This window comes from Pseudomonas sp. 3HC3, assembly GCF_044904505.1.
Taxonomy (GTDB): Bacteria; Pseudomonadota; Gammaproteobacteria; order Pseudomonadales; family Pseudomonadaceae; genus Aquipseudomonas; species Aquipseudomonas putida_Y.
Genome location: NZ_JADDRH010000004.1, coordinates 172,115 through 226,089, shown reverse-complemented (window position 1 = coordinate 226,089; position 53,975 = coordinate 172,115). Strand labels below are relative to the sequence as shown.

Here is a 53,975-nt window from a genome sequence, read left to right as displayed (position 1 = left end):
GGTCAGGTCGATACCTACCGGCAGGAACGGGTTGATGTCCAGGCAACGCACTTCCACATACTGCACACCGCGTGAAGTCAGGGCCTGGATCGGCCGTTCGCCGGAGTAGGTGACCCGCTTGGGGCGAATGTTCGAGTAGTACTCGTTTTCGATCTGCAGAATGTTGGTGTTCAGCTGAACCCACTCGCCATCCACATGCGTGCCGACTTCAACGTACGGCGGGTAGGGCGTGCCAACGGCCTTGCGCAGGCTGTCGGTGTAGCTGGCCAGGTTGTTGTAGCAGGGCGTAAGGCCGGCCTGGGCATTGCTCTGGTAGCCCAGGTCGCTCATGCGCAGGCTGGTGGCGTAGGGCAGGAACAGGGTTTCGGCATCCAGCTCTTCAAGCTGGTGCGGGCGGCCACGCAGGAAGCCTTTGTCCAGTGCCGGCGAGGCGCCGAACAGGTACATCAGCAGCCAGCTGTAGCGGCGGAAGTTACGAATCAGCGCGATGTAAGCCGACGACTGGTAGTCGCGGTCATTTTCCGTACTGCCTTCGTCTTCGTGCAGCAATGGCCAAAGCGCTTCGGGCAGCGAGAAGTTGTAATGGATACCGGCAATACACTGCATGGTGCGGCCGTAACGCAGGGCCAGGCCCTTGCGGTAGACGTGTTTGAGCTTGCCAATATTCGAGCTGCCGTACTCGGCGATCGGGATGTCCTCCTCGGCCGGCAGCGTGCATGGCATCGACGGGCTCCACAGGTATTCGTCGCCCAGCTTGCTGTAGACGAAACGGTGGGTCTCTTCGAGGCTTTCGAGCACCTTGGCCGGGTCGGCCAGCGCTGGGGTGATGAACTCCAGCAGCGACTCGGAATAATCGGTGGTGATCTGCTCGTTGGTCAGCGCCGATCCCAGTGCTTCCGGATGCGGGGTCTGGGCCAGGCGACCTTCGTCGGTCACGCGCAGGCATTCGCGCTCAATACCGTGCAGGCACTGCTTGAGCAGGGGGAGATTGGCGCCGAGCAGGCTCAGGCGGCGGTTGAGGAGGTCGCTCAAGATGTATTCCTTCACGCGTCAGTCGCCCCAATATGGGGGTAGAGATAACGGTCTACAAGGGTAGGAAGAAAGGAACTGGCGTTGTCGCCTGGTTTACGCGGTTCCAGCAGTGCCAGCGCACTGCTGAAAATACCGCAGATACGGCTTGGTGAGCTAGAGAACCGCGAAGGTTCCTTGCGCTTTGGCCACCAGCTTGTCGCCCTGAACTACGTCGGCGTCGACCACCAGGGTGCGCCGCCCTGCGTGCAGCACCCGGGCGGTACACAGCACTTCGCCGTCGCTGACGGCACGCATGTAGTTGATCTTGCACTCGATGGTGACGCTTTGCTGGTCAAAGCCATGGCTGGCCGAGCAGGCCAGGCCCATGGCGATATCCACCAGGCTGAAGATTGCCCCGCCGTGCAGCTTCTGGCCACGGTTGCGCAACTGTGGCTCGAGCGCCAGGGCTACCTCGGCAACACCGGTGTCCAGGTGTTGCAGGCGGCAGCCCAGCAGCTGGCTGAAGGCGCTTTCGACGTACTCACGTGGTACGTCCATTACTTCTTCTTCAACTGCTTTGCGTTGGCGAACAGGGCGGCCATGGCGTTGTTGGCCGGAGCGGCAGTGGTGGTTTCGCGCTGACGCGGTGCCTGCTGCTGGCGATTGCCGCCATTGCCACGGTTGCCGCCGCGGTTGCCTTCGACCTTCTCGCCCGGGGTGTCGCTCATGCGCATGGACAGGCCGACGCGTTTGCGCGGGATGTCCACTTCCATGACCTTCACCTTGACCACATCGCCGGCCTTGACCGCTTCACGCGGGTCTTTGACGAACTTCTCCGACAGCGCCGAGATGTGCACCAGGCCGTCCTGGTGCACGCCGATGTCGACGAAGGCACCGAAGTTGGTAACGTTGGTCACCACGCCTTCGAGGATCATGCCCGGTTCCAGGTCCTTGAGGTCTTCGACGCCGTCCTGGAAGGTGGCGGTCTTGAACTCCGGACGTGGGTCGCGGCCGGGCTTGTCCAGCTCTTGCAGGATGTCGGTGACGGTTGGCAGGCCGAAGGTTTCGTCGGTGAATTTTTTCGGGTCCAAGCGCTTGAGGAAGCTGCTGTCACCAATCAGCGAACGGATGTCGCGGTCGGTATCGGCAGCAATGCGCTGCACCAGCGGGTAGGCCTCAGGGTGCACCGCAGAGGCGTCCAGCGGGTTGTCGCCGTTCATCACACGCAGGAAGCCGGCGGCCTGCTCGAAAGTTTTCTCACCCAGGCGGCTGACCTTTTTCAACGCTGCCCGGGTGGCAAACGGACCATTGGCATCGCGGTGGGCGACGATGTTCTGTGCCAGGGTGGCATTGAGGCCGGAGATGCGCGTCAGCAGTGCCACCGAAGCGGTGTTCACGTCCACGCCCACGGCGTTCACACAGTCCTCGACCACAGCGTCCAGGCCACGTGCCAGCTTCAGCTGGGAGACGTCGTGCTGGTACTGGCCGACACCGATGGATTTCGGATCGATTTTCACCAGCTCGGCCAGCGGATCCTGCAGGCGACGGGCGATCGACACGGCGCCGCGGATCGACACGTCCAGGTCCGGGAACTCGCGGGCGGCCAGTTCCGATGCCGAGTACACCGAAGCACCGGCTTCGGAGACCATGATCTTGGTGATTTTCAAGGCTGGATATTTCTTGACCAGCTCGGCCACCAGCTTGTCGCTTTCGCGGCTGGCGGTGCCGTTGCCGATGGCGATCAGTTCCACCGAGTGTTTGGCGCACAGTGCGGCCATGATGGAAATGGTGCGGTCCCAGTCGTTCTTCGGCGCGTGCGGGTAGACCGTGGTGTGGTCCAGCAACTTGCCGGTTGCGTCGACCACGGCGATCTTGCAGCCGGTGCGCAGGCCCGGGTCGAAGCCCAGGGTGGCGCGCGGGCCGGCCGGTGCGGCCAGCAACAGATCGTGCAGGTTGTGGGCGAACACGTTGATCGCCTCGCCTTCGGCATTGTCGCGCAGCTCGCCGAACAGGTCGGTTTCCAGGTGGGTGTACAGCTTGACCTTCCAGGTCCAGCGCACCACTTCACCCAGCCACTTGTCGGCCGGTCGGCTGCGGTTTTCGATGCCGACGTGGTTGCCGATCATCAGCTCGCACGGGTGCAGGGTGCCGGGCAGTTCTTCGCCTACCTTCAGCGAGACGCTCAACACGCCTTCGTTGCGCCCGCGGAAGATCGCCAGGGCACGGTGCGACGGTGCAGTACGCAGCAGCTCGTCATGAGCGAAATAGTCGCGGAACTTGGCACCTTCTTCTTCCTTGCCGGCCACGACGCGGGCGCTGAGCACGGCTTCCTGCTTGAGGTAGCTGCGCAGCTTGTCGAGCAGGGCGGCGTCTTCGGCAAAACGCTCCATCAGGATGTATTTGGCGCCTTCCAGCGCGGCCTTGACGTCGGCCACGCCCTTTTCGGCGTTGACGAAGCGTGCGGCTTCGCTTTCCGGGGCCAGGGTCGGGTCGTTGAACAGGCCATCGGCCAGTTCGCCAAGGCCGGCTTCCAGGGCGATCTGGCCCTTGGTGCGGCGCTTCTGCTTGTAGGGCAGGTACAGGTCTTCGAGGCGGGTCTTGGTGTCGGCCAGCTTGATCTCGCGGGCCAGTTCCGGGGTCAGCTTGCCCTGTTCCTCGATACTGGAAAGGATGCTGGCGCGGCGCTCGTCGAGTTCGCGCAGGTAGCGCAGACGCTCTTCCAGGTGGCGCAACTGAGTGTCGTCAAGGCTACCGGTCACTTCCTTGCGGTAGCGGGCGATGAAGGGCACGGTCGAGCCTTCGTCCAACAGGCTCACGGCCGCCTCGACCTGCTGCGGGCGTACGCCCAGTTCCTCGGCGATACGGCTGTTGATGCTGTCCATGTAAACCACCTGACATTTGTGAATACGGGGGTCGCCTGTGGGCCTTTTGCCCGGCGGCGCTGGATGAAAGCCGCGCATTATACCCATCGCAAACGGCTTGCGGTGATGGCGCCCGGCCAGCCGGAACTGGCGCCGGGGGAAAAATCTGCTAACAATGCTCACGCAACGTGCAGCAATGGCTACGCCATAATGCGCGGCGATATCAGAGGAGTTATTCATGACCGGCACGCCAAACACCGCTGAAGGTGACAAGATTCTCATCGTCGACGACGATCCGGGGCTGAGCAGCCTGCTGGAACGTTTCTTCACCAGCAAGGGCTACCGTGCCCGTGCAGTGCCCAACACCGAGCAGATGGACCGCCTGCTGCAGCGCGAGGTGTTCAACCTGGTGGTGCTCGACCTGATGTTGCCAGGTGAGGACGGCCTGTCCGCGTGCAAGCGCCTGCGCCAGCAGAACAACCAGATCCCGATCATCATGCTGACCGCCAAGGGCGACGAGCTCAGCCGCATCAAGGGCCTGGAGCTGGGCGCCGACGACTACCTGGGCAAACCGTTCAACCCGGACGAACTGATGGCCCGGGTCAAGGCTGTGCTGCGCCGCCAGGCGCCTAGCGTGCCGGGAGCGCCGGGCAGCGAAGACGAGTCGGTCACCTTCGGCGACTATGAGCTGTCGCTGGCCACCCGCGAGCTCAAGCGTGGCGACGAAGTGCACATGCTTACCACTGGTGAGTTCGCTGTGCTCAAGGCCCTGGTGATGCACGCCCGCGAGCCGTTGACCCGCGACAAGCTGATGAACCTGGCGCGCGGCCGCGAATGGGATGCGCTGGAGCGTTCCATCGACGTGCAGATCTCACGCCTGCGTCGCATGATCGAGCCGGACCCGTCCAAGCCGCGTTACATCCAGACTGTCTGGGGCGTCGGCTACGTGTTCGTACCGGACGGAAACGCCGGAAAATGATGCCTGGACGTCGATGAAAACACCGCTCTGGTTTCCGCAAAGTTTCTTCGCCCGCACCCTGTGGCTGGTGTTGATCGTCGTTCTGTTCTCCAAGGCGCTGACCCTGGTCTACCTGCTGATGAACGAGGACGTGCTGGTCGACCGTCAGTACAGCCATGGTGTAGCGCTGACCTTGCGCGCCTATTGGGCCGCCGACGAAGAAAACCGCGACAAGATCGCCGAGGCGGCAGGCCTTATCCGGGTGACCGGCTCGGGTGTGCCCGAAGGCGAGCAGCATTGGCCTTACAGTGAAATCTACCAACGGCAGATGCAGGCCGAGTTGGGTGAAGACACCGAGGTGCGGTTGCGCATTCATGCGCCTCCGGCGTTGTGGGTCAATGCGCCAAGCCTTGGCCCAGGTTGGCTGAAGGTGCCGCTGTACCCGCACCCATTGCGTGGGCAGAAGATCTGGAACGTGCTGGGCTGGTTCCTGGCCATTGGTTTGTTGTCTACCGCCTCGGCGTGGATTTTTGTGCGCCAGTTGAACCAGCCGCTCAAGCGCCTGGTGTTCGCCGCCCGCCAGCTTGGCCAGGGGCGCAGTGTGCGCCTGCCGATCAGCGATACCCCCAGCGAGATGACCGAGGTGTACAAGGCGTTCAACCAGATGGCCGAAGATGTCGAGCAGGCCGGGCGTGAGCGCGAGCTGATGCTGGCCGGGGTTTCCCACGACTTGCGCACACCACTGACGCGGCTGCGCCTGTCGCTGTCGTTGCTGAACAGCGACAACGAGCTGAGCGATGACATGGTTCGCGATATCGAGGACATGGACGCGATCCTCGACCAGTTCCTGGCCTTCATCCGCGATGGCCGTGACGAGCCGGTGGAGGAGGTCGACCTTGCTGATCTGGTGCGTGAGGTGGTGGCTCCGTACAACCAGCCGGAAGAGCGCGTGCGCCTGTGCCTGGAGCCGATTCCACCGTTTCCGCTGCGCCGGGTTTCGCTCAAGCGCATGCTGGGCAACCTGATCGGCAACGCCCTGCACCATGCTGGCAAGGGGGTCGAGGTGGCTGCCTATGTGTCGGGGGATGAGAGTGCGCCGTATGTGGTGCTCAGCGTGCTGGACCGCGGCACCGGTATCGACGAGTCGGAGCTGGAAACCATCTTCAACCCGTTCATTCGCGGTGATCGTGCGCGGGGTGGCAAGGGCACCGGGTTGGGGCTGGCGATCGTCAAGCGGATTGCTGCGCAACATGGCGGGAATGTGGAGTTGCGTAACAGGTCTGGCGGCGGGATCGAGGCGCGGGTCAGGTTGCCGCTGGGGCTGCTGCTGCCGCGTAATGCTGTGTGAGGCTCACCGGGCCTCTTCGCGGCTAAAGCCCTACAGGGTTGTGCAGTACCTGTGGGGGCTTTAGCCGTGAAGACACCGCTGCAGGCTAAATCAGCCTTTGCCCTTGGTCCGGGTCTGATTGGGCCCGCCATTCTTCTCCAGGTGCTCGATGATCATCCCGGCCACGTTCTTGCCGGTGGTGACTTCAATGCCCTCCAGCCCCGGTGACGAGTTTACCTCCATCACCAACGGCCCGTGGTTGGAGCGCAGGATGTCCACGCCCGCCACGCTCAACCCCATCACCTTGGCCGCCCGAATTGCGGTGATGCGCTCTTCAGGTGTGATTTTTATCAGGCTGGCGACGCCACCCCGGTGCAGGTTGGAGCGGAACTCGCCCGGCTTGGCCTGACGCTTCATCGAGGCAATTACCTTATCGCCTACCACGAAGCATCGAATATCTGCGCCACCGGCTTCCTTGATGTACTCCTGAACCATGATGTCCTGCTTGAGGCCCATGAACGCTTCGATCACCGACTCGGCCGCCTGGGGAGTTTCGCACAGCACCACGCCGATGCCCTGGGTGCCTTCCAGTACCTTGATCACCAGCGGGGCACCGTTGACCATCTGGATCAGGTCGGGGATATCGTCCGGCGAGTGGGCGAAACCGGTGATCGGCAGGCCGATGCCGCGCCGCGACAACAGTTGCAACGAGCGCAGCTTGTCGCGCGAGCGGGCAATGGCGACCGACTCGTTGAGCGGGTATACGCCCATCATTTCGAACTGGCGTAGCACCGCGCAGCCATAGAAGGTAACCGAAGCACCTATGCGCGGGATCACTGCATCGAAGCCTTCCAGTGGCTTGCCGCGGTAGTGGATCTGCGGCTTGTGGCTGGCAATGTTCATGTAGGCCCGCAGGGTATCGATCACCACCATTTCGTGGCCACGCTGGGTACCGGCTTCGACCAGGCGGCGGGTGGAATACAGACGCGGATTGCGCGACAGCACAGCGATCTTCATGCAGCACCTGTGACAGGGGAAAGGGTGGCCGGGAAGGCCGGTTTGTCTTGTACGTATTTCAGGCCGGGGTTGACCACCAGCTGGCCATGTATCAGGGCCTTGGAGCCAAGCAACAGGCGGTAGCGCATGCTCTTGCGGCAGGCCAGGGTGAACTCCACCTCCCACACACCATCACCCAGCGCCAATGACGTGCGGATGACGTAGCGAGTCTGGGCGTGGCCGTTGGAGCTCTTGATGGTCTTCATGGTCACCAGCGGTGCTTCGCAGCGGCGGTGACGCAACTGCACCACCGAACCCAGGTGCGCAGTGAAGCGAACCCAGGGCTGGCCGTCGCGCTCGAAGGGTTCCACCTCGGTGGCATGCAGGCTCGACGTGCTGGCACCGGTGTCGATCTTGGCGCGCAGCCCGGCCACGCCGAGGTCAGGCAAGGCGACCCACTCGCGCAGGCCGATCACAGTCAAATGGTCAAATGTCTTCACGAAGCGCACCCTGCGAATGAGGTGGTGAACTTTAAGCACGGCGGCGACTTTTTGCATCCGTATGTGAAGGTAGTACAGTTCGATGAAAGACAGAATCCGAGGTAACGGGATGGCACAAAAAGCCGAAGACGACGACAAGGTTCGCCTGGACAAATGGCTATGGGCGGCGCGCTTCTACAAGACCCGAGCGTTGGCCAAGGCGGCGATCGAGAGTGGCAAGGTGCATTGCCGGGGCGAGCGTTGCAAGCCGGGCAAGGAGCCGCGGGTGGGCGACGAGTTCGTACTGCGTACCGGGTTCGATGAGCGCACCGTGGTGGTGAAGGCGCTGTCGATGGTGCGTCGTGGTGCCCCGGAGGCGCAGACGTTGTACGAGGAAACCAAAGAAAGTGTGCGTCGCCGTGAACAGGCCGCTGAGATGCGTAAGGCCGGGGCCATGGGCGTGACCACCGATGGCCGGCCGACCAAGAAGCAGCGGCGGCAGATCCACCAGCTGCATGGAAGTTACGATTGAATGGGGCTGCCATGCAGCCCCAGGCATCTAACGGAACACCGCCATTCGCCCGACCAGCGGTAACGTGGACAGCAGCTTGAACAACGGCGCTGTCCAGCGCATCAACGCCTCGCTGCCTTTGGCCGCCAGCGGCGTGTAGTAGCTCCAGCCCAGCGCCAGCACCGCCATCAGCAAGCCGCCAATGTAGTCGTCCTGCCCCCAGTGAGCACCGGCTACCAGGCGTGGCAGCATGAACAGCAGCGCCAACCCCCAGACAACCAGGTACTGCAAAAGGCCGCGGCTGAACACGCTCATGAACAGCGCCCAGACCAACAGCACCGAGGCGTGATCACCCGGGAAACTCTTGCTGGAACGGTCCTTGAGTTCCCAGGCAGCCTCCAGATTCGGGTAATAGTCACTCAGGTGCACGACGTCGTCGAAGATCATCGATGGGCTCTTGTGTTGCCACCCGGCTGCATCCACCCACTTGGAAAACAGCGCGCGAATCACCACTAAGAGGAGTAGCGTGACCAGAAAGCCGAAAAATGCCTGGCGAACCTGAGCGGCCTTGAACACCCAGTCACCACGGATGAGCACTGCCAGCAGGATCAGACCGACGACGATATCGAACGGGCGCAGGCTGCCAAGTGCCCAGATATTACGCCAGGCAGTATTGTCTGCCAGTGGTGCGTTCAGGCTGCGGAACAGCCACTCGTCGAAAGTCAGGCACAGGATCTGGCCAATGGGCCATAACCAGAAACACAGTAGAGCGATGGGAAGCAGCGTACAGGCTGCCAGTGGCCCCCAGGACCACCTTGCTTGGAACAGTGGTCGATTGTCCATAAAATACCTCTATTGCAAACAGAAATCGGAGCGCCGAGTGAGCGCTCTGTCATGGGCTCTCGCAGGTTCGCGACAACCCTTGTAACCATTTTGTCATCATTTTCAGATAGCCAAAACCTATGAGCGAATTGCCTGATACCGATTTCACCCAACGTTTCATCTTCGACGAGCGCGATGTGCGCGGCGAGTGGGTGTCTCTCGATGACAGCTACGCCGCAGTGTTGGCGCGTCATGAGTACCCCCAGCCGGTCAAGGTGCTGCTCGGTGAGTTGATGGCCGCCACCGCCTTGCTGGTGGGGGCGATGAAGTTCGATGGCCTGCTGATTCTGCAGGCGCGTTCGGCTGGGCCGATTCCGCTGCTGATGGTGGAATGTTCCAGCGACCGCGAAATCCGCGGCATGGCCCGCTACGAAGCGGACCAGATTCCGGCGGGTGCCACCCTGTCGCAGCTGATGCCCGACGGCCACCTGACCCTGACCATCGACCCGGTCAAGGGCCAGCGCTACCAGGGGACCGTCGACCTCGATGGCGCCAACCTGTCGGAATGTTTCACCAACTACTTCGTTCAGTCGCAGCAGCTCAATACCCGTTTCTGGCTCAATGCAGAAGGCGGCAAGGCCCGTGGGCTATTGCTGCAGCAACTGCCGCGAGATCGCCAGCCGGATGATGAAGAGCGCGAAGACAGCTGGCAGCACGTAGTGGCCCTGGCCAAGACGCTCAAGCCGGAAGAGTGGACAGAGGGCAACGAAACCCTGCTGCACCGCCTGTACCACGAAGATGCCGTGCGCCTGTTCGATATTCAGCCACTGCGCTTCAATTGCAGCTGTTCGCGGGAACGCTCCGGCAATGCGTTGGTCAGTCTGGGCGAACACGACGCCAAGGCGCTGGTGGAAGAGTGTGGCGGGACGGTGGAGATCGATTGCCAGTTCTGCAACGAGCGCTACTTCTTCGATGCCAGCGATGTGGCGCAACTGTTTGCGGGTGGCGGTACTGACGTGGCCTCAGAAACTCGTCACTGAAACGTTAAAGCTCAGGATAATCTCCTGTCGAATTGCGCAAAAGCGCAGTTCTGACAGGAGGGGCCTACTTTTTTTGGGCGTTTCTGGCATAATCCGGCCACTTTTTTCGCTGTAGTAGTTTTTTCAAGACAACTACAAAACGTTTGGAGCACTCGGCCTCGGGCCGGATGGGGTATCTCATGACGCAAGCCAACAACACCGTGTACACCGACCTGAGCGTCGATGAGCTGGTAAAAGAAGCGCTGCAACGCGGTGAAGGCGTACTAGCCGATACTGGCGCACTGGTCGTGGAGACTGGTCACCGTACCGGCCGTTCGCCGGCTGACCGTTTCATCGTCGAAGAACCTTCCACCCAGGACGCCATTTCCTGGGGCCCGATCAACCGCAAGTTCCCGGCTGACAAATTCGATGCCCTGTGGGCTCGCGTCGAGGCGTTCAACAACGCCCAGGATCACTTCGTTTCCTATGTTCACGTAGGGGCTGCAGCCGAGCACTACCTGCCGGTGAAGATGACCACCCAGACTGCCTGGCAGAACCTGTTCGGTCGTTGCCTGTTCATCAACCCGGAGCAGTTCAACCCGGCTGGCCGCGACCAGTGGCAGGTCCTCAACGTTGCCAACTTCGTGTGCGAACCTGAGCGTGACGGCACCAACTCCGACGGTTGCGTGATCATCAACTTCGCCCAGAAGAAAGTGCTGATCGCTGGCATGCGCTACGCCGGTGAAATGAAGAAAGCCATGTTCTCGGTGCAAAACTTCCTGCTGCCGGCTGCCGACGTACTGCCTATGCACTGCGCGGCCAACATTGGCGAAGAAGGCGATGTGACCTTGTTCTTCGGCCTGTCCGGCACTGGCAAGACCACCCTTTCGGCAGACGAAAGCCGTTACCTGATCGGTGATGACGAGCACGGTTGGGGCGAAGGCGTTGTCTTCAACATGGAAGGCGGCTGCTACGCCAAGTGCATCGACCTGTCCGAGAAGAACGAGCCGGTCATCTGGAAAGCCATCAAGCACGGCGCAGTACTTGAAAACGTCGTTCTCGACGCCAACAAGCACGCCGATTACACCGATGTCAGCCTGACCCAGAACAGCCGTGCGGCCTACCCGCTGGAGCACGTTGCCAAGCGTTCGGAAGCGAACCTGGGCGGCGAGCCTAACGCAGTGATCTTCCTCACCTGCGACCTGACAGGTGTTCTGCCTCCGGTTTCGATCCTGAACAACGAGCAGGCGGCCTACCACTTCCTGTCCGGCTACACCGCGCTGGTCGGTTCCACTGAAATGGGCTCGGGCGGCGGCATCAAGTCGACCTTCTCCACCTGCTTCGGCGCACCGTTCTTCCCGCGCCCGGCTGGTGAGTATGCCGAGTTGCTGATCAAGCGTATCAACGGCTTCAACTCCAAGGTTTACCTGGTCAACACCGGCTGGACTGGTGGTGGCTACGGCGTTGGCAAGCGCTTCAGCATCCCCACCACCCGTGCCGTGATCGCTGCAATCCAGAGCGGCGCACTGGTTGGTGCCGAAACCGAGCACCTGGACATCATCAACCTGGACGTGCCGAAGGCCGTTCCTGGCGTTGAAACCGAACTGCTCAACCCGCGCACCAACTGGGCTGACAAAGCGGCCTACGACGAGGCTGCCAAAGGTCTGGCCAAGCTGTTCATCGAAAACTTCAAGAAGTTCGAAGTTTCCGACGCCATCAAAGCCGCTGGCCCGCAGCTGTAAGCTGAGCTTAGCCGCAACGAGAAAGCCGCCCCGAGGGGCGGCTTTTTTGTGGGAGCGGGTTTACCCGCGAAAGGGCTGGACCTGCTGGCCAATTTCCAACCGTGGTTCACCGTCGCAGCCGCCATCATATTCGCGGGTAAACCCGCTCCTACACACTGATCGGTGGTGGGCGCACATCGGGGGCGCAGGCCGTTGGAGGAGCGGGCTTGCCCGCGAAGGGGCCCGCTTAGGCAGCGAAAAGCTGGTTTTTCTGTTTCACTGTCAGCATCCATTGCGAAGACAAGAGTCAGCCAGATGACCGAAGCCCCTCAGCGCACTGCCTTCTCCCACTTCCACCCGATCCTCACCCGCCCCCAGGACAACGACCTGAACGGCCACATCGCCGGTGCAACGGTGCACGGCTTCTTCGAAACCGCGATCCAGGCATTTCTCGTCGAGCAGGCCGAACTGGACCTGCGACACGGTGAACTGGCCGCCTTCGTGGTCAGTTCGGCTGCGGATTTCTACGCGCTGCCGGGCTTCCCGGATTTGTTGGAGGTAGGGCTGGGAGTGACACGTCTGGTGGGCAGCACGGTAGAGTACCGGCTGGCGCTGTACCGTCCGGGCGAGCCGGACGCGTGCGCGGCAGGTACGGTGGTGCAGGTGTTCATCGAGCGCGCCAGCGGCCGGCCTGTGGCGTTGCCAGAGGCGCTGCAGGTGATCCTGTCCGGCCTTGTGCTGGAGCGACAGGCATAAAAAACCCCGCTGGCAGGGACGGGGTTTTGTTGCCGGGGCAGGGCCCTCAGGCGTTAGTCACGCCAGTGGCGCTTGTGCTTGCGGTGGCCGTAGTGGCGACCACGGTCCCAGTGACGACGGCCGTCGTAGTCGCGACGGTAGCGGCGATTCTCGTGGCGCTCGTCTTCGTCGGCCTTGTTGCCCATGTAGTTACCCAGTGCACCACCGGCACCACCGCCAGCTGCTGCGCCAATGTAGCTACCGGTGGTGCCACCCACCGAGCGACCCACCACGTTACCGCCGGCAGCACCCAGCGCGCCGCCGATAGCGGCTTCACCGCGCTGGCGCTTGTCGGCGCCCAATGCGCCGCCTGCCGCACCGCCCAGACCGGCACCAATGGCGCCACCGGTGCTGCCACCGATGGAGTTGCCCACCACTGAGCCCAGTACCCCACCCAATGCGCCGCCAATGCCGGCCTCGGTGGTGCCGCCTGCCATGGCAACGCCGCTTAGCAAGCTGAAAGACAACAACAGAATCGAGGAGTACTTCTTCATCGAGAGAGCCTCATAGGGATGACGAGGCGAATTTGAGGCTAAGAGGCGTGGCTGGCAACGGAAATCCGACGAGTAACACGAGTTGTACACAATTCTCTAACTAGCTGTATTTACTATGAAACTTTATCGTTTTCAGGCTGTCTGAGACCCTTATGACAAAGCCCTGAACCGCCACGGAACAGGGCTTTTTCATTTCTACAGGATACGCCCGTCGTCCTGCGCGCGCTCCAGCTTTATGGCAATGAACTTCGATGTTGGCGTATGGCTACCAACGCCAATGCTCTCCAGTGGCACCAGCGGGTTCACCTCCGGGTAATACGCCGCCGCCTGCCCGGCAGGGATGTCGAAGGCCAGAAGGGTAAAGCCTTGCACCCGGCGCACATGTTCATCCCCCCACAGCGAAACGATGTCGACCTTCTGCCCCGGCTGGAAGCCCAGGCGGATGATGTCGGCCTCGTTGGCGAACAGCACCTCGCGCTGGCCGCGCACGCCGCGGTAGCGGTCGTCCAGGCCATAGATAGTGGTGTTGTACTGATCGTGCGAGCGCATCGACTGCATGATCAGGTCTGGCAACTGGCCGCTGGCGCGTACGCGTTCGTCAAGCAGCGTGTCGGGCAGCAGGTTGGCCTTGAAGTTGGCGCGGCCGGTGCTGGTTTCCCATTCACGGCTGGCCGCGCTGTTGCCCAGATAGAAGCCCCCCGGGTGACGCAGGCGCTGGTTAAAGTCGCTGAAACCGGCAATGGTATCGCCGATCAGGTCGCGGATACGGTCGTAGTCGGCCACCAGCCAGTGCCAGTCCACCGGTTGTTTGCCCAGCGTGGCGGCGGCAATGCCGGCGATCACCGCAGGCTCCGAGCGCATTTGTGTCGACAACGGCTTGAGTTGGCCGTTGGAGGCGTGGACCATGCTGAACGAGTCTTCCACCGTGACGGCCTGCGGCCCGTCGGCCTGCAGGTCGATGTCGGTGCGGCCCAGGCACGGCAGGATCAGTGCCTGCTTGCCATGGACCAGGTGGCTACGGTTGAGCTTGGTGCTGATGTGCACGGTCAGCTCGCAGTTGCGCAGCGCCTGGGCGGTACGCTCAGTGTCGGGTGTGGCCTGGGCGAAGTTGCCGCCCAGACCGATGAAAACCTTGGCCCGGCCATCGAGCATCGCGTGAATGGCTTCGACGGTGTTATGGCCATTGCGCCGTGGCACGGGGAAACCAAAGCGCTTTTCGATGGCATCCAGCAGCGCCTCTGGCGGGCGCTCGTTGATGCCCATGGTGCGGTCGCCCTGCACGTTGCTGTGGCCACGCACCGGGCACAGGCCGGCCCCGGGCGCGCCGATGTTGCCGCGCAGCATCTGCAGGTTGACGATTTCCTGAATGGTCGGCACCGAATGACGGTGTTGGGTGATGCCCATCGCCCAGCACATGATCACCCGCTTGCCCCGGCAGTACATGCGCGCAGCCAGTTCGATATCGGCCAGCGTCAGGCCGGACTGTGCCTGGATGTGCGACCAGGGTGTGGCGTCCACTGCGGCCAGGTATTCGTCGACACCGTGGCCATGTTCGGCGATGAAGGCGTGATCGAATACGGCCGGCTCGCCGTTGGCCTGGGCTTCGCGTTCCCATTGCAGGACGAACTTGGCCATGCCACGCAGCATCGCCATGTCCCCACCCAGGGCCGGGCGGAAGAAGGCGGTGTTGGTCGGGCGGTCACTGTTGGTCAGCATTTCCAGTGGGTTCTGGGGGTGCTGGAAGCGCTCCAGACCACGCTCCTTGAGCGGGTTGATGCACACCACCTGGGCGCCACGTTTTACCGCATCGCGCAATGGGTCGAGCATGCGTGGGTGGTTGGTGCCGGGGTTCTGGCCCCAGACAAAAATGGAGTCGGCGTGCTCGAAGTCGTCGAAGGTGACAGTACCCTTGCCAACCCCGACGCTTTGCCCCAATGCCACGCCGCTGGCCTCATGGCACATGTTCGAGCAGTCAGGGAAGTTGTTGGTGCCGTAGGCTCGCACGAACAGCTGGTACAGGTACGCCGCTTCGTTGCTGGCTCGCCCCGAGGTATAGAACTCGGCCTGGTCAGGGTTGGCCAGCTTGTTCAACTCGCGGGCGATCAGGGCGAAGGCGGCGTCCCAGCTGATCGGCAGGTAACGGTCGCTTGGTGCGTCGTAGACCATCGGTTCGGTCAGACGCCCTTGGTACTCCAGCCAGTAGTCGCTCTGCTGCAGCAGCGAGGTGACACTGTAACGGGCGAAGAAAGCCGCATCGACACGGCGCTTGGTAGCTTCCCAGTTCACCGCCTTGGCGCCGTTCTCGCAGAACTTGACCATGCCGCTTTCCGGCGAATCGCCCCAGGCGCAGCCGGGGCAGTCGAAACCGCCGTTCTGGTTGGTCTTGAGCAGAGCGCGAATGTTCTTCAGCGCATTATCGCTGCCGACCCAGGCCTTGGCCACGCTACGCAGTGCGCCCCAACCGCCGGCGGGGCCGTGGTAGGGCTTGTAGCGAGGGGGGGAGGCTGGGGCGTTGTCCGGAAGAGGTTGGTACGAGGTCACGACTGTTACGACTCCGCCGCTGGGCTGTAGACCCGCGGTGCGCTGTGCTTGGGCAAGTGGATAAGGTTGAGGTTGTGTTTGCGCGCCCATTGCAGGGCAAGGCCGGTGGGCGCTGACAGGCTGACCAGGGTCTGGATGCCGGCACGCAGCACCTTCTGGATCAGCTCCAGGCTGCAGCGACTGGTGACAATCGCCAGGCCGCCCTGGCTGTCGATGCGCTGTCGCAGCAGGGCGCCGATCAGTTTGTCGAGGGCGTTATGCCGGCCGATGTCTTCGCGGCCAAGCAGCAGTTTGCCTTGGCGGTCCATGAACAGTGCTGCATGCACGGCGCCGCAATGCTGGCCCAGTGGCTGGAAGGCGTCGATGCGCTCGCGCAGGCCGACCAGCCACTGGGCCGGGGGCAGGGGCGCACCCGGCAACACGGCCAGATCTGGCAGCGCCTGCTCCAGGGCTTCGACCCCGCACAGGCCGCAACCACTGGTGCCGGCCAGTTGGCGACGCTGGTTTTTCAGGTTCCAGAACGCCCGGCTGGAAATTTCCAGGTCGGCGTACATTGCCGCGCCGCTGCCGGAAAGCTTGAGGTCGTAGATTTCTGCGGTGCCTTCGACAATGCCGCTGCCGACACTGAAACCGACGGCGAAGTCTTCCAGATCGGTAGGGCTGACCAGCATCACCGCCTGGTTGAGGCCGTTATAGACAATGGCCAGGGCCACTTCCTCGGCCAGCGGGGTGCTGTCGCGTTTGGCATCGCTGAGCTGGACGTAATCGTAGGTGTTGCTGGCGGCTGGCATGGACAAAGGCGATGAGGCCGCGCAGACCGGAGGCTTGCTGTTCATCGGGGCTGAATACCGGCGGCTTTCTGATAGCACAAGCCTAGGCGTGCGGGCCGGCGGCGTCTAATCGCTAGGGTCTATGCCTTGATAGACCGCGTCGATTGGTCGCACAGGGCGAGAGTGGTAAAGCTGGCCTAGACTCCTGTGTCCGAGGTTTCGTCAACAAGGAGAGCGCAATGAGCCTGTTCAGTTTCGTGAAGGAAGCCGGCGAGAAGTTGATCGACCTGCTGACCCCTGGCAACTCCAATGCCGAAGAGCAGCTTAAGAAACACGTGGAAGCTGTCGGCCTGGGCAACCCGAACATTAGCGCCACTGTAGAAGGAGACAAGATCATCCTCAAGGGTGAAGTGGCCAGCCAGGAAGAGAAGGAGAAGATCATTCTGGCGGCGGGCAACATCAGTGGCGTGGCCAGTGTCGAGGACCAGATCACCGTGACCGGGCCGATAGTCCAGGCGGCAAGGTTCGTTACTGTGAAATCGGGCGACACACTTTCAGCCATTGCCATGGTCGTGTATGGCAATGCCGGCCAGTACAACAAGATTTTCGAGGCTAACAAGCCGATGCTCAAGCACCCGGACAAGATCTATCCGGGGCAGGTGCTGCGTATTCCTGACTGATCGCTAAAGTCTGTACAGGCCTCTTCGCGGGCGCGCCCGCTCCCACAGCTACAGCGCCAGCAGTGAATGTGGGAGCGGGCCTGCCCGCGAATGGGGCCTCACAGGCCTTCCAGTAACGCCCGGTAATCCTCGACCGCTGCAAACTCTTCGGTATCTCGTGGTTGTGCCTGGCTATCGGGCTGGCGCACCGCCAGCAAGTGCCCCACACCAAAGCGCCGTGCACTGCGCAGAATCGCCAGCGTGTCGTCGATGAACAGGCTGCGCTCCGGCTCGAAGCCGATATCCGCCTGCAAGGCATCCCAGAACTGCGGGCTTTCCTTCGGGTAGCCATAGTCGTGCGAGCTGATCAGCCGCTCGAAGTACGGTGCCAGCTCCACCCGTTCCAGCTTCAGCGACAGCGAGTCTCGGTGGGCATTGGTGATCATCACGACACGCTTGCCGGCCTGGCGAATCGCCGCCAGAAAGGTATCGGCATCCGGGCGCAGGGCAATCAGGTCGGCAATTTCCCGCTTCAGTTCGCGAATGGGCAGGCGCAACTCGCGGCTCCAGAAGTCCAGGCAGTACCAGTTCAATGTGCCGGCATTGCGTTCGAACAGCGGTTGCAGCTCCATTTCCGCCATGGCCCGGCTTACACCGTGCAGCTCGGCATAGCGCTGAGGCAGGTGGTCCAGCCAGAAGCGGTTGTCGTAATGCAGGTCGAGCAGGGTGCCATCCATGTCCAGCAGGACGGTATCGATGGCAGACCAGGGAAGAACAGGCATGGGAAACTCTCGATCAGTCGGCAAGCCACGGTATAGTAACCCGTTCACGCCAAGGAGCCGCCCCATGCGCCAGAAACCCACCGTACTCAGCCGCGAAATTGTCGCCAGCAGCCGCTTGTTCCGCGTCGAAGCCGTACAGTTGCGCTTCAGCAATGGCGCCGAGCGCACCTATGAGCGTCTGGTGGGCCGGGGTAACGGCTACGGCGCGGTGATGATCGTGGCCATGCTCGATGCCGAGCACGCTGTGCTGGTGGAGGAATACTGCGGTGGCACTGATGAATACGAGCTGTCTTTGCCCAAGGGCCTGATCGAGCCGGGCGAAGACGTGCTGGCGGCAGCTGACCGGGAGCTCAAGGAAGAAGCCGGTTTTGGCGCACGCCAGCTGGAGCACCTGACGGAACTGTCGCTGTCGCCGGGCTACATGAGCCAGAAGATTCAGGTGGTGCTGGCCAGCGACCTGTACGAAGAGCGCCTGGAAGGCGATGAGCCCGAGCCGATGCGGGTCGACAAGGTCAACCTGCGTGAGTTGTCGGCCTTGGCCATGCATCCGCAGTTCACCGAGGGTCGCGCCTTGGCGGCGCTGTACCTGGCCCGTGACCTGCTGATTCAGCGGGGGCTGCTGGAGCTATGACCGACCTGAAACTGATGCAAGAAGTGGTCAAGCTGGCGCTGACGGCAGGCGAAGCGATCCTGCCATTCTGGCGCGCCGATGTAGCAGTGACCAACAAGGCCGACGACTCGCCGGTTACCGCCGCCGACCTGGCAGCGCACCGGGTAATTGCCGATGGCCTGCTGGCGCTGGCGCCGCAGATTCCGGTGCTGTCTGAAGAGGACTGCAATATTCCGCTGGCCGAGCGCCAACGCTGGAGCCGCTGGTGGCTGGTCGACCCGCTGGATGGCACCAAGGAGTTCATTGCTGGCAGTGAAGAATTCACGGTCAACATCGCCCTGGTCGAGAACGGCGAAGTGGTGTTTGGCGTGGTGTCGATGCCGACCAATGGGCGCTGCTACTTCGGTGGGCGCGGCCTGGGAGCCTGGCGTGCTGATGCCGGCGAGGCCGCCCAACCGATCCAGGTACGCATCGCACCACCGGAGGGCGAGCGTTTTACCGTAGTTGCCAGCCGTCGGCACTCCAGCGCGGAACAGGAAGCGCTGTTGTCCGGGCTTGGGGCTGCGGTGGGAGAGCTGGAGCTAGCCAATATCGGCAGCTCGTTGAAGTTCTGCCTGTTGGCCGAGGGCAGCGCCGATTGTTATCCGCGCCTGGCGCCGACTTCGCAGTGGGATACTGCAGCGGCGCAAGGCGTGGTGGAAGGGGCCTGCGGCGAGGTGATCGGGCTGGATGGCTTGCCATTCCGGTATCCGCCGCGCGAGTCGTTGCTTAACCCGTATTTCCTGGCCTTGCCCGCCAATGCTGCATGGCGCCAGGCCTTCCTGAGCCTGATCTGACGGAGTCTCACCCTACCCTGGGGGAGCGGGCGAGCCCGCGAAGCAGGCACCGCGGTGAATGGCACCGGCTTCGCCGGTGTTCGCGGGCCTGCCCGCTCCCACAGGTTTTGCGCCAGCCTTTGGGTTTTGTGCAGCGCGGTTGCTTTCAGCGGCTGCTGGGCTAGCGGTGCAAGACGTACTGGCCGCTGAACCTCACCGCTGGCTCGTCACTGCCGTCATTGCTCACCGTGGTCTCCAACGTCAACCGTGCCCGCCCACGCCGCTGGTACAGGGTCAGGAACCGCTCCCAGGTTTTCTCGTCCGGCGCGGCACAACGCGCCACCGCCGTGCCGGTCACTGGCAGCGGGTAGCTGATTTGCCCTTCCTGGATAACGATGTGCCCGTCACCGATCCCCAGTTCACGCAGGCGCAAGTGCAACCACCCCCAACCCACCAGCACTGCTGCGCAGTACAGGCTGCCACCGAACATGGTGCTTTTGTGGTTGACGTTGGCCGCCAGCGGCAGTTGCAGGCGCAGGGTGTGCTGCTGCCAATCGATCACTTCCAGGCCCATTTCGCGGGTCAAGGGGATGTCGCTGTGCAGTACGGACTGCAGGTACTGGCTATCGGTGCTCATTAACGGTTGTCCTCTTGATCATCATGCCCGCCGCTGCCGCCGTCGAAGTTCAAGCCGTGCTTGCGCAGCTTGTCATGCAGGGTTTTGCGGGGGATACCCAGGGCTTCGGCCAGGCTCCGCATGGAGCTGTGTGGCTGGGCCAGTTCGGCAGCGATCAGCGAGCGTTCGAACTGCTCGACCTGCTCGCTGAGGTTACCGCTCAGCATGGGCGCTGTCGGTGCTGCTGCCGAGGGTGCCTGGCCATCCAGTGCCAGTTCCAGGCCAAGGGCGAAACGCTCGGCGGCGTTCTGTAGCTCGCGGACGTTACCTGGCCAGTCATGACGCAGCAGCAGGGCGCGTTGCGTTGGCTGCAGCGCATGCGGCGACAGGCCGTGGCGTTGGCTGGCCGCATCGGCGAAATGCTGGAACAACACCAATATGTCGTCCCCGCGTTCGCGCAGGGGCGGAATACGCAGCGGCGCCACGTTCAGGCGGTAATACAGGTCCGCGCGGAATCGCCCTTGGTCAGCAGACTGACGCAGGTCTTCCTTGGTGGCGGCTATGATGCGGATATCCAGCGGGATCAACTGGTTGCCGCCCAGGCGTTCGACCACCCGCTCCTGCAGCATGCGCAGCAACTTCACTTGCACATCCAGGCTCATGCTCTCGATTTCGTCGAGGAACAGCGTGCCGCCGTTGGCAAATTCAAACTTGCCGATACGGCGCTTCTGCGCGCCGGTGAACGCACCGGGCTCATGGCCGAACAGCTCGCTCTCGACCACCGACTCGGCCAGTGCGCCGGCGTTGATCGCCACGAACGGCCCTTCGCTGCGGCTGGACAGGTCGTGCAGGGCGCGAGCCACCACCTCTTTGCCAGCGCCGGTCTCGCCCAGAATCAACACATCGGCACGGGTGCCGGCCAAGGCGCTGATCTGCTCGCGCAGGCGCAGCATGGCCGGTGAATGGCCGACCAGGCGGGTTGCCAGCTGCTGGCGGTCGCTCAGTGCCAGACGCAGGCTACGGTTGTCCAGCACCAGCCGGCGCAAGGCCAGGGCGCGGCGTACGCTGTCGAGCAGAGCGTCTGTGGCAAAAGGTTTTTCCAGGAAGTCATAAGCCCCGGCGCGCATCGCCTGCACCGCCAGCGGCACATCGCCATGGCCGGTAATCAGCAACACCGGCAGCTCGCTGTCACGGCCGTGCAGTTGTTCCAGCAACTGCAGGCCATCGATGCCCGGCATGCGGATGTCGCTGACCACCACGCCTGGCCAGTCGGCCTCGATACGCTCGGCCAGGCCTTGAGCTTCAGCCAGGGCGATTACCTTGAGCCCGGCCAGGTCCAGAGTCTGGCTCAAGGCTTGGCGCAGGTGGGGGTCATCGTCCACCAGGATGACCTGGGCTCGGCTGTCGATCAGTGTCTCGGTGGTCATGCCGAGGGGTCCTCCGAATTGGGCAAAGTAGCGCCAGACGCGGCCACACGCAGCTGGAGCGTCAGCATTGCGCCACCTTCCGGGTGGTTGGCCAGCAGCAGTTCACCGCCCAGGGCGCGCATCAGGCTTTCACAGATCGCCAGGCCCAGGCCAAGGCCCTGGGTACGGGTCTTGGTGGTGAAGAACGGCTCCTTGGCGTGCTCCAGGGCCTGGCGGCTGAAACCGGGGCCGTTGTCACGGATGTACAGGTAGACGCAGTCATCACGCTGCTCGGCACTTAGCCACAGGCGACGCGGGTTGGCTTTTTCGGTCAGGGCGTCGAGGGCATTGGCCAGCAGGTTGCCTAGGACTTGGCGCAGGCGGGTTTCGCCGGCCTGTACCCACAAGGTGGCTTCCGGCAGGTCGCGGATCAGTTCTACGGCCATCGCCCGGCGGCGCTTGGCCAGCAGCGCCAGGGCATCGTCCAGGGCCGGCTGCAAGGCCACGCTCTCTGGGGCATGGCGGTCACGACGGGCGAATGCACGCAGGTGGGCAATGATCGAGGCCATGCGCCCGGTCAGCTCGCCGATCAGCTTGAGGTTGCCGCGGGCGTCTTCGGTACGTTGGTGGTCGAGCAGGATCTCGGCGTTTTCTGCGTAGCTGCGGATGGCGGCCAGAGGCTGGTTCAACTCATGGCTGATACTGGCCGACATGGTGCCGAGAACCGACAGCTTGCCGGCCTGCACCAGTTCGTCCTGTGCGCGCACCGCCTCCTGCTGAGCGTTTTCGCGCTCCAGTACGGCATTTTTCAGGCGGGTGTTCAGGCCTTCAAGATCGGCAGTACGTTCGGCCACGCGCTTTTCCAGTTCCTGGCGGCCACGGGCTTCGAAGTCGATGCGGTCGATGTAATGGCGCCGCCGTTGCATCACCAGGCCGGCCAGCAGCATCAGTACCAGCAGTGTACCGGCACCGATGGCCATTACCGTCTGCACCGAGCGATCAACCAGCGTGCGCGGGGCGAGGATGCTGACTTGCCAGCCGGTTTCCTTGATGTCGCGGGTCTGGGTGATCCAGGCCTGCGGATTGAGCGCCAGCGGCTGTGGGGCCTGAGTCGGATAGGGCTGGATGGCGATGATGGCCTGGCGCTCGGCGTCGGTCAGCGTGCGGGTAGCACGGAAGCGCCAGTCGGGCCGCGAAGTCAGGATGACCACCCCATTTTGATCGGTCAGCAACAGCTGCTCGGGCGTACGACCCCACAGGGTTTCGGTGTGGTCGAGATCGACCTTGACCACCAGCACGCCGACGATTCGCTCGCGGTCCCGCACGGCTGCGGCAAAGAAGTAGCCGCGCTTGGCCGAGGTGGTGCCCTGGCCGAAGAAGCGGCCCAAGTGGCCGGCCATGGCTTCGTTGAAGTAGGGGCGGAAGGCGAAGTTTCGCCCGACGAAGGTGTCGTGCTTGTCCCAGTTCGAGGCGGCCAAGGTGTTGCCGCTGACGTCCATCAGGTACATCACCTCGGCACCGGTCTGCTGCACGATGTCCTTGAGCAGGCGGTTGGCGTTGGTCACCGCTTCCAGGCGGAACGGGTCGGCCAGCACGCCTCGCAGCGCGGGCAGGTCGCCGAGAATTTGCGGCAAGGTCTCGTAGCGGTGCAGGGTGCCGAGCAGGTTGGCGACATACAGGTCGAGTGTCTGGCGGTTCTGCGAGGCCAGCTCATCCTGGTAATAGCGCTCGGCCAAGTGATGCAGGGGCCACAGCAATGGGGCCAGGCTCAGCGCCAGCAGGGCCAGGCTGCGCCAGCGGGGACGGCGTGGGGGCGTGGGTTTTGCAATCATCACGAAATGCGCCAGAAAAGTCTGACGCAATTATGCGCTAGTTAAGGCAGCAGTTCCGCCTCTGCCAATGGCAGGCCCACCTTGTCCTTGTCCGATAACAGCGGTGGCTGCTGCAGCCCCCAGTCGATGTCCAGCTGGGGGTCGTCCCAGCGGATGCAGCGGTCGGCGCCCGGGTTGTAGTAGTCGGTAGTCTTGTAGAGGAACTCGGCCGATTCACTCATCACTGCAAAACCGTGGGCGAAGCCAGGTGGAATCCACAGCTGGCGATGGTTGTCGGCCGACAGGTGCACCGCGACCCATTTGCCGAATGTTGGCGAGCTTTTGCGTACGTCCACGGCGATATCGCGGATCTCCCCGTGTACCACGCGCACCAGTTTGCCCTGGGTGTTTGCCACCTGGTAGTGCAGCCCACGGAGCACGCCCTTGATGGAGCGCGAGTGGTTGTCCTGGACGAACGCCACGTTCACGCCGGTTTGCTGTGAGAACTCACGGGCGTTGAATGCTTCGAAAAAGAAACCACGGCTGTCAGCGAACACCTTTGGCTCGATGATCAGTACTTCAGGGATTGCTGTAGGAATGATGTTCATAGCGGCTCGCTGGCCCGTCGCTCAAGTATTGACCCTAGTCGGCCTTGCCGGAAATTTCCGCGCGTAGCTGTAACAGGATGCATAAGTGATGGCTATGGTAGACAGCAGGCCGCTCCTTTCACCAGAGGAGTCCTAATAAGTGTCGATTGTTATCGGTTTAAATTCGCCGAATGGCGCGGCATTCTTAGGTTTTCGGACTTCAAATATCGATATATATCGGTTATAAATTGACAAACGCCCCAGCACATCCGGCTCAGGGCCATCACAGAGGTCACCCATGAAAACCCTCAACTCCACGCCCCGTGCCGATGGTTTCCACATGCCCGCCGAGTGGGCCCCACAAACTCAGGTATGGATGGTCTGGCCGGAGCGCCCGGACAACTGGCGCCTGGGCGGCAAGCCGGCGCAGGCTGCCCACGTATCCCTGGCCAAGGCCATTGCCCGTTTCGAACCTGTGACCGTCGCAGCCTCCGCCGGGCAGTACGAAAACGCTCGACGCCAACTCGACCAGCCGAACATTCGTGTGGTTGAAATCAGCAACGACGATGCCTGGGTGCGTGACACCGGTCCGACCTTCGTCATCAACGACCATGGCGAAGTACGCGGTGTAGATTGGGGCTTCAATGCCTGGGGCGGCTTTGATGGCGGCCTGTACGCACCCTGGAACCGCGACGAGGAACTGGCCGCCAAGGTGCTGGAAATGGAGCGCTGCCAGCGCTACCAGACCGAAGGCTTTGTGCTTGAAGGTGGTTCGATCCACGTAGACGGCGAAGGCACCGTGATCACCACTGAGGAATGCCTGCTCAACCGCAACCGCAACCCACACCTGAGCCGCGAGCAGATCGAAGCGGTGCTGCGCGATCACTTGGCAGTCGACACCGTGGTGTGGCTGCCCGATGGCCTGTACAACGACGAAACCGACGGCCACGTCGACAACTTCTGCTGTTACGTGCGCCCGGGCGAAGTGTTACTGGCCTGGACCGATGATTCCAACGACCCCAACTATGCGCGCTGCCACGCGGCCATGGATGTGCTGAAGAACACCCGCGACGCCAAGGGCCGCGAGTTCATCGTGCACAAGATGCCGATCCCGGGCCCGCTGTTCGCCACTGCCGAAGAGTGCGCCGGTGTCGACCAGGTCGCCGGCAGCCAGGAGCGTGACCCGTCGGTGCGCCTGGCGGGTTCGTATGTGAACTTCCTGATCGTCAACGGTGGCATCATTGCCCCAAGCTTCGACGACCCGGCAGATGCCGAAGCCAGAGCGATCCTGGCAAGGATCTTCCCCGACCATGAGGTGGTGATGATCCCGGGCCGCGAGCTGCTCTTGGGTGGCGGCAACATTCACTGCCTGACCCAACAGCAGCCGGCGCCGGTCAAGCGCTGAGCGCATAATGGATAAAGAGGCCCGTCACATGACGGGCCTCTTTTTTGCGTGGGCGACGCCCGGAGGCCGAGCTGGCATACGTTTTGTATTGTTTTTCAAACAGATAGCGAGATGGCACGGCCAGGCCGCGCCTTGGATCTGTAACAATACCTACGTAAATTAGCCACTCACGGGCCAGGGAGTACGTGTGGACATGAATGCAGCAAGTGAGTCGGCTTTGCGCCCATCGGCAGTTGATCGCCAATCGCTCAGGTTTGTGGCGAAGTGGTTGAAACACCATGGAAGCATCAGGGTCAGGACGACCGACCCACGACGTCTGCTTGCCGGGCGATACCCCCAAGGTTTGATCAGCGAAGCAGAGATGCAGGCGCTGATGGCGGTGTGGCACTGATTGATTGCAGCTGTACCTGCTTCTTCGCGGGTATGCCCGCTCCACAGATATTTCACAGGTTTCGAGACATGTGGTGATCATGTGGGAGCGGGCGTGCCCGCGAAGAGGCAGGTACAGGCAACAAATATCTGAAGCTGTAGCTACCTGTCACCACCAGGCTACGCGGGTCCCCCACCTGAAACTGCGCCGCGCCGGTCGCCGAGCTGTAATAGGTCTTGTCGGCAATGTTGCTCAATACCGCCCGCTCATCCCAGTCATGGGTCCGATACCCCGTCGGACACCGTCATCGGACCATTGTGCTGCCGACCTACGCTTCGATGGTCGAGCGGCGATCTTGCTCCTGAGCCTTGCTGACCCTGTTCTCAGGAAATTGTCCGTTCGATCAAAAGGCAATTTCCCACACAAGATAAATTGTCTGCTGATAGCGCAAACCTGCATGGAAATGCACCAGGCAGGCCGATAATTTTGGTTGTATCAACCTGCATTTCACGACTTTTTGACATTTGTAATCGCACACGGCTAGGATTCGGCCAACGCCTGCTGGCCATGGTTTTGGCCAGGCTGCTGCCAAGGGCCGCCGTGAACTTACCGGTAGGCCCGCCCGGCTGGATCCGCATAGCGTCGAACCTACGAAGGGGCGTTGGTTCCTGGCGTCATATTGCAGCGCGTTTTTGATTAAGAAATAAGGAAAACAACATGTTGAAAACCAGGATCAGCCTGCTCGCCCTGGCGATGATCGCCGCGACCCAGGCTCAGGCCAATGACCAGGCTGACAGCAAGGGTTTCATCGAGGACAGCCACGCCAACGTCCTTCTGCGCAACGCCTACATCAACCGTGACAAGAAGCATGGCACCGACGACCAGATCGAATGGGGCCAGGCGTTCATCGCCAACTTCTCCTCCGGCTTCACCCAGGGCACCGTTGGCGTCGGTGTTGACGCATTCGGCCTGTACGCCGTGCGCCTGGATGGCGGCAAAGGTCACAACGGTGGCGGCGGTGTCGACTTCTTCAAACCGCACGAAACCACCAATGCCGAAGGCAACGCCAGCTCGCCGCACAACCTGGCCCGTGGTGGTGCTGCAGTGAAATTCCGCATTTCCAACACCGTGCTGAAGTACGGTGACCAGATGCCAGCACTGCCAGTGCTGCAGTACGACGATGCACGTCTGTTGCCAGAAAGCTTCACCGGCACCCTGATCACCTCCAAAGAGATCCAGGGCCTGGAACTGAACGCTGGCCGCTTCACCCAGGAAGCGCGCAAGAGCGCCGAGCGCCGTGATGGTGGTGGCCTGAAGTCGATCAACGTCTTCGGTGCCAGCTACAAGTTCACCGACAACTTCACCGCTTCGCTGTACACCGCCGACAACGAAGACGTGATGAAGAAGCACTACCTGGGCTTGAACTACGTCTTCCCGATCGCCAGCGACCAGTCCCTGACCCTGGACTTCAACGGCTACAAGTCGGATATCAACAACAAGTACGTAAAAGCCGCAGGCCTGAACGGCGACTCCAACACCATCTGGAGCCTTGCAGCCACCTATGCGTACGGTGCGCACTCGTTCACCCTCGCTCACCAGCGCAGCACCGGCAGCACTGGCTACAACTACGGCTTCTACCAGAACGCCGGTGGCGTGGGTGACGGTGGTTCCACCATCTACCTGGCCAACTCGTACTGGTCCGACTTCAACGCCGAAGACGAGCGCTCCTGGCAGCTGGGCTACGGCCTGGACTTCGGTGCCTACGGCATTCCGGGCCTGACCTACAAGCTGGCTTACGTGGTGGGTGACAACATCAACACCCGTAACGTCGCCAACCCGCAAGGCTTCGGCGAAGGTAAAGAGCGCGAGATCTTCAACCAGATCCGTTACGTGGTGCAGGACGGCCCGGCCAAGGACCTGTCGATCAAACTGCGTAGCTCGTTCTTGCGTACCAACAACGCCGTGCAGCAGAACGGTTACAACGACGACGGCAACGAAGTCCGCGTATTCGTCGAGTACCCGATCAGCATCTTCTGATCCGCAGTTCTTTGCATGAAAGCTGGGGCCGCGCTGCGGCCCTTCGCGGGCTTGCCCGCTCCCACAGGTAAAGCGCCGCCTTCGATGGCGCTGCAAATTATGGGAGCGGGCACGCCCGCGAAGGGCTGCAGGGCAGCCCCAGTCATGTTTGTCATGCAGGTTCAGTCTCTTCGTGGCGCAGTCTTGATGCCACAGTTCGTGTTGCAGTGTCCCCCGTCTCCGGTGCAAAGCTGTCGCTACGCGCCATCCGCCACATCCGTGCATAAAACTCGCTTTCGATCGAGCCACTAAGTAGCTCCCCCGGCTTGAGAAATGTGTGCAAGTCCGAAAACAACCCGATTTCGCTGGGGCTGATGCGCCGTGCCAGGTGCTTGGGCCTGAGCTCCGAAGGGTGCTCCAGGCCTGCGGCAGCCAACATCTCGGCCAGCGCGTGAAGTGTGTTGCGGTGGAAGCTGGCCACCCGCTCGGCTTTGTCTGGCACCACCAGGGCACGCTGGCGCAGAGGGTCTTGGGTGGCCACGCCGGTCGGGCACTTGTTGGTGTGGCAGCTCTGCGACTGAATGCAGCCAATAGCAAACATGAAACCGCGTGCCGAGTTGACCCAGTCAGCGCCGATGGCCAATACGCTGGCAATGTCGAAGGCGCTGACGATCTTGCCCGCCGCACCAATGCGGATGCTGGAGCGCAGGTTCAGGCCGACCAACGTGTTGTGCACGAACATCAGGCCTTCGCGCATTGGCACGCCCATGTTGTCGCTGAACTCGCGAGGTGCCGCGCCGGTGCCGCCTTCTTTGCCGTCGACAACGATGAAGTCAGGGGTGATGCCGGTGGCGAGCATGGCCTTGGCAATGCCCATGAACTCCCATGGGTGGCCCAGGCAGAACTTGAAGCCCACGGGCTTGCCGCCCGAAAGCTCGCGCAGGCTGGCTACGAACTGCAGCAGTTCCACTGGTGTGCGGAAGGCGCTGTGCGCGGCCGGTGAGATGCAGTCCTCGCCTGCGCGTACGCCACGGGTCTCGGCAATTTCGGGGCTGACCTTGTGCCCCGGTAAAATGCCGCCGTGGCCAGGCTTGGCGCCCTGGCTGAGCTTGATCTCGATCATCTTCACCTGTGCCGAGCGGGCCTGTTCGGCGAAGCGCTGTGGATCGAAACGACCGTCCTCGGTGCGGCAGCCGAAATAGCCGCTGCCGATTTCCCAGATCAGGTCGCCGCCGTGCTCACGGTGGTACGGGCTGATGCTGCCTTCGCCAGTGTCATGGGCAAACCGGCCCATGCGCGCGCCGCGGTTGAGCGCGGCGATGGCGTTGGCGCTGAGGGCGCCGAAACTCATCGCCGAGATGTTGAAGATCGAGGCCGAGTAGGGCATTCGGCATTGCGGCCCGCCGATGGCAATGCGGAACGAGGCCGGGTCTGGCGTGGCCACCGGCAGCATGGAATGGCTGATGAACTCGAAACCAGGTTTGTAGGCGTCGTTGAGTGTGCCGAACGCTTTCTCGGCGCTTTCGTTCTTGGCGCGGGCGTAGACCAGCGAGCGTTGCGAGCGGGAGAACGGCAGCTTGTCGTCGTCACCTTCGATCAGGTACTGGCGGATTTCCGGGCGGATGGTTTCGATCAGGTAACGGATATTGCCCAGGATCGGGTAGTTGCGTCGCACCGCATGGTGGCTTTGGCGCAGGTCATTCAGGCCGACCAGGCTGAGCAGCGCGGTGATCAGTGTTACCGGCCACAGCCAGGCATGCTGGTGCAGCAGGGGCAGGCTGGCGAAGGTGAAGACAAGGCAGAGTACGAAGCAGGCGTAGCGGCTGGGAAGAGAGTGTTTCATGGGTCCATCGCAGGCAGGATGACCGGGCCTAGGATAGGCAAACGCAGGGGACGGAAAACCTGGGTAATCGGTAAAAGACTGTTACCTGATTGCGACTTCCTAGGCCTGCGCAGCCCATCGCGACACAAAGCCCACAGAAGATCGCGTTAGCCAGGCAGCAATATGCTGACCCGCAACCCACCGCTCTCACGGTTCGACAGCATCAGCTCACCCCCATGGCTGGCGGCAATCCGCTGGGCAATGCTCAGCCCCAGCCCATATCCGCCGGATGCCTGGTTACGCGACCCCTCACCGCGCACGAACGGGTCGGTAATGGTCGTCAGCAGCGCTGGCGCAATCCCCGGCCCGCGGTCGTCGATGTGGATGAACACCCCTGTGGTGGTCCGCTCCAGCGTGATAGAAACATCCTTGGCATAACGCAACGCATTGACCAACAAGTTCTGCAGGCAGCGCTGCAGCAGCAGGGCATCTCCCCGCAGGCTGTTCACCCGGCCGTGCACCGGCAGTGGTTCCTGGTCCGTCGCCAGGTCCGCGCACTGGCGCGTCACCAGCCGGTCCAGGTCCACCTGCTGCAAATTCTGCTGCTCTCCTGCACGCAGGTAATCCAGAACCTGACCGATCATATCGTCCATCTGCGTGATGTTCTGCCGCAGGCGATGGCGGTGTTCGTCATCGGGTAAGCGCTCCAGGCGCAGGCGCATGCGGGTCAGTGGGGTGCGCAGGTCGTGAGACACGGCGGCCAGGAAGTAGGCCTTGTCGTTGACCATGGCAATCAGCCGCTGCTGCATGGCGTTGAACGCCTGAGCCGCCTGGCGCACTTCCTCCGGGCCGTCCAGCGCCAGGGGAGGCTGCTCGAGGTTGCTGCCCAGGCCGCGTGCGGCATCGGCCAGGCGCCGCAACGGGCGCAGGCACAGGCGCACGGCAATCAGGCACACCAGCAACACGGCGACAATACGCAGCGCATACACCCGCAGCAGGTAATCGCTGATCAGCACCCAGGCCGACTCGCCGCTCCAGCCCTGCAGTTCCTGGCCCGCAATGGTCAGCCAGTGCCCATCGGCCAGCGGCACCGCGAACTGGATATGCGCCTGGGCCGTGCGCAGGCCGAACAGGCTGCGCCAGACGATCGGTTGGCCCAGTTCGTCGGTGAGTTGCACGTTCATCAGGCGCACGTCCTGGGCATGCCCCAGTTCGTACTTCAGGGCCTGCTGCAGCAACAGCTCGACCCGCCTGCGCCCAGGGCGCTCGTCATGCTCTTGCGCAGGCAGGCTTTCGACGCAGCGAAGCTGGTAGTGGGCTGGCGCCTGCAATGTACCGCCGTGGCAGTCGATCTGGGCAATCAGGGCGGCGCTGCGTGCAGCAACCAGTCGCACGGGCACCTCTAGCGCCTGGGCGAAACGCACATCGAACCAGATGCTGCTCGACATCAACTGGATCACCAGCGTGCCACTGACCATGATCAGCAGCAGTTGACCAAACAAGGTGCGTGGCCACAGCCGGTGAAACCAGCGCATGTCAGGCCCCGGCCGCGAGGGTGGCGATACTCAGCAGGTAGCCCTCGTTGCGGATGGTCAGGATTTGCGCGGCCCCCGCCGGCGCCCGGCGCAGCTGCTGGCGCAGGCGGCTGACACACATGTCCACCGAGCGGTCGTCGGGCAGGTGATCGCGGCCGAACGCGCTGCGGGTCAGTTGGTCACGGGAGACCACTCGGTTGTTGGCTTCCAGCAGTTCGCGCAGCACGCGGTAGTCGGAGCGCGGCAGGGTCAGGGTCTCGCCATCCGGGCGGGTGAGCAGGCGCTTGACGTGTTCCAGACGAAAGCCTGCGAACAGCTGGGCGTCCACCACGGGCTCTTCGGCACAAGTGCCCAGGCGTTGCGGACGACGTAGTACGGCTTTGATCCGGGCGATCAGTTCGCGTGGTTCGAAGGGCTTGGCCAGATAGTCGTCGGCGCCCACCTCCAGGCCGATGATGCGGTCCAGCGTGCTGCCCTTGGCTGACAGCATGATCACCGCCAACCCGGGGGTGGCCTGCAGCTGCCTGCACAGGCTAAGGCCGTCCTCACCCGGCAGCATCAGGTCGAGCACCACCAGTTCCACTTTGTGCCGGGCCAACTGGTCGCGCATCTGTTCACCGTCGGCTGCGGCCAGCACGTTGTAGCCGGCATCGCTCAGGTAATCACAAAGAAGTTCGCGGATCTCGTCGTCATCATCGACAACCAGCAGGGTCGTGCTCATGCAGAAAAACACCTGTTAGGTGAGGGCCGGTGGCGCTCGTTACGTTCAATTACATCCCCGTACATGTCGGGGCTGGAGCCCGGAGGGCTGATCCCTAGAATCCTAACAAAAAATCATCTGCAAATACGAAGCCTTCCCAAATGAATCCCAAGAGCATCCCGACAGCGTTCACCCCCTTCAGTCAAAGTGGCAGTCGCCTCAAGCCGCTGGCCTTCTGCGTTGCCGTCGCCATCAGCGGTGGGGCAATGGCTGCCGACGGCAAACCCCTTGTACTGGACGCCACGCAGATCGAAGACAGCGCATTATTGCCTGCCGACGAGGCCGGCCAGTTGGGCTACACGGTCGAGAGCACCCGTAGCTCCACAGGCCTGGCACTGACACCACGGCAGACGCCGCAATCGGTTACCACCATCACCCGCCAGCAGATGGATGACCGCGACATCCACACCATCGAGCAGGCACTGGGAACCACCCCAGGCGTAACAGCCAACAAGTCCGAGGTGGGTGGGCGTACCGACTACCGCGCCCGTGGTTACTCGATCAGCAACTGGAAGGTCGATGGCCTGCAGACCCAGGGCGGTTCCGATTTCAGTGGCAGCGGCAATGCGCTGAACATGGACCTGTACGAACGCATCGACATCGTGCGCGGCGCCAACGGCCTGCTGGGCGGCACCGGCGACCCCTCGGCAACCGTCAACCTGATCCGCAAGGCACCCACCAAAACCTTCGGCGGCAGTGCCTATGCCACTTACGGCAGCTGGGACAAGCGTCGTCTGGGGGCTGACTTGAACCTGCCTCTGTCCGAAGATGGCCGCCTGCGTTCGCGCTTCGTGATGACCCAACAGGATGCCAACTCCTTCCGTGACAACCAGTCCGAGCGCTCCCGCGCCGCGTTGGCCAATTTCGAGTTCGACCTGGACGACGCCACCACCCTGGGCGCCGGTTACCAGTATGAGTACAACAAGGTTGTGGGCGGCGGCTGGGGCGCGAACATCCCGATCTGGTACCGCAACGGCAGCAAGACCGACTTGCCGCGCAGCACCAACCTGGTGCCCAGCTGGAGCTTTGGCGAATACACCACCCGCACTGCGTTCGGTTCGCTAGAGCACCGCTTCGACAACGACTGGACCCTGGACCTGAAAGCCGCCCAGGCCACCACCGAAGCCCTGAACCACCGGGGCCTTGCCAAGGTGAACTCGGCAGGGCGCGGCAGCTACGGCGGCTATTGGGACCAGGACGGCAGCGGCGCCGTACTGAACGGTTTGCACAGCTCCAGCGACACCACCCAGCAGTCGGCGCAGATCGACCTGTCTGGCCCGTTCCAGCTGTTCGGCCGCACCCACCAGGCCATGGTCGGCTACAACGACAGCCGCACCGTCGGCTGGTCGCCCCAGTACACCTGCACCATGGTCGGCGACGGCATGGCCAGCGCGCCTGCACTGGGCTGCCAGTTCCGCGCCAACAACGGCTTCCCGGTGACCGACTGGCACAATGGCGTGGATGACGACTACGACCTCATCGCCTCGCGCACCGGCCTTCACAGCAAGACCACCACCCGCCTGCAAGGCATGTACGCCGCCACCCGCCTGAGCATCACCGACCCGTTGTCGGTGATCGTTGGCGTGCGCACCAGCAACTATTCCTCGGTCACCCGCAGCGTGGCCGGCGAGCGCAGCAGCCAGGAAGAGAACGGCATCGTCACCCCCTACCTGGGCGCGGTGTACGACCTCAACGACAACTACTCGGTATACGCCAGCTACACCGACATCTTTACCCCGCAAACCTCTGAAACCAGCAGCGGCAGCAAGGTCGAGCCGATTCGTGGGCAAAGCTACGAGACAGGTATCAAGGGTGAGTGGTTCGATGGTCGCCTGAACGCCTCGGCGGCCTACTTCCGCACCAAGCAGGAAAACAAGGCTGTGCTGGACGGCGACCTGACCACCCCGACCGGCGGCAGCGCCTACAAGGCCGGCTCCGGGCAGGAAACCGATGGTATCGACCTGGAAGTCGCGGGCGCCCTGACCCCCAGCTGGAACGTCTACGCCGGTTACACCTACCTGCACTTCCGCCGCGTCGACAGCGACGGCCGCAGCGACCCGTCGCACCTGTTCAAGGCCTCCACCACCTACCGCCTGAGCGGCCCGCTCGATCGCCTGACCCTGGGCGCCGGCGTGACTGCGCAGACCAACATCCGCGCCATCTCCAGCCCGGCTGGCCAGCCCACGAACGGTGTGAGCAATGGTGCCACTGACGTGAACTGGTCCGGTTACGCCATCTGGAATGCCATGGCCAAGTACCAGTTGACCGATGAGACCAGCGTCAGCCTCAACGCCAACAACCTGTTCGACAAGCACTACTACACCCAGTACGGGTTCTATGCCGGGGCGATTTATGGCGACCCGCGTAACCTGTCGTTGACGGTAAGCACCGCGTTCTGATCAGCTCTTCCACAAGGCCTGGCGCTGTACCTGTAGGAGCGGGTTCACCCGCGAACACCGGCGCAGCCGGTGCCTGCAACCGCATCGCCAGCGTCGCGGGCACGCCCGCACACGGAACCAGCGCTGGGTTCAAGGCCTGCGCTGGGCCGCCAAGCGGCCCTTTCTCACCTGGGCTCTGCCGCTTGCCCTGGCTCAACTGGCTTCTCCAACTGGCCCTCAAAGCTATTCCAATCCTCACCAAACAGCTCCACCGGATGCATGGTCCGGTCTGCGCCATTGCCACAGGCTAGCGCCTTGGCAGGGCAGTAAAGGTCGCAACCCCAGCAGATACGCTCGGGGTGGCGAGGGTTTGTGGGGAATCTCTTGGCCATGCTCAACCTCCCTCAGGGCTACCTGATCTGAACGTAAACCCCTCGCCCAGCCCTTCGTTTGACGGGCATCAATCCATTGGCGATCGCCAGGTCACCGTACATCGCGCATCCAGATATCTGGTTGGCAGATATCTGGATCAGAGATATTTTCCACCCTATGTTGGTGCGCCGGGACAACACAATGCGGGTCATAACGAAAGCGGCGGTAACCAAGGCGATTGAAACCCACGGCCAGTGGAAAGCGCCCCTAAGCCTGTGGCTGACGACCTTCGACAGGGCGACGCTGCGGTTTGAATCTTTTGAACAGTTGAGGCAGACGTGGGTCACTGTGTCTGGCTGGAATGTTGATCGCATCCCCCACTCAAAACTTAGGCCCGCCAGCCGCAAAGGGCCGCTTGATATCTACGTGTTCGATATCAAGAAAAACGAATGCCGCCTGATCGCGTGGCTCAATGCGCGAACGGGCACTCTCTACATCAAGGCCATTCTGTCGTACGCCGAGTACGACAAATGGTGCAGAAGCGATATCAGGTAGCAACCTGGGCCGCGCGATATTTCAATTCGACAGGTGACAACATGAAGCGGGATAAAATCGAAGCCAATGGACTAGATGCCTTCATCGCTAATATTTCACCCATGCTCGATGGCCTGAACACTCAGATGGCAACCATGGCCCAGCTTCTAGCCGCCTGCCATGACCCCATCAAGGACGATGCCGAGCTTGAGGCACGCATGGCATTGATCGACGAGCTCTACTCCCATGCGGACAGCGAAGGCCACGCTGCGGCACGCTTTGCCGAGATGGTAGCGGACCGCGTCTACGAGTATGAGAGTGAGTCTGTATTGGTGCCGTTCGCGAGCCAGGCCGAAGCGTTGGCCTTTCTGCTGTCGGACAGGGGCGTGAAGCAGAAGGACCTGTCGGCGATAGCGACCCAGAGCGCGGTATCCGAGATTCTGAACAACAAGCGGAAGATGACGGTTGCCCAGATAAAGGGCTTTGCTGAGTTTTTCAGCGTACCGGTTGAGTTCTTCATGCATGGGGTGGTTTGACAGGCTCGATAGCCGTCTCCGACCACAACCCAGGCTCGACCAGCGCACTGCATGCCATGGCTCGGAACCCGTGGCCGCAGATGTCCGCCTTGGTGTCGTAGCCATCGTCCTGAGTGCGGCAACCCCCGCGAACACCAAGTCGAAATTGCCAGTGATCGCGTAGATCTGCCCAAGCAAGGCCACTGCATGCGGCGGGGTACAACGTGAATGTAGCCGCCCCTAATGAGGTCGAACTGATTTCAGCGGGCGAGAGAAACACGATATTTCAGGGTATACCGCGAAACATTTCTAATTCCGCCAACTGCAAGCCACTGCGCTAGATTCGCTCCTCTTGGCATCCATGCCGTCCCCAATACTGCATCTCGCCGTGGCTGCGACGCATCCATTATGGCCAGGACCCAGAGCGGCCGATCAAGTCGTTAACCGAGTCGGTAGGGACGGGTGCGATTGAGCTCATCATCAACGGCAGCCCTGCATTCCGATGCGTGTATGTGGCCAAATTTGCAGACATGGTCGTCGTGTTGCATTCGTTCGTAAAAACGACCAACAGGTCCGACCGGCACGCGATGCAGGTCGCCGAACAGCGGATGAAAGAGTTGAAGCAAGAACTGAGAAAAATGGGATACAGGGTTTAGCTGCCAGGCGTTTGGGTGATCACGATCTGGGGCGGTGAACCGGCATCGTTCGAGGGCAGGATCAGAGTTGTGCGGAAGCCGAGCTTGTCCAGCATGTCCATCATGGCGTCCAAGGTGAATTTCTCGATCTTGCCATTTGCAAGCTCGGATATGCGGGATTGGGTTACGTTCAGCTTGGCTGCGGCATCATGCTGTTTGAGGCCCATTTTTTTGATGCAGTCAGTGATGAAAATGGACAAGTCCATTTTCAAGGCCATTTTGCTGGCGGTATCTGCGTCGTGGGTGGCGTGGAAAGGGCTTTCGTGGAATTGAAGCGCCATTGGCTTGCCTCGGCAGAAATATCTAAAATTTGCGATAAATCGTAGTGGGGATTGGTTGGCGAGTCAAAGCGTTTGTATTGGAGGGTGTGTCTGTTTTTGAGCTGGGCTGTGATCAGAGAATTGCATCTGCTAGGGGCGGTTGGGGCTGCTGCGCAGCCCATCGCAGGCAAGCCAGCTCCTACACCGATCGCGGTGGCTTCAGGGCATCTGTAAGGCAGGGGATTGGGGGCTGCGGGGGAAAACAAAAAAGGCCCACCTTTCGGTGAGCCTTTCTTGATACTGCGTATGGTGCCGGCACCAGGAATCGAACCCGGGACCTACTGATTACAAGTCAGTTGCTCTACCATCTGAGCTATACCGGCAATGGGGCGTCATTATAGCGATCGTTTGGCGCCTGTAAACCACTTCCTTGCGAATGTTCGCAAAAGACCTAAGTCACCGGCCTAAAAGAAGAATTTTCCTACCAGCCGCGGTGCATGGTGGTGACGCTAGGCTCGCTTTTACCCGGGTTGAAGAACAGCTTGTCGTTGTCGCAGCCGCGCTTGCGGCATGGGGCTTCTGTGCGCAGGGGCAGGCCGTTGTCGCCGCCCAGCTGCATGCCGGGGTGGTTCCAGCCCAGGTTGCTGTTGGGGTGGGGCGAGGTGCCGCCGGCGCAGCCGGTCAGGGCCAGGGCGAAGGTCAGCAGGGCGAGGGGGTTGGCTCGGGTCACGATGCTCAGGTCCGGTGGTCCATTGTCGGTTCTGGCGCAACGCCAGAAGGTCGCGGGGCTGGCGGGCAGCGCGCGACGTCACTTTTTAATGATTTGGGGGGCGGATGATACACCGTTGCGGCGGTGGAGCATTAGCCTTGTGTTGTCTGATATGGCCTCTTCGCGGGTGAACCCGCTCCTACACGGGGGCGGGTAAGCCGGGTTATCTGTGTAAGGCAATTCTGAACCATGGGGTCAAAAGCTTCAGGGTTTGGATGCTTCGGAAGTATCCTACGCGCGCCGCCGAAGTAACGCTGTTGTCGGGGAAGTGGCTCACGGATACCGTTTTCGGGTCGCTCTGGCGACTGGGTGTGAGAACCCGACTTGAATAAGCGTTACCCGCCATGGTGGTCGTACGTGGGCAGACCTCGGTCTGGCCGGGCTTCCTTATTCACTCGGTTTCTCACCCTGCGTACGGCTGCCGCCCCAAATCCGTGAGAAAGATTTTTGGCAGTCTCCTTCCGTGAATAAGGATTTGCCATGAAAAAAGATGTTTCTGAGCCAATCACAACCGCAGGCGTGGAAACCTTCCTCGCAGCCGGTAACCCATCCCTCAATCTCCTACGCGTAGAGCCCGGCGTCCCCGTCGACGCGGCCTACGAGCATGTCTCGATCCTGATGGGCTACATCAAGCACCTGGTGCGCGAGGGGGATATGGAGGACGACCATAAATTCCTGGGTGCAGCCGATTACCTGTGCGACATGGCCAAGGCGCTGATGAACGATATCGAGATCGCCAAGGGCAAGGCGCATTGAAAATGTGAGAGTGCGGGGGCTGCTTTGCAGCCCTTTCGCGACGCAGGGCTGCTCCCACAAATGACCGCGCAAACAGCGCTTGCGCTAACCACAAGAAATGTTTATGCACAAGTGGCATCGGCGACCTGAGCGAAAGGCATGCCGGATCGCTACGCCGCTTGTCTTTGCGCAAACGCCTGTTTTTACTGGGCTGCAGCTGCAAGCAGGAATAAGCCAAGCGCTTGAAATAGCGCTTGGATCCAACAGGTAATCACAAGCTTGTTCACAGACTTATCCACAGGTTGTGCTGCGGCTAACCGTCGCGTTCCGCAAGAATGAGCAGGTTGCGCGGGGTCAGTGGGTAATCGCAAAACAGGCCCAGGCGCACGTCATAGCCTTGTTCTTCGAGGAACAGGGCGCGATCGAGTACCAGCCACAGCTCCAGTGGCCGACGGAACAGGTTGCGTACGCGCTCCAGGTTCCGAACCTCGGCCAGGCGTTGCCAGCCCGCAGCTTCCAACATTGCCCAGTCCGGGTTGCCGCTCACTGGCAATTGCTTCAGTTCAGCCAGGTCACGGCAGTATTGCTCGAAGGGCTTCTCCAGCCAGGCCACCGGCAGGGAAGGCGTCGGCAGGTATTCATCGGTCTGGCGCTGCTGACGTTGCAGCAGGTCGAAGCCCAGGCGCCGGGCCATCGAGGTGTCGCGCTGGCGCCGCACGCGGGCGCCGGCAGTGACGGTTTCGCTCAAGGGCAGGCCCAGGTCGTCCAGCGAAAGCAGCAGGCTCGACGCCTGCGCGGCTGTGGATAACGCTTGGTATTGCTGCGCCGCGATGCGGTTGTAGCAGCAGGGGGCTATGGCCAGTTGCCGGCAACCTTGCTGGCTGGCCAGTTGCATCAGGCGTACATGCAGATCACCACAGGCATGCAGGGCAACCACGCTTTTATCGTCAGCCAGGTGGCGAGCGCTGTCTGTGGCCATCACGTCCTGGTGTACGTGCTGTGCTTGCAAGTGGTGGTGTGCACTCAGGGCCTGACCTGCAGCGACCAGGTCGGCGTCGTACTCCAGGCAGGTCAGGTGTTGCCCGGGTTGCAGCAGGCGGCGGCCGAGGTGGCCTTTGCCAGAGCACCAGTCCAGCCAGTGCCGGGGCTGCTTGCGGAAGGCCAGGTGGCTGGCGAAGGCTTCGATCTGCTGCCATTTGCGGCCGGGGACGGCGACGTCCAGGCGGTGGGCGGCAGGCGGTAGATTGGTTTGCGCAAGGCTGCCGAGCGTGGCGAGTTGTCGGGCTTGCTCGGCCAGTTGCGGGAATGGGGCAGGCAAGCGGTCAGCGGCGCTGTCGGCTTCGGCGTCTTCCAGGGAACATTGGCGCAGGTGGGCGGCAAGCGCTGGGTGGGTGGTTTCCCAAGGCAGTTGCAGGGTGGTGAAGGGGCGGGGTTTCCACAGCTGTTGGTGCTCGATCAGGAACTGGTCGAGGGCCTGGAAGCGGGTGCTTAGGTGGTGGCTGTGGAGGGGGCTGGGCATGGGGATGTGTGTTGGGGTTGAGGGCCTATTCGCGGGTAAACCCGCTCCTACGAAGGTTCAGCATAGGCCTGTTGTAGGAGCGGGCGTGCCCGCGAAGAAGGCTAGGAGATGTCAGCGGCCTTGGCAGGCATCCACGCGCAACCAGCGCTCCAGCAGCTTGAAGCCTTGCACCAGCATGAACGAGATCACCAGGTAGAACACGCCTGCAGCGAAGAAGATCTCCACCGGCAGGTAGGTGCGGGCGATGATGGTACGGGCCATGCCGGTCAGCTCCAGCAGTGTCACGGTACTGGCCAGGGCACTGGCCTTGAGCATCAGGATCACTTCGTTGCTGTACGCCGGCAGGCCGATGCGCGCGGCGCGTGGCAGCATGATGTAGAACAGCGCCTTGCCCCGCGACATACCCAGCGCCCGCGCCGCCTCGATCTCACCTTTGGGGATCGACTGCAGTGCGCCGCGCAGGATCTCGGCGATGTACGCGGCGGTGTGCAGGGTCATGGTCAGCACCGTGCACCAGAACGGATCGCGCAGGTATGGCCACAGCGAGCTGGAGCGCACCGCATCGAACTGCGCCAGGCCGTAATAGACCAGGAACAGTTGCACCAGCAGTGGCGTGCCGCGGAAGAAGAAGATGTAGCTGAACGGCACGGCGCGCACGTACCAGTGGCGCGAGGAACGGGCGATGCCCAGCGGGATGGCCAGGATCAACCCGGCAACCACGGCAATGGCCACCAGTTCCAGGGTCAGGACCGCACCCTCGGCCAGGCGTGGCAGCCATTTGAAGATGACTTCCCAATTCATTGTTCAGCCCTCGCAAAGCCGCGAGCGGCGCGTTTTTCCATGAAATGCATACCGGTCATGGCAATGACGGTCAGGCCCAGGTAGATGCAGGCCGCAACCATATAGAAGGTGAACGGCTCTTTGGTCACGGTCACGCCGATTTGTGCGTGGCGCATGATTTCTTCCAGGCCGATTACCGACACCAGGGCGGTGTCCTTCATCAGGATCATGAACAGGTTGCCAAGGCCGGGCAGGGCGATGCGCCACATCTGCGGCAGGATGATCCGCGAGAGGATGCGGCCCTTGGACAGGCCTAGCGCCAGGCCAGCTTCACGGTGGCCTTTGGGGATCGCCAGGATGGCGCCACGGAACACTTCGGTGGCGTAGGCGCCAAAGCACAGGCCCAGGGCGATCACGCCCGCGGCGAAGGCGCTGAGCTCCAGGCCCGGCATGTTCAGGGCTTCGCCGAGGCTGCTCATGAGCCCGACGGTACCGAAATAGATAAGCAGCACCCACAGCAGTTCGGGCACGCCGCGAACCAGGGTCGAGTAGAAGCCGCCAAGCCATTGCAGCGGCTTGAGCGGAGAGGTCTTGGCCAGGGCGCCGAGCAGGCCCAGGACCAGCCCCAGCAGCAAGGCGCAAAGCGCCAGTTTTACGGTCATCAGGGTGCCGGCCATCATGGCCGGACCGAATCCGTGCAGGTCGATATTCATGGGCAGGTCATTTTAGGGACTGGCGCGCCGCAAGGGCGCGCCGGTCAGGGCGGATCATTCGATGCTGAACGGGAAGTACTTGTCGTTGATTTTCTTGTACGTACCGTCGGCTTTGATTTCTGCCAGGGCTTTGTTCAGGTCGTCGCGCAGCTTGGTGTCACCTTTACGCACGGCAATGCCGATCTTGTCGCTGTCCATCACCGGCTCACCCTTGAACTCGAAGTTCGAGCCGTCTTTGCTTTTCAGCCACTCGTACTGCACGTACTTGTCGGCCAGGATGCCGTCGATACGACCGGAGACCAGGTCGAGGTAGGCGTTTTCCTGGGTGTCGTAGAGTTTGATATCGACATCCGGGTAGTTGTCTTCAAGGTAGGTGCCGGCCAGGGTGGCGCGCTGGGTGCCGATGACCTTGCCCTTGAGCGACGCTTTGTCGGTCTTGAAGTCGACGTTTTTCGGCGCGATGAACTGCAGCTTGTTGGAGTAGTACGGATCGGTGAAGTCCACAGCCTGCTTGCGCTCGTCGGTGATCGACAGCGACGACACCAGGAAGTCGAACTTCTTGGCGTTAAGGGCCGGGATGATGCCGTCCCAGTCGGAGGTAACGACCGAGCACTCGACTTTCATCTTGGCGCACAGGGCGTCGCCGATGTCTTTGTCGAAGCCAACCACGTTACCGCTGGCATCCTTGTTGTTGAACGGTGGGTAGGCGGCTTCGATGCCCATGCGCAGTTTTTCTGCGGCCATGGCGTTTGCCGACATCACCAGCGTGGCAGCAGCTGCCAGGAGAAACTTCTTGTAGGTGTGCATGTATTGCTCCGTTAGCGGTGGCTGGACATGAATTGCTTGCAACGCGCCGAGGTCGGGTTCTCGAAGACCTGCTGCGGCGATCCCTGCTCTTCGACCAGGCCCTGGTGCAGGAAGACGACTTCACTGGACACATGGCGGGCAAAGCTCATCTCGTGCGTCACCAGCAGCATGGTACGGCCTTCTTCGGCCAATGCGCGGATAACGTTAAGCACTTCCTGGACCATTTCCGGATCGAGCGCCGATGTAGGCTCGTCGAACAGGATGACCTTGGGCTTCATGGCCAGGGTACGGGCAATGGCGGCGCGCTGTTGCTGGCCACCGGAAAGCTGGGCGGGGTAGCTGTGGCGTTTGTCGTAGATGCCGACCTTGTTCAGCAGCGCTTCGGCTGCTTCGATGGCCTCGGCCTTGCTTTGGCCGAGCACGCGGCGTGGCGCCTCGATGATGTTGTCGAGGATCGACATGTGTGGCCACAGGTTGAAATTCTGGAAGACAAAGCCGATTTCGCTGCGCAGGCGATTGATCTGGCGGTTGTCGGCTGCAATCAGGTCGCCATTCTTGGCGGCCTTGAGCTTGAGGGCTTCGCCGGCGACCAGGATTTCGCCTTGGTGCGGGTTCTCGAGCAGGTTGATGCAGCGCAGCAGGGTGGACTTGCCGGAGCCGGACGACCCCAGGATGGAGATCACGTCACCGTCGCGAGCGGTCAGCGAAATGCCCTTGAGAATTTCCTGCTCGCCGTAGCGTTTGTGCAAATTGCGGATTTCCAGCGCGGGCGTGGCCTGAGCCATGTGCGGTCCTCATGTGTTCGGGTGCGTTCCCAGCTGTTGGCGGCCTTCCTGGCGTGCGCCAAGCTAGCATAGCGGCATTATGACGGCCAACAGGGTCGCCGGGGACTGGGGGCGCTGGTGGGGCAGTTTGTCGCATCGCTACAGCGTAACGTCGCGCAGATGTCCGCGAAGGTGTCGCCCAGCACCAGAGCCTTGATGAAAAAAGGCGCGATGGTGCCAGCTTTGGCCGGCTCATGGAAGCTGTTTTGGCCCATTGAAGGGGTAAACCCGACCTTTTGCCTGTGGGAACGGGTTCCCCCGCGAATGACTCTTTGAAGTTATAAGGTTGTACCCGTAGGTTGCACTTTTTGGCATTGCGCTGGTGCAATGGTGTTACCGAGGAGCACCTTTGGTGCATTTGTAAGTGGGTATTTCAGTAATCCGTTGATTTGATGCCCTTTCGGTCAAGCAATGGCCGAAAGCCCTCTAGGCCGCATCCTAAAAGGCCTGCAGAATTTTCTGACGAATGCATTCAGCACCTGGCGCGCTTATTGCCAGTAGGAAACCGCCGATTGCAGCGACGCCTAGGTCAACCCCTGGCGCGCTCTGTATCCGCAGTCGGCGTGGTCCACTCCTTACAAAGGTAGTTTCAATGAGCGGTAACAATTCCAATGACCTCGCTCAGGGGCTCAAGCAACGGCATGTGACCATGCTGTCCATCGCTGGCGTCATCGGTGCCGGCCTGTTCGTAGGCTCCGGCCACGCCATCGCAGCTGCCGGCCCTGCCGTGCTGCTGGCTTACGCTGCCGCCGGTACGCTGGTCGTACTGGTCATGCGTATGCTGGGTGAAATGGCAGTCGCCTCGCCTGACACTGGTTCGTTCTCTACGTATGCCGACCGCGCCATCGGGCGCTGGGCCGGTTTCACCATTGGTTGGCTGTACTGGTGGTTCTGGGTGCTTGTGATTCCGCTGGAAGCCAACGCAGCCGCAGCCATTCTGCATGCCTGGTTCCCGGCGGTTGACCTGTGGGCGTTCTCCCTCATCATTACCCTGGCACTGACACTTACCAACCTGTGCAGTGTGAAGAACTACGGCGAGTTCGAGTTCTGGTTTGCCCTGCTCAAAGTGCTGGCGATCATCGGCTTCATCGCCGTGGGCTGTGCTGCTTTGTTCGGCTTTGTACCGAGCAGCCAGGTGAGCGGTGCCAGCCACCTGTTCGATACCCAGGGCTTCATGCCCAACGGCCTGGGCGCAGTGCTGGCCGCGATGCTGACCACCATGTTCTCGTTCATGGGTACTGAAATCGTCACCATCGCCGCTGCCGAGTCGAAGGACCCGGGCAAGCAGATCAGTCGTGCCACCAACTCGGTAATCTGGCGTATCTGCCTGTTCTACCTGGTGTCGATCTTCCTGGTCGTGGCCCTGGTGCCGTGGAACGACCCGGCCCTGGCCGAGGCTGGCTCGTACCAGACCGTGCTGAGCCGTATCGGTGTGCCGAATGCCAAGTTGATCGTCGACATCGTCGTGCTTGTTGCAGTAACCAGCTGCCTGAACTCGGCGCTATACACTTCTTCGCGCATGTTGTTCTCGCTGAGCAAGCGTGGTGATGCTCCGGCCATCGCCCAGCGCACCACCAAGGCGGCGACCCCGCACGTGGCGGTACTGCTGTCCACTGCGGCGGCGTTTCTCTGCGTGTTCGCCAACTTCGTGGCACCAGCCCAGGTATTCGAGTTCCTGCTGGCCAGCTCTGGCGCCATTGCGCTGCTAGTGTACCTGGTGATCGCCGTGTCGCAACTGCGCATGCGCGCCCAGCGTGAAGCCCGTGGCGAAAAGATCACCTTCAAGATGTGGCTGTTCCCGGGGCTGACCTGGGCGACCATTGCCTTCATCGTTGCCATTCTGGTGGTCATGGCGCTGCGTGAGGATCACCGTGTAGAGATCATTGCGACTGCGCTGCTGAGTATTGGTGTGGTGGCAGCTGGCTTGCTGGTGCACCGCAAGCGCGAGGCTGCCGGGCGGGCGGCGCTGGACAGCTGATCTGCGCTGGCTGAAATGAAAAGGCCGCGCCCTGTGAAGGGTGCGGCCTTTTTTTGCCTGTCCCGGCCCTTTCGCGGGCAAGCCCGCAGGTTCACCACAGGCCCGTAGGAGCGGGTTCACCCACGAAAGGGCCGGGCCTGCTGGCCAATTTCCCTGGCTGATCACCGTCGCAGCCGCCATCGTATTCGCGGGTAAACCCGCTCCTACAGGGGGCGCGCAGGGGCCACAACAGGTTACATGGCCCTGTCAGCCAAACTGCTTCTGCTGTTGCTGCTGTTTGGCCACGAGTTCGGAAGCGGCGATATAGGCGTCCTGGAACTCATCACTCTCCAGCCAGGCCATGGTGGTCTCTTCGTCAGCGCCGTCCAGCCATTTGCGGTAGGCGTTGAACACCAGCACGATGTAGTCGGTGGCGTGTTCTTCCTTGTGCCCCTTGAGCACCAGGGCGAGCAGCGGATCCACCAGGAACACCGAGATCATTGGCACCAGGCCGCCTTCCTGGGCTTCCTTCATCTTGTTGAACATCGCGTCGTAGCTGCCCGACTCCATGGCCTTGTTGTACACCTGCTCGACGCTTGCGCTGTCGCCGGCGCTGGCCTTGACCGCTTGGCCGCTGCGTACCATGCGGTTCTGCTTGGCCTTGCTGGCGGCGCGCTTGGCGCGTTTCTGTTGCTTGGTAGGGGTGGCCATGGGCAAATCCTTGGGTGTGTCTGAAAGTGCGCGTATTGAAGCGCAATTGCCCGATAAACCCAAGCAGTGCTCCTGGGCGCTGCAGCTTGAGATGTCTGTGGGATACATATCCAGATTATGCGAACCGTGGGCCCTGCGTAGCTTCTCTCCCGCTGCCAGCCATGCTGGCTGGCAGCCTTTCACCGCGCCAATTCGGCGTCTGTGAGTGATGCGCACGTTTGCGCTGCAAAGGAGGAGTCATGAAGCACTTTTATCTGGTCACCCTGTACGGCTACACGGACGATGGCAGGGTTTACTATCCAACCGGTTTCGCCGGTTGCGACGAGCAGAGGATTACAAAGGCTGACATCGCTGCCGTCATCGAAAAAGGCAAGCAACACGGCCACCTTCGGTTGCACAGCATCTCCTACCTCGGGCACATGACCGAGGATGCATTCGAGCATCTTCGTTCCATGTCGGACGAGTAAGGTTCGACCCGCAGTCTGCTTATGGCTGCGGGTTTCTCGATTGCATGGCGAGCCTTCAGGTTGCGTTGTGAAATCTGGTGTTCTTCGAAGCCGCATGAAGTTAAAAATCACAGACAACAAAAAACCCGCACTAGGCGGGTTTCTTGTTGTCGCTTCGGGTAACTTTGCAACCACCAGAAGCTTGAAGGTGGTGCCCAGAGACGGAGTCGAACCGCCGACACGAGGATTTTCAATCCTCTGCTCTACCGACTGAGCTATCTGGGCGACGAGGTGAATTAAATAGATTTCCGGACCGCTCGTCAACGACTTTTTGAAAAAATTTTAAATTAATTCCGTCGCTTACGATTTTTGGGGTCATTCGGCCGGTGGAACGTAGCCTTCGGCCTGGGCGTATTCTTCGCCGGCGAAAAACTTGTCCATTTCGGCCTGGAGGAATTTGCGGTCCTCGGCGTTCATCATGTTCAGGCGCTTTTCGTTGATCAGCATGGTCTGGTGCTTCTGCCAGTCGGCCCAGGCTTTCTGCGAGATGTGTTCGAAGATGTCCTGGCCCTTGGCGCCGGGGTAGGGCGGGCGTTCCAGGCCGGGTAGTTCTTCTTGGTACTTGCGGCACATCACGGTGCGGGTCATCGGGCGTCTCCTGCAATCAGTTCGTCGGTCGCGCGTTCAAGCAGCTTTTTCACCGGGGCGGCGAGGCCCAGACGCGGCGGGGTGGCGAGGTTATACCAGAGCCAGTCGGCCTCGGCCACGTGCTCGCCGACCGGGTCGACGCGTACTAGCCAGGGTTCGATTGCCAGCTGGAAGTGGCTGAAGGTATGGGTCAGGCCGTCCATTGCATGGCGGCCAGCCAGGCGCAGGCCGTGCTGGTAGGCCAGGTCGTCGAGCTGGGCAATGTCGTCCAGTTCCGGGAGGCTCCACAAACCACCCCACAGGCCGCTGGAAGGACGGCGGTAAAGCAGGATGGCGCCTTCGTGGTTGGCCAGCAGTGGCATCAGTGTGCGCCGTTGCGGCAGCGCCTTGCGCGGTTTGGGCTCGGGGTAGCGGGTTTCTTCGCCGTGCAGGTGCGCTTCGCAGCCACGCTGCAACGGGCAGATCAGGCAACTGGGCTTGCTGCGCGTGCACAGCGTGGCGCCCATGTCCATCATCGCCTGGGTGTAGTGGTTGGCGCGTTGTTGCGGGGTGAAACGCTCGGCGGTGGCCCATAGCTGGTTGGCAACCTTGGGTTCGCCTGGGTAGCCCGCCTGAGCGGTGTAGCGTGCCAGCACGCGCTTGACGTTGCCGTCGAGGATCGGTGCGCGGATGCCCATGCTGATGCTGGCGATGGCGCCGGCAGTCGAGCGGCCGATGCCGGGCAGCTCGGTAAGCTGCTCGACACTGCGCGGGAATTCGCCGCCATGTTGCTCGACGACGACCTTGGCGGCTTTTTGCAGGTTGCGTGCGCGGGTGTAGTAGCCCAGGCCCGTCCACAGGTGCAGCACTTCGTCCTCCGGTGCCTCGGCCAGGGCTTGCACGGTTGGCAGGGCCTGCATGAAGCGGTCGAAGTAGTTGAGCACGGTGCTGACCTGGGTCTGCTGCAACATGATTTCCGACACCCACACGCGGTACGGGGTGATGCCCTGTTGCCAGGGCAGGTCGTGCCGGCCGTGCTCGTCATACCAGTCCAGCACAGCGCTGGAGAACTGCTCGGGGCTCATCGCTTGAACAACCCCTTGAGCGCGTCTTTCAGTTCCGGGCTCACTTTGTCTCCCAGTTTTTCATCAAGCTTTTCATCGATCTTGTCTTTCAGGCGGTTGCCGGCCAGCTTGGCGGCAACCTTGCCCAGGCCGTTCTGGTCGAGGCGGCAGGCCTTTGCGCCGAGTTCCAGCGGGCCACGGCAGCGCAGGGGTACTTCAACACCCACATAACGTTCGTTGACCTGGCAGGCCGGGTCCGGCATGGCACGCTGGTCGCCTTCGACGATTACGCCGATGTTGTAGTCCATGCCCAGCACGCGCAGGTCGAGGTCACCATGGCCGTTGACGGTCAGGCCCGGGATGCGCGCCTTGAGATCCGGGTTGCTGGCGACGCCATTGCGTACCACCAGGCTGCCGCGCAGTTCCTGGAACGGGGTGTCCTTGCCGCGTGGCTCGCTGCTCAGCGTCTTGCGATTGAGCGTGGCGATGGCCTGGCACAGTTGCTGTTCCAGGTTGGCATTGACCAGCACGCCATCGTTGATGGCGAAGTTTGCGCTGCCGTTCAGGGTGTCGACCAGGGCCTTCTGGCTGTTACCAGTGGCTGTCAGATCACTGGTCAGGGTCAGCAGGCCCTTGACCGGTGGCGTCTGTTCCTTGCCTTCGGTCTTGATGAAGTGCTCCACCGGCACCCGCTGGATGTTGGTGTTCACACCCAGCTGTGGCACGGCAGGGCGCACGTCGACCGTGCCCTTGGCTTCGAAGGTGCCGTTGTACAGCTCTCCGCGCAGGGTTTGCAGGGTCAGCAGGCCGCCTTGGCCAACTGCCTTGAGCTGGGCGCCTTCGATCGGCAGCTTGTCCAGGGTCAACGAGCCGAAGGCCAGGTCGGCCTGCAGGTCGAGGGCGCGCAGCCGGTCGACCGGCAGCAGCTTGTCGTCGCTCCATGCCACTTGTGTTGGGGCGCTGGGCAGTGGTGTGGAGCCGGCACTGGCTACGGCGCTGGCCTCTTGTTGCTTGACCTCGGCCTGGCGCGCAGCGGTGGCGCCCTTGGCTTCTTCGCTCTTGGCCGGCAGGTAGCGGTCGGCGTCGAAGGTGTCGCCCTTAAGCTGCAGGCGCAGGGCTTGTTTGGCGAAATCTTCGACGGACACGCGGCCGCTGAAGGTGCTGTCGTCCAGCTTCACCGCCAGGTCTTCCAGGGCCAGGCTGCTGGGCGTGCCCTGCAGGCGAGTGACCAGTTCCAGTTTGGCGAAGGCGGCCGGGTCGTTGGTGGCCGGCAGAGGGTGGCCAATGCTTTCAAGGAAGGCGCGCAGGTTGAACTGTGCGATGGACAGGCCGCCGCTCAGCTGGGGTGCCTTGTCCAGATCACGCAGGTTCAGCTCACCGAGGGCGCGCAGTTGGTTGGCCGAAACTTTCAGGCCGTTCCACGAGGCGACATTGGCGGCCAGGTCGACCAGCAGTTGGCCTTGGGCGGCGAAGGTCACGGTCTTGCCGCCAGTAGGCTCACCCGAGGTCTCGCCCGACAGGCGCATGTCTTCGAAGTTGTAGCGCTTGAGCTTGCGGTCGAAGCGCAATTCGCCGGCCAGCTCGGTACGAGCCTTGATGTTCGGCTGGCTGGCGCTGATGAAGGCGCTGGCCTTGAGCGGGATGTTTGCGCCTTCATGGATCGGGCCGGTGCTCAGCTGGATGCTTTCGGCGCTGTAGCTGTGGCCGGTCTTGGCATCGGTGTACTGCACGCGGGCGTTGTTCACGGTCAGGCTGTCGATGTCCAGCTTGATGGCGCGCTCGTTGCTGTCGGCGGTCGCAGGCTTCTGCTCGGCAGGAGCCTGTGCGGATGCATCGGTGCTTGCGCCGTTCTGCGCGGGCAGCGGCTTGCCGATGTCTTCCCAGTTGCCATGGCCCTGTTCGTCACGCGCCAGGGTCAGGTTCAGACCTTCGACACGTACGTCGCTCATTTGCACTTCGCGGCGCAGCAGCGGCAGCACACGGACCGAAAGGCCAAGCATCTGCAGGTCGGCGAACGGCTCCTTGGGGTTGTTCAAGGTAGCGATGCTGGCTTCGTGCAGCTCCAGGCCCAGCCATGGGAACAGGCTCCAGCCGATGTCACCGTTGAGGGTCAGTTCGATGTGAGCCTTGTCGCGTGCAAGCTGGCGAATCTCGTCTTTGTAGTCGTTGGGATCAAAGAGGTGGGTCAGGGCGAAGCCCAGCGCCACGATGATCAGCAGTAACCCGAGAAGCCCCAGTCCCAGGATTTTGCCGAACGCTTTCATGGGCGAGTCCTTTTAGTCCGTTAGTGAGTTCAGGCGGCAGAGTATAACGCCGTAGCGGTTACCCCTGCTTGTACGACTAGAGATGTAGGAAATTCCTACGCCTGTATCAGATGTTACGGCTTTCGACAGCCTAGTATTGAGCGGGTGCCGGGAGCATGACCGTTTCAGTTAGGCAAAATTGAACGATGGCAGATTGCTTTCATGCTGCTTGATGCTGCTACCCTTGCGCCGCTTCGCGAGCACCCTCCCAATAACAAGGATCAGATCCATGACCAGTACTGTCGCGACGGGAACCTCGGCCAGTGCGCCAGGCTTTCTGTCGAAGGAACGCATAATCGCCCGCCCAGGCTTCAACCGCTGGCTGGTCCCGCCAGCCGCCCTGGCCATTCACCTGTGCATCGGTATGGCCTACGGCTTTTCGGTATTCTGGCTGCCTTTGTCGCAAGCCCTTGGGATCACCGCCCCCGTCGCCTGTGCGGCAGACATGGGCTTCATGGCCCGAATGTTCAGCGCTGAATGCGACTGGCCAATCTCGATGTTGAGCTGGATCTACACTCTGTTCTTCGTCTTCCTCGGCTGCTCGGCGGCGGTGCTGGGCGGTTGGCTGGAGCACGCCGGCCCGCGCAAGGCTGGCCTGGTGTCGGCCTTGTGCTGGTGCGGTGGCATGCTGCTTTCGGCGATAGGTGTGAAAACCCATCAGCTGTGGCTGATGTGGCTTGGCTCCGGCGTAATCGGCGGTATCGGCCTGGGCCTGGGCTACATCTCGCCGGTATCGACCTTGATCAAGTGGTTCCCGGACAAACGCGGCATGGCCACCGGTATGGCGATCATGGGCTTCGGCGGCGGGGCCATGGTAGGAGCACCGCTGGCCACCGCGCTTATGGGGCATTTTGGCAATGAGCACGAGGTGGGCGTATGGCAGAGCTTTGTCGCCATGGCGGCGATCTACTTCGTGTTCATGACCGCTGGCGCCCTGGCGTATCGCGTACCACCGACCGGCTGGAAGCCTGAAGGCTGGGCTGCGCCGTTGAAGAATGCCAGTAACGCCATGGTCACCGACCGTCACGTGCACGTCAGTGTGGCCTGGAAGACCCCGCAGTTCGCGCTGATCTGGCTGGTGCTGTGCCTGAACGTGTCGGCGGGCATCGGCATTATCGGTATGGCTTCGCCGCTGCTGCAGGAAGTGTTCGCCGGTAAATTACTGGGCAACGAACTGACCTTCAGCCAGCTGAGCACTGCACAGCTGGCGCAGATTGCCGCGATCGCCGCCGGCTTTACCGGCCTGCTGAGCCTGTTCAACATTGGCGGCCGGTTCTTCTGGGCATCGTTCTCCGACTACATCGGCCGCAAGAACACCTACTTTGCCTTCTTCGCCTTGGGTGTGGGCTTGTACAGCCTGGTACCGAACATGGGGCACCTGGGCAACGTGGCACTTTTCGTGGCCGCGTTCTGCATCATTCTGTCGATGTATGGCGGTGGCTTTGCAACGGTGCCGGCCTACCTGGCCGACCTGTTCGGCACGCAGATGGTGGGTGCCATCCATGGTCGCCTGCTGACCGCTTGGGCGGCAGCGGGGGTGCTGGGGCCGGTGCTGATCACCTACCTGCGCGAGTATCAACTGGCGGCAGGTGTGGAGCGGGCAGCGGCTTATGACATGACCTTGTACATTCTCGCGGGTCTGCTGGTGCTGGGCTTTATCTGCAACATGCTGGTGCGCCCGGTGGCCGACAAGCACTTCATGAGTGATGCCGAACTGGCGGCCGAGCGCGCGTTGAGCCATGACAAGGGCGCCGATGGGGCGCGGTCGCTGGAGTGGACAGCGGCGCCAGGCAGCCTGCCACTGGTATTGCTGGCCTGGGCGGTGGTGGTTGTGCCGTTGGCCTGGGGTGTCTGGGTGACCTTGCAGAAGACCGCTGTGCTGTTCCATTGATCAGCAGGGGGCGCGTTGCGCCCCTTTCGCAGATGCAGGGGCGGGCCGTATTGGTTGTATAGACCTGTAGCGGCATCCGGTCCGCGTAAATCCTGGCTTTGCCATATGTCATCCGCGTTTCAAGCTGGCGCGTTCTGGGCCTATAATGAACCCCTTTTCGCCCAATGATTTTGCGGAGCTGGTGATGGTTGAACGTAAGGCTTCCGTCGAGCGCAATACCCTGGAAACCCAGGTCAAGTGCTCGATCAACCTCGATGGCAGTGGCAAGGCCCGATTCGATATCGGTGTGCCCTTCCTTGAACACATGCTGGACCAGATCGCCCGCCATGGGCTGATCGATCTGGATATCGAGTGCAAGGGTGACACGCATATCGACGATCACCATACCGTCGAAGACGTCGGCATCACCCTGGGCATGGCATTCGCCCAAGCCATCGGTGACAAGAAAGGTATCTTCCGCTACGGCCACGCCTACGTGCCGCTGGACGAAGCGCTGTCACGCGTGGTCATCGACTTCTCTGGCCGCCCAGGCCTGCAGATGCACGTGCCGTATACCCGTGCCAGCGTTGGCGGCTTTGATGTCGACCTGTTCCAGGAGTTTTTCCAGGGCTTCGTCAACCACGCCCTGGTAACCCTGCACATCGACAACCTGCGTGGCCACAACACCCACCACCAGATCGAAACCGTATTCAAGGCTTTCGGCCGCGCCCTGCGTATGGCCATCACCCTCGACGAGCGTATGGCCGGGCAGATGCCTTCCACCAAAGGGTGCCTGTAAATGCAAACGGTAGCCGTAATCGACTATGGCATGGGTAACCTGCACTCGGTGGCCAAGGCGCTTGAGCACGTAGGTGCCGGTAAAGTGCTGGTTACCAGCGATGCCTCAGTGATCCGCGAAGCCGACCGTGTGGTGTTCCCGGGCGTGGGCGCGATTCGCGACTGCATGGCCGAGATCCGCCGCCTGGGCTTCGACAGCCTGGTGCGCGAAGTCAGCCAAGACCGCCCGTTCCTCGGCATCTGCGTCGGTATGCAGGCGCTGCTCGAGCACAGTGAGGAAAACACCGGCGTCGACTGCATCGGCCTGTTCCCTGGCCAGGTGCGTTTTTTCGGCAAAGACCTGCAAGAAGACGGCGAGCACCTTAAGGTGCCGCACATGGGCTGGAACGAAGTCGCCCAGACCATCGACCACCCGCTGTGGCACGACATCCCTGACCGCGCACGTTTTTACTTCGTGCACAGCTACTACATCAATGCCGGCAAACCGGGCCAGGTGGTGGGGCGCGGTCACTATGGCGTCGACTTCGCCGCAGCGCTGGCCGATGGTTCGCGCTTTGCCGTGCAGTTCCACCCGGAGAAGAGCCATACCCATGGCCTGCAACTGCTGCAGAACTTCATCGCCTGGGACGGGCGCTGGTAAATGAGCAGGTCGAAGACCAAGGCCCCGAGCATCACCCTTGCCCCCGAACAGGAGCGCGAAGCGCTCGATACCTTGAAGCGCTTCCTCGAAGACCGCTTCGAGCTGCAGTTGGGGTCATTCGAGGTGGCCGAGGTCCTCGAGCTGTTCAGCAAAGAGATTGCACCCCATTACTACAACAGGGCGATTGCCGATGTTCAGCTGCACCTCAAGGAGCGGTTCGAGAGCATCGAAAGCGACCTGTGGGCACTCGAGAAGCCCTGAAACCCAACAAATAGACAGGTTCCCAAGATGCTGATTATCCCCGCTATCGATCTGAAGGACGGTGCTTGCGTGCGCCTGCGCCAGGGCCGCATGGAAGACTCTACGGTATTTTCCGACGACCCGGTGAGCATGGCCGCCAAGTGGGTCGAGGGTGGTTGCCGCCGCCTGCACCTGGTCGACCTCAACGGCGCCTTCGAAGGCCAGCCGGTCAATGGTGAAGTGGTTACCGCCATCGCCAAGCGCTACCCGAACCTGCCGATCCAGATCGGCGGCGGTATCCGTTCGCTGGAAACCATCGAACACTACGTCAAGGCTGGCGTCAGCTACGTGATCATCGGCACCAAGGCAGTCAAGCAGCCCGAGTTCGTCGCTGAAGCGTGCAAAGCCTTCCCGGGCAAGGTCATCGTCGGCCTGGACGCCAAGGACGGTTTCGTCGCCACCGACGGTTGGGCCGAAGTCAGCTCGGTGCAGGTCATCGACCTGGCCAAGCGTTTCGAGGCCGATGGCGTCTCGGCGATCGTCTACACCGACATCGCAAAGGACGGCATGATGCAGGGCTGCAACGTGCCCTTCACCAAGGCACTGGCTGAAGCCACCCGTATCCCGGTGATCGCCTCGGGTGGCATTCACAACCTGGGCGACATCAAGGCCCTGCTGGACGCCAAGGCCCCGGGCATCATCGGCGCCATCACTGGCCGTGCCATCTACGAAGGCACCCTGGATGTCGCTGAGGCCCAGGCCTTCTGTGACAACTACCAAGGCTGAGGACTGAACCATGGCACTGGCCAAGCGCATTATCCCTTGCCTGGACGTGGACAACGGCCGGGTGGTCAAGGGCGTCAAGTTCGAGAACATCCGTGATGCCGGCGACCCGGTGGAAATCGCCCGTCGCTACGAC

At 61.9% G+C, this 53,975-nt stretch carries 54 protein-coding genes, 2 tRNA genes and 1 pseudogene (2 of these 57 running past the window's edge); 25 read left to right on the top strand and 32 right to left on the bottom strand.

Annotated features, from left to right (window positions below; all coding sequences use genetic code 11):
• The 3 genes from gshA to INQ47_RS09990 form a co-directional block, all read right to left on the bottom strand.
• A protein-coding gene (gene gshA / locus INQ47_RS10000; RefSeq protein WP_404701604.1) for a glutamate--cysteine ligase crosses the window boundary here: on the bottom strand, positions 1 to 1,047 show its 5' portion. Its footprint begins 546 nt before the window's first position; only the first 1,047 of its 1,593 coding nucleotides appear in the window; the start codon lies at positions 1,045 to 1,047; its stop codon lies beyond the left edge, outside the window.
• A 138-nt stretch (positions 1,048 to 1,185) separates the two neighbouring features.
• The gene (locus INQ47_RS09995) at positions 1,186 to 1,569 is read right to left on the bottom strand and encodes a PaaI family thioesterase (protein ID WP_003255824.1); all 384 of its coding nucleotides are present in this window, start codon (positions 1,567 to 1,569) and stop codon (positions 1,186 to 1,188) included.
• Positions 1,569 to 3,893 (bottom strand): Tex family protein, encoded by a 2,325-nt coding sequence (locus tag INQ47_RS09990; RefSeq protein WP_252461666.1) that lies wholly within the window; start codon positions 3,891 to 3,893, stop codon positions 1,569 to 1,571. The genes INQ47_RS09995 and INQ47_RS09990 overlap by 1 nt, the downstream gene beginning before the upstream one ends.
• 217 nt (positions 3,894 to 4,110) lie before the next feature.
• Between INQ47_RS09990 and ompR the strand changes: the two genes are divergently transcribed.
• Positions 4,111 to 4,851, top strand: coding sequence for a two-component system response regulator OmpR (gene ompR / locus INQ47_RS09985; protein ID WP_012270052.1), 741 nt, complete (start codon positions 4,111 to 4,113; stop codon positions 4,849 to 4,851).
• A 13-nt stretch (positions 4,852 to 4,864) separates the two neighbouring features.
• Positions 4,865 to 6,178 (top strand): ATP-binding protein, encoded by a 1,314-nt coding sequence (locus INQ47_RS09980; protein WP_103443304.1) that lies wholly within the window; start codon positions 4,865 to 4,867, stop codon positions 6,176 to 6,178.
• A 90-nt stretch (positions 6,179 to 6,268) separates the two neighbouring features.
• Here INQ47_RS09980 and rimK read toward each other — a convergent pair whose 3' ends face one another.
• Together rimK and INQ47_RS09970 are read right to left on the bottom strand one after the other, a co-directional pair.
• Entirely contained in the window at positions 6,269 to 7,174 is a 906-nt protein-coding gene (rimK, locus tag INQ47_RS09975) for a 30S ribosomal protein S6--L-glutamate ligase (protein ID WP_021782598.1), read from the bottom strand.
• Positions 7,171 to 7,653, bottom strand: coding sequence for an ATP-dependent zinc protease (locus INQ47_RS09970; RefSeq protein WP_028697326.1), 483 nt, complete (start codon positions 7,651 to 7,653; stop codon positions 7,171 to 7,173). Before INQ47_RS09970 ends, rimK begins: the two co-directional genes overlap by 4 nt.
• 109 nt (positions 7,654 to 7,762) lie before the next feature.
• Between INQ47_RS09970 and INQ47_RS09965 the strand changes: the two genes are divergently transcribed.
• Positions 7,763 to 8,164: an RNA-binding S4 domain-containing protein gene (locus tag INQ47_RS09965; RefSeq protein WP_404701603.1), complete on the top strand. Its 402-nt coding sequence runs from the start codon at positions 7,763 to 7,765 to the stop codon at positions 8,162 to 8,164.
• A gap of 27 nt (positions 8,165 to 8,191) precedes the next feature.
• Here INQ47_RS09965 and INQ47_RS09960 read toward each other — a convergent pair whose 3' ends face one another.
• A complete protein-coding gene (locus INQ47_RS09960; protein WP_176685250.1) occupies positions 8,192 to 8,986 on the bottom strand; it encodes a phosphatase PAP2 family protein in 795 nt (264 codons plus the stop codon).
• 119 nt (positions 8,987 to 9,105) lie between these two features.
• Between INQ47_RS09960 and hslO the strand changes: the two genes are divergently transcribed.
• The 3 genes from hslO (at position 9,106) to INQ47_RS09945 (ending at position 12,461) form a co-directional block, all read left to right on the top strand.
• Positions 9,106 to 10,005 (top strand): Hsp33 family molecular chaperone HslO, encoded by a 900-nt coding sequence (gene hslO / locus INQ47_RS09955; RefSeq protein WP_103443305.1) that lies wholly within the window; start codon positions 9,106 to 9,108, stop codon positions 10,003 to 10,005.
• A 179-nt stretch (positions 10,006 to 10,184) separates the two neighbouring features.
• Positions 10,185 to 11,726, top strand: a complete 1,542-nt coding sequence (locus tag INQ47_RS09950) for a phosphoenolpyruvate carboxykinase (RefSeq protein WP_012270058.1) — start codon at positions 10,185 to 10,187, stop codon at positions 11,724 to 11,726.
• A 294-nt stretch (positions 11,727 to 12,020) separates the two neighbouring features.
• Positions 12,021 to 12,461: an acyl-CoA thioesterase gene (locus INQ47_RS09945; protein ID WP_404701602.1), complete on the top strand. Its 441-nt coding sequence runs from the start codon at positions 12,021 to 12,023 to the stop codon at positions 12,459 to 12,461.
• A 53-nt stretch (positions 12,462 to 12,514) separates the two neighbouring features.
• Here INQ47_RS09945 and INQ47_RS09940 read toward each other — a convergent pair whose 3' ends face one another.
• The 3 genes from INQ47_RS09940 to fdhD form a co-directional block, all read right to left on the bottom strand.
• Complete coding sequence (locus INQ47_RS09940) at positions 12,515 to 12,994, bottom strand: glycine zipper domain-containing protein (protein WP_401100391.1); 480 nt, start codon at positions 12,992 to 12,994, stop codon at positions 12,515 to 12,517.
• Between the two features lie 195 nt (positions 12,995 to 13,189).
• Positions 13,190 to 15,535, bottom strand: coding sequence for an FdhF/YdeP family oxidoreductase (locus tag INQ47_RS09935; protein ID WP_404701601.1), 2,346 nt, complete (start codon positions 15,533 to 15,535; stop codon positions 13,190 to 13,192).
• Between the two features lie 5 nt (positions 15,536 to 15,540).
• Positions 15,541 to 16,371 (bottom strand): formate dehydrogenase accessory sulfurtransferase FdhD, encoded by an 831-nt coding sequence (gene fdhD, locus INQ47_RS09930; RefSeq protein ID WP_404701600.1) that lies wholly within the window; start codon positions 16,369 to 16,371, stop codon positions 15,541 to 15,543.
• Between the two features lie 173 nt (positions 16,372 to 16,544).
• Here fdhD and lysM point away from each other — a divergent pair, with 173 nt between their 5' ends.
• The gene (lysM, locus tag INQ47_RS09925) at positions 16,545 to 16,985 is read left to right on the top strand and encodes a peptidoglycan-binding protein LysM (RefSeq protein ID WP_404701599.1); all 441 of its coding nucleotides are present in this window, start codon (positions 16,545 to 16,547) and stop codon (positions 16,983 to 16,985) included.
• 98 nt (positions 16,986 to 17,083) lie between these two features.
• On the opposite strand, the gene yrfG is transcribed toward lysM, so the two are convergent.
• Entirely contained in the window at positions 17,084 to 17,746 is a 663-nt protein-coding gene (yrfG, locus tag INQ47_RS09920; RefSeq protein WP_021782608.1) for a GMP/IMP nucleotidase, read from the bottom strand.
• Positions 17,747 to 17,810: 64 nt separating this feature from the next.
• Here yrfG and nudE point away from each other — a divergent pair, with 64 nt between their 5' ends.
• Both nudE and cysQ read left to right on the top strand, forming a co-directional pair.
• On the top strand, positions 17,811 to 18,377 hold the full coding sequence (gene nudE / locus INQ47_RS09915) for an ADP compounds hydrolase NudE (protein WP_003255794.1): 567 nt from the start codon (positions 17,811 to 17,813) through the stop codon (positions 18,375 to 18,377).
• Complete coding sequence (cysQ, locus tag INQ47_RS09910; RefSeq protein ID WP_252461661.1) at positions 18,374 to 19,192, top strand: 3'(2'),5'-bisphosphate nucleotidase CysQ; 819 nt, start codon at positions 18,374 to 18,376, stop codon at positions 19,190 to 19,192. Before nudE ends, cysQ begins: the two co-directional genes overlap by 4 nt.
• A gap of 160 nt (positions 19,193 to 19,352) precedes the next feature.
• Here cysQ and INQ47_RS09905 read toward each other — a convergent pair whose 3' ends face one another.
• From INQ47_RS09905 to rfbC, 4 genes are read right to left on the bottom strand one after another with little or no spacing between them, the layout of a single operon-like run.
• Positions 19,353 to 19,808, bottom strand: coding sequence for a YiiD C-terminal domain-containing protein (locus tag INQ47_RS09905; protein WP_404701598.1), 456 nt, complete (start codon positions 19,806 to 19,808; stop codon positions 19,353 to 19,355).
• Complete coding sequence (locus INQ47_RS09900) at positions 19,808 to 21,214, bottom strand: sigma-54-dependent transcriptional regulator (RefSeq protein WP_404701597.1); 1,407 nt, start codon at positions 21,212 to 21,214, stop codon at positions 19,808 to 19,810. Before INQ47_RS09900 ends, INQ47_RS09905 begins: the two co-directional genes overlap by 1 nt.
• The gene (locus INQ47_RS09895; RefSeq protein ID WP_404701596.1) at positions 21,211 to 23,025 is read right to left on the bottom strand and encodes an ATP-binding protein; all 1,815 of its coding nucleotides are present in this window, start codon (positions 23,023 to 23,025) and stop codon (positions 21,211 to 21,213) included. Before INQ47_RS09895 ends, INQ47_RS09900 begins: the two co-directional genes overlap by 4 nt.
• A gap of 41 nt (positions 23,026 to 23,066) precedes the next feature.
• Positions 23,067 to 23,612 carry a dTDP-4-dehydrorhamnose 3,5-epimerase gene (gene rfbC, locus INQ47_RS09890; protein ID WP_014589349.1) on the bottom strand — a complete coding sequence of 182 codons (546 nt, stop codon included), beginning with the start codon at positions 23,610 to 23,612 and terminating at the stop codon, positions 23,067 to 23,069.
• A 277-nt stretch (positions 23,613 to 23,889) separates the two neighbouring features.
• Between rfbC and aguA the strand changes: the two genes are divergently transcribed.
• The 3 genes from aguA to INQ47_RS09875 all read left to right on the top strand — a co-directional run bounded on the left by aguA (position 23,890) and on the right by INQ47_RS09875 (position 27,403).
• Entirely contained in the window at positions 23,890 to 24,996 is a 1,107-nt protein-coding gene (gene aguA, locus INQ47_RS09885; protein WP_404701595.1) for an agmatine deiminase, read from the top strand.
• 193 nt (positions 24,997 to 25,189) lie between these two features.
• Positions 25,190 to 25,387: a hypothetical protein gene (locus INQ47_RS09880; protein ID WP_252461657.1), complete on the top strand. Its 198-nt coding sequence runs from the start codon at positions 25,190 to 25,192 to the stop codon at positions 25,385 to 25,387.
• 696 nt (positions 25,388 to 26,083) lie between these two features.
• A complete protein-coding gene (locus INQ47_RS09875) occupies positions 26,084 to 27,403 on the top strand; it encodes an OprD family porin (RefSeq protein ID WP_252461655.1) in 1,320 nt (439 codons plus the stop codon).
• Between the two features lie 151 nt (positions 27,404 to 27,554).
• On the opposite strand, the gene INQ47_RS09870 is transcribed toward INQ47_RS09875, so the two are convergent.
• From INQ47_RS09870 to INQ47_RS09860, 3 genes are all read right to left on the bottom strand, one after another.
• A complete protein-coding gene (locus INQ47_RS09870; RefSeq protein ID WP_404701594.1) occupies positions 27,555 to 29,225 on the bottom strand; it encodes an FMN-binding glutamate synthase family protein in 1,671 nt (556 codons plus the stop codon).
• 146 nt (positions 29,226 to 29,371) lie between these two features.
• The gene (locus tag INQ47_RS09865; RefSeq protein ID WP_404701593.1) at positions 29,372 to 30,739 is read right to left on the bottom strand and encodes an ATP-binding protein; all 1,368 of its coding nucleotides are present in this window, start codon (positions 30,737 to 30,739) and stop codon (positions 29,372 to 29,374) included.
• 1 nt (position 30,740) lies between these two features.
• The gene (locus INQ47_RS09860; protein WP_404701592.1) at positions 30,741 to 31,460 is read right to left on the bottom strand and encodes a response regulator; all 720 of its coding nucleotides are present in this window, start codon (positions 31,458 to 31,460) and stop codon (positions 30,741 to 30,743) included.
• Positions 31,461 to 31,600: 140 nt separating this feature from the next.
• Between INQ47_RS09860 and INQ47_RS09855 the strand changes: the two genes are divergently transcribed.
• Positions 31,601 to 33,898 (top strand): TonB-dependent siderophore receptor, encoded by a 2,298-nt coding sequence (locus INQ47_RS09855; RefSeq protein ID WP_404701591.1) that lies wholly within the window; start codon positions 31,601 to 31,603, stop codon positions 33,896 to 33,898.
• Between the two features lie 164 nt (positions 33,899 to 34,062).
• Here INQ47_RS09855 and INQ47_RS09850 read toward each other — a convergent pair whose 3' ends face one another.
• A complete protein-coding gene (locus INQ47_RS09850; protein WP_252461650.1) occupies positions 34,063 to 34,269 on the bottom strand; it encodes a DUF3079 domain-containing protein in 207 nt (68 codons plus the stop codon).
• Between the two features lie 58 nt (positions 34,270 to 34,327).
• On the opposite strand from INQ47_RS09850, the gene INQ47_RS09845 reads away from it, so the two are divergent.
• Positions 34,328 to 34,804: a type II toxin-antitoxin system HigB family toxin gene (locus INQ47_RS09845; RefSeq protein ID WP_404701590.1), complete on the top strand. Its 477-nt coding sequence runs from the start codon at positions 34,328 to 34,330 to the stop codon at positions 34,802 to 34,804.
• A 41-nt stretch (positions 34,805 to 34,845) separates the two neighbouring features.
• On the top strand, positions 34,846 to 35,319 hold the full coding sequence (locus tag INQ47_RS09840; RefSeq protein WP_004575922.1) for a type II toxin-antitoxin system HigA family antitoxin: 474 nt from the start codon (positions 34,846 to 34,848) through the stop codon (positions 35,317 to 35,319).
• A gap of 4 nt (positions 35,320 to 35,323) precedes the next feature.
• Here INQ47_RS09840 and INQ47_RS09835 read toward each other — a convergent pair.
• A pseudogene (locus INQ47_RS09835) lies at positions 35,324 to 35,538 on the bottom strand (integrase); the annotation flags it as partial.
• Positions 35,539 to 35,639: 101 nt separating this feature from the next.
• Here INQ47_RS09835 and INQ47_RS09830 point away from each other — a divergent pair.
• A complete protein-coding gene (locus INQ47_RS09830) occupies positions 35,640 to 35,954 on the top strand; it encodes a type II toxin-antitoxin system RelE/ParE family toxin (protein WP_404701631.1) in 315 nt (104 codons plus the stop codon).
• Here INQ47_RS09830 and INQ47_RS09825 read toward each other — a convergent pair.
• The 3 genes from INQ47_RS09825 to INQ47_RS09815 form a co-directional block, all read right to left on the bottom strand.
• On the bottom strand, positions 35,951 to 36,274 hold the full coding sequence (locus INQ47_RS09825; protein WP_209968718.1) for a helix-turn-helix domain-containing protein: 324 nt from the start codon (positions 36,272 to 36,274) through the stop codon (positions 35,951 to 35,953). The genes INQ47_RS09830 and INQ47_RS09825 overlap by 4 nt on opposite strands.
• A 286-nt stretch (positions 36,275 to 36,560) precedes the next feature.
• Positions 36,561 to 36,636, bottom strand: a tRNA-Thr gene (locus tag INQ47_RS09820).
• A gap of 98 nt (positions 36,637 to 36,734) precedes the next feature.
• Positions 36,735 to 36,983 (bottom strand): hypothetical protein, encoded by a 249-nt coding sequence (locus tag INQ47_RS09815; RefSeq protein ID WP_011953231.1) that lies wholly within the window; start codon positions 36,981 to 36,983, stop codon positions 36,735 to 36,737.
• A gap of 519 nt (positions 36,984 to 37,502) precedes the next feature.
• Between INQ47_RS09815 and INQ47_RS09810 the strand changes: the two genes are divergently transcribed.
• Complete coding sequence (locus INQ47_RS09810) at positions 37,503 to 37,778, top strand: DUF3077 domain-containing protein (protein WP_019439071.1); 276 nt, start codon at positions 37,503 to 37,505, stop codon at positions 37,776 to 37,778.
• A 292-nt stretch (positions 37,779 to 38,070) separates the two neighbouring features.
• Here INQ47_RS09810 and INQ47_RS09805 read toward each other — a convergent pair whose 3' ends face one another.
• The 5 genes from INQ47_RS09805 to INQ47_RS09785 form a co-directional block, all read right to left on the bottom strand.
• Positions 38,071 to 39,276 (bottom strand): adenovirus L4-33K/L4-22K family protein, encoded by a 1,206-nt coding sequence (locus tag INQ47_RS09805; RefSeq protein WP_404701589.1) that lies wholly within the window; start codon positions 39,274 to 39,276, stop codon positions 38,071 to 38,073.
• Between the two features lie 111 nt (positions 39,277 to 39,387).
• Positions 39,388 to 40,077 carry an ABC transporter permease gene (locus INQ47_RS09800; RefSeq protein ID WP_014589362.1) on the bottom strand — a complete coding sequence of 230 codons (690 nt, stop codon included), beginning with the start codon at positions 40,075 to 40,077 and terminating at the stop codon, positions 39,388 to 39,390.
• Positions 40,074 to 40,769, bottom strand: coding sequence for an ABC transporter permease (locus INQ47_RS09795; protein WP_252461059.1), 696 nt, complete (start codon positions 40,767 to 40,769; stop codon positions 40,074 to 40,076). The genes INQ47_RS09800 and INQ47_RS09795 overlap by 4 nt, the downstream gene beginning before the upstream one ends.
• 54 nt (positions 40,770 to 40,823) lie before the next feature.
• Positions 40,824 to 41,576, bottom strand: a complete 753-nt coding sequence (locus INQ47_RS09790; RefSeq protein ID WP_021782626.1) for an ABC transporter substrate-binding protein — start codon at positions 41,574 to 41,576, stop codon at positions 40,824 to 40,826.
• A gap of 11 nt (positions 41,577 to 41,587) precedes the next feature.
• Complete coding sequence (locus INQ47_RS09785) at positions 41,588 to 42,361, bottom strand: ABC transporter ATP-binding protein (RefSeq protein WP_003255746.1); 774 nt, start codon at positions 42,359 to 42,361, stop codon at positions 41,588 to 41,590.
• 631 nt (positions 42,362 to 42,992) lie between these two features.
• On the opposite strand from INQ47_RS09785, the gene gabP reads away from it, so the two are divergent.
• On the top strand, positions 42,993 to 44,378 hold the full coding sequence (gene gabP / locus INQ47_RS09780; RefSeq protein ID WP_252461061.1) for a GABA permease: 1,386 nt from the start codon (positions 42,993 to 42,995) through the stop codon (positions 44,376 to 44,378).
• A 246-nt stretch (positions 44,379 to 44,624) separates the two neighbouring features.
• Here the strand turns inward: gabP and INQ47_RS09775 are convergent, their stop codons facing one another.
• Positions 44,625 to 45,068, bottom strand: a complete 444-nt coding sequence (locus INQ47_RS09775) for a hypothetical protein (RefSeq protein ID WP_014589364.1) — start codon at positions 45,066 to 45,068, stop codon at positions 44,625 to 44,627.
• Positions 45,069 to 45,307: 239 nt separating this feature from the next.
• Here INQ47_RS09775 and INQ47_RS09770 point away from each other — a divergent pair, with 239 nt between their 5' ends.
• Entirely contained in the window at positions 45,308 to 45,535 is a 228-nt protein-coding gene (locus INQ47_RS09770; RefSeq protein WP_176683584.1) for a hypothetical protein, read from the top strand.
• Between the two features lie 188 nt (positions 45,536 to 45,723).
• Here the strand turns inward: INQ47_RS09770 and INQ47_RS09765 are convergent.
• The 4 genes from INQ47_RS09765 to INQ47_RS09750 all read right to left on the bottom strand — a co-directional run bounded on the left by INQ47_RS09765 (position 45,724) and on the right by INQ47_RS09750 (position 49,469).
• Positions 45,724 to 45,799, bottom strand: a tRNA-Phe gene (locus tag INQ47_RS09765).
• Between the two features lie 90 nt (positions 45,800 to 45,889).
• Positions 45,890 to 46,162 carry an oxidative damage protection protein gene (locus INQ47_RS09760; RefSeq protein WP_003255742.1) on the bottom strand — a complete coding sequence of 91 codons (273 nt, stop codon included), beginning with the start codon at positions 46,160 to 46,162 and terminating at the stop codon, positions 45,890 to 45,892.
• Entirely contained in the window at positions 46,159 to 47,226 is a 1,068-nt protein-coding gene (gene mutY, locus INQ47_RS09755; RefSeq protein ID WP_064615102.1) for an A/G-specific adenine glycosylase, read from the bottom strand. The genes INQ47_RS09760 and mutY overlap by 4 nt, the downstream gene beginning before the upstream one ends.
• Positions 47,223 to 49,469 carry an AsmA family protein gene (locus INQ47_RS09750; protein WP_404701588.1) on the bottom strand — a complete coding sequence of 749 codons (2,247 nt, stop codon included), beginning with the start codon at positions 49,467 to 49,469 and terminating at the stop codon, positions 47,223 to 47,225. Before INQ47_RS09750 ends, mutY begins: the two co-directional genes overlap by 4 nt.
• Before the next feature lie 268 nt (positions 49,470 to 49,737).
• Here INQ47_RS09750 and INQ47_RS09745 point away from each other — a divergent pair, with 268 nt between their 5' ends.
• The 6 genes from INQ47_RS09745 to hisF all read left to right on the top strand — a co-directional run.
• Positions 49,738 to 51,399, top strand: coding sequence for an OFA family MFS transporter (locus tag INQ47_RS09745; RefSeq protein ID WP_252461066.1), 1,662 nt, complete (start codon positions 49,738 to 49,740; stop codon positions 51,397 to 51,399).
• 184 nt (positions 51,400 to 51,583) lie between these two features.
• Positions 51,584 to 52,177 (top strand): imidazoleglycerol-phosphate dehydratase HisB, encoded by a 594-nt coding sequence (hisB, locus tag INQ47_RS09740; RefSeq protein ID WP_003255736.1) that lies wholly within the window; start codon positions 51,584 to 51,586, stop codon positions 52,175 to 52,177.
• Entirely contained in the window at positions 52,178 to 52,816 is a 639-nt protein-coding gene (gene hisH, locus INQ47_RS09735; protein WP_176683582.1) for an imidazole glycerol phosphate synthase subunit HisH, read from the top strand.
• Positions 52,817 to 53,077, top strand: a complete 261-nt coding sequence (locus tag INQ47_RS09730) for a DUF2164 domain-containing protein (RefSeq protein ID WP_021782634.1) — start codon at positions 52,817 to 52,819, stop codon at positions 53,075 to 53,077. It begins immediately after the preceding gene.
• Between the two features lie 27 nt (positions 53,078 to 53,104).
• Positions 53,105 to 53,842, top strand: a complete 738-nt coding sequence (gene hisA / locus INQ47_RS09725) for a 1-(5-phosphoribosyl)-5-[(5-phosphoribosylamino)methylideneamino]imidazole-4-carboxamide isomerase (protein ID WP_003255731.1) — start codon at positions 53,105 to 53,107, stop codon at positions 53,840 to 53,842.
• Positions 53,843 to 53,852: 10 nt separating this feature from the next.
• A protein-coding gene (gene hisF, locus INQ47_RS09720; protein WP_252461077.1) for an imidazole glycerol phosphate synthase subunit HisF crosses the window boundary here: on the top strand, positions 53,853 to 53,975 show its start. The gene runs 648 nt beyond the window's last position; only the first 123 of its 771 coding nucleotides appear in the window; it begins with the start codon at positions 53,853 to 53,855; its stop codon lies off the right edge, out of view.

What these genes read in the sequence shown, in the direction of transcription:
- INQ47_RS09875 (WP_252461655.1), top strand. Translation starts at nt 26,084, where the DNA reads ATGTTGAAAACCAGGATCAGCCTGCTCGCCCTGGCGATGATCGCCGCG.
- INQ47_RS09895 (WP_404701596.1), bottom strand. Translation starts at nt 23,025, where the DNA reads ATGATTGCAAAACCCACGCCCCCACGCCGTCCCCGCTGGCGCAGCCTG.
- INQ47_RS09880 (WP_252461657.1), top strand. Translation starts at nt 25,190, where the DNA reads ATGAATGCAGCAAGTGAGTCGGCTTTGCGCCCATCGGCAGTTGATCGC.
- INQ47_RS09865 (WP_404701593.1), bottom strand. Translation starts at nt 30,739, where the DNA reads ATGCGCTGGTTTCACCGGCTGTGGCCACGCACCTTGTTTGGTCAACTG.
- hisH (WP_176683582.1), top strand. Translation starts at nt 52,178, where the DNA reads ATGCAAACGGTAGCCGTAATCGACTATGGCATGGGTAACCTGCACTCG.
- fdhD (WP_404701600.1), bottom strand. Translation starts at nt 16,371, where the DNA reads ATGAACAGCAAGCCTCCGGTCTGCGCGGCCTCATCGCCTTTGTCCATG.
- INQ47_RS09945 (WP_404701602.1), top strand. Translation starts at nt 12,021, where the DNA reads ATGACCGAAGCCCCTCAGCGCACTGCCTTCTCCCACTTCCACCCGATC.
- aguA (WP_404701595.1), top strand. Translation starts at nt 23,890, where the DNA reads ATGAAAACCCTCAACTCCACGCCCCGTGCCGATGGTTTCCACATGCCC.
- INQ47_RS09795 (WP_252461059.1), bottom strand. Translation starts at nt 40,769, where the DNA reads ATGAATATCGACCTGCACGGATTCGGTCCGGCCATGATGGCCGGCACC.
- INQ47_RS09730 (WP_021782634.1), top strand. Translation starts at nt 52,817, where the DNA reads ATGAGCAGGTCGAAGACCAAGGCCCCGAGCATCACCCTTGCCCCCGAA.
- INQ47_RS09905 (WP_404701598.1), bottom strand. Translation starts at nt 19,808, where the DNA reads ATGAGCACCGATAGCCAGTACCTGCAGTCCGTACTGCACAGCGACATC.
- INQ47_RS09860 (WP_404701592.1), bottom strand. Translation starts at nt 31,460, where the DNA reads ATGAGCACGACCCTGCTGGTTGTCGATGATGACGACGAGATCCGCGAA.
- INQ47_RS09980 (WP_103443304.1), top strand. Translation starts at nt 4,865, where the DNA reads ATGAAAACACCGCTCTGGTTTCCGCAAAGTTTCTTCGCCCGCACCCTG.
- INQ47_RS09995 (WP_003255824.1), bottom strand. Translation starts at nt 1,569, where the DNA reads ATGGACGTACCACGTGAGTACGTCGAAAGCGCCTTCAGCCAGCTGCTG.
- yrfG (WP_021782608.1), bottom strand. Translation starts at nt 17,746, where the DNA reads ATGCCTGTTCTTCCCTGGTCTGCCATCGATACCGTCCTGCTGGACATG.
- gabP (WP_252461061.1), top strand. Translation starts at nt 42,993, where the DNA reads ATGAGCGGTAACAATTCCAATGACCTCGCTCAGGGGCTCAAGCAACGG.
- INQ47_RS09775 (WP_014589364.1), bottom strand. Translation starts at nt 45,068, where the DNA reads ATGGCCACCCCTACCAAGCAACAGAAACGCGCCAAGCGCGCCGCCAGC.
- lysM (WP_404701599.1), top strand. Translation starts at nt 16,545, where the DNA reads ATGAGCCTGTTCAGTTTCGTGAAGGAAGCCGGCGAGAAGTTGATCGAC.
- mutY (WP_064615102.1), bottom strand. Translation starts at nt 47,226, where the DNA reads ATGAGCCCCGAGCAGTTCTCCAGCGCTGTGCTGGACTGGTATGACGAG.
- INQ47_RS09785 (WP_003255746.1), bottom strand. Translation starts at nt 42,361, where the DNA reads ATGGCTCAGGCCACGCCCGCGCTGGAAATCCGCAATTTGCACAAACGC.
- INQ47_RS09940 (WP_401100391.1), bottom strand. Translation starts at nt 12,994, where the DNA reads ATGAAGAAGTACTCCTCGATTCTGTTGTTGTCTTTCAGCTTGCTAAGC.
- hslO (WP_103443305.1), top strand. Translation starts at nt 9,106, where the DNA reads ATGAGCGAATTGCCTGATACCGATTTCACCCAACGTTTCATCTTCGAC.
- hisB (WP_003255736.1), top strand. Translation starts at nt 51,584, where the DNA reads ATGGTTGAACGTAAGGCTTCCGTCGAGCGCAATACCCTGGAAACCCAG.
- INQ47_RS09950 (WP_012270058.1), top strand. Translation starts at nt 10,185, where the DNA reads ATGACGCAAGCCAACAACACCGTGTACACCGACCTGAGCGTCGATGAG.
- cysQ (WP_252461661.1), top strand. Translation starts at nt 18,374, where the DNA reads ATGACCGACCTGAAACTGATGCAAGAAGTGGTCAAGCTGGCGCTGACG.
- INQ47_RS09750 (WP_404701588.1), bottom strand. Translation starts at nt 49,469, where the DNA reads ATGAAAGCGTTCGGCAAAATCCTGGGACTGGGGCTTCTCGGGTTACTG.
- INQ47_RS09790 (WP_021782626.1), bottom strand. Translation starts at nt 41,576, where the DNA reads ATGCACACCTACAAGAAGTTTCTCCTGGCAGCTGCTGCCACGCTGGTG.
- INQ47_RS09770 (WP_176683584.1), top strand. Translation starts at nt 45,308, where the DNA reads ATGAAGCACTTTTATCTGGTCACCCTGTACGGCTACACGGACGATGGC.
- INQ47_RS09825 (WP_209968718.1), bottom strand. Translation starts at nt 36,274, where the DNA reads ATGGCGCTTCAATTCCACGAAAGCCCTTTCCACGCCACCCACGACGCA.
- INQ47_RS09745 (WP_252461066.1), top strand. Translation starts at nt 49,738, where the DNA reads ATGACCAGTACTGTCGCGACGGGAACCTCGGCCAGTGCGCCAGGCTTT.
- INQ47_RS09965 (WP_404701603.1), top strand. Translation starts at nt 7,763, where the DNA reads ATGGCACAAAAAGCCGAAGACGACGACAAGGTTCGCCTGGACAAATGG.
- nudE (WP_003255794.1), top strand. Translation starts at nt 17,811, where the DNA reads ATGCGCCAGAAACCCACCGTACTCAGCCGCGAAATTGTCGCCAGCAGC.
- rimK (WP_021782598.1), bottom strand. Translation starts at nt 7,174, where the DNA reads ATGAAGATCGCTGTGCTGTCGCGCAATCCGCGTCTGTATTCCACCCGC.
- INQ47_RS09870 (WP_404701594.1), bottom strand. Translation starts at nt 29,225, where the DNA reads ATGAAACACTCTCTTCCCAGCCGCTACGCCTGCTTCGTACTCTGCCTT.
- INQ47_RS09900 (WP_404701597.1), bottom strand. Translation starts at nt 21,214, where the DNA reads ATGACCACCGAGACACTGATCGACAGCCGAGCCCAGGTCATCCTGGTG.
- hisA (WP_003255731.1), top strand. Translation starts at nt 53,105, where the DNA reads ATGCTGATTATCCCCGCTATCGATCTGAAGGACGGTGCTTGCGTGCGC.
- INQ47_RS09855 (WP_404701591.1), top strand. Translation starts at nt 31,601, where the DNA reads ATGAATCCCAAGAGCATCCCGACAGCGTTCACCCCCTTCAGTCAAAGT.
- INQ47_RS09850 (WP_252461650.1), bottom strand. Translation starts at nt 34,269, where the DNA reads ATGGCCAAGAGATTCCCCACAAACCCTCGCCACCCCGAGCGTATCTGC.
- INQ47_RS09840 (WP_004575922.1), top strand. Translation starts at nt 34,846, where the DNA reads ATGAAGCGGGATAAAATCGAAGCCAATGGACTAGATGCCTTCATCGCT.
- INQ47_RS09760 (WP_003255742.1), bottom strand. Translation starts at nt 46,162, where the DNA reads ATGACCCGCACCGTGATGTGCCGCAAGTACCAAGAAGAACTACCCGGC.
- ompR (WP_012270052.1), top strand. Translation starts at nt 4,111, where the DNA reads ATGACCGGCACGCCAAACACCGCTGAAGGTGACAAGATTCTCATCGTC.
- INQ47_RS09960 (WP_176685250.1), bottom strand. Translation starts at nt 8,986, where the DNA reads ATGGACAATCGACCACTGTTCCAAGCAAGGTGGTCCTGGGGGCCACTG.
- INQ47_RS09810 (WP_019439071.1), top strand. Translation starts at nt 37,503, where the DNA reads ATGAAAAAAGATGTTTCTGAGCCAATCACAACCGCAGGCGTGGAAACC.
- INQ47_RS09800 (WP_014589362.1), bottom strand. Translation starts at nt 40,077, where the DNA reads ATGAATTGGGAAGTCATCTTCAAATGGCTGCCACGCCTGGCCGAGGGT.
- INQ47_RS09990 (WP_252461666.1), bottom strand. Translation starts at nt 3,893, where the DNA reads ATGGACAGCATCAACAGCCGTATCGCCGAGGAACTGGGCGTACGCCCG.
- INQ47_RS09805 (WP_404701589.1), bottom strand. Translation starts at nt 39,276, where the DNA reads ATGCCCAGCCCCCTCCACAGCCACCACCTAAGCACCCGCTTCCAGGCC.
- rfbC (WP_014589349.1), bottom strand. Translation starts at nt 23,612, where the DNA reads ATGAACATCATTCCTACAGCAATCCCTGAAGTACTGATCATCGAGCCA.